This window comes from Dyella telluris (assembly GCF_014297575.1).
Taxonomy (GTDB): domain Bacteria; phylum Pseudomonadota; class Gammaproteobacteria; order Xanthomonadales; family Rhodanobacteraceae; genus Dyella; species Dyella telluris.
In genome coordinates, this window is record NZ_CP060412.1 from 1,996,757 (window position 1) to 2,053,212 (window position 56,456).

General features: G+C 64.5%; 56 protein-coding genes and 1 pseudogene (2 of these 57 running past the window's edge). 18 read left to right on the top strand and 39 right to left on the bottom strand.

The window, feature by feature from the left end; genetic code table 11:
- The 3 genes from H8F01_RS09025 to H8F01_RS09035 form a co-directional block, all read right to left on the bottom strand.
- Positions 1-244, bottom strand: the 5' portion of a protein-coding gene (locus H8F01_RS09025) for a MarR family winged helix-turn-helix transcriptional regulator (protein ID WP_187058697.1). 251 nt of this gene lie to the left of the window's left edge; 244 of the gene's 495 nt are visible here — the first part of the coding sequence; its start codon is at positions 242-244; the stop codon falls past the left edge of the window.
- Between the two features lie 197 nt (positions 245-441).
- Complete coding sequence (locus tag H8F01_RS09030) at positions 442-867, bottom strand: DUF4156 domain-containing protein (protein ID WP_187058698.1); 426 nt, start codon at positions 865-867, stop codon at positions 442-444.
- 110 nt (positions 868-977) lie between these two features.
- Complete coding sequence (locus tag H8F01_RS09035) at positions 978-3,860, bottom strand: M16 family metallopeptidase (protein WP_187058699.1); 2,883 nt, start codon at positions 3,858-3,860, stop codon at positions 978-980.
- A gap of 321 nt (positions 3,861-4,181) precedes the next feature.
- Here H8F01_RS09035 and H8F01_RS09040 point away from each other — a divergent pair, with 321 nt between their 5' ends.
- The 8 genes from H8F01_RS09040 to H8F01_RS09075 all read left to right on the top strand — a co-directional run bounded on the left by H8F01_RS09040 (position 4,182) and on the right by H8F01_RS09075 (position 11,128).
- Positions 4,182-4,382: a hypothetical protein gene (locus tag H8F01_RS09040; protein WP_187058700.1), complete on the top strand. Its 201-nt coding sequence runs from the start codon at positions 4,182-4,184 to the stop codon at positions 4,380-4,382.
- Positions 4,383-4,435: 53 nt separating this feature from the next.
- Positions 4,436-4,903, top strand: coding sequence for a tRNA (uridine(34)/cytosine(34)/5-carboxymethylaminomethyluridine(34)-2'-O)-methyltransferase TrmL (trmL, locus tag H8F01_RS09045; protein ID WP_187058701.1), 468 nt, complete (start codon positions 4,436-4,438; stop codon positions 4,901-4,903).
- A 1,217-nt stretch (positions 4,904-6,120) separates the two neighbouring features.
- Positions 6,121-6,768: a ubiquinone biosynthesis accessory factor UbiJ gene (locus tag H8F01_RS09050; RefSeq protein WP_187058702.1), complete on the top strand. Its 648-nt coding sequence runs from the start codon at positions 6,121-6,123 to the stop codon at positions 6,766-6,768.
- Positions 6,769-6,776: 8 nt separating this feature from the next.
- Positions 6,777-8,414: a ubiquinone biosynthesis regulatory protein kinase UbiB gene (gene ubiB / locus H8F01_RS09055; protein ID WP_425490113.1), complete on the top strand. Its 1,638-nt coding sequence runs from the start codon at positions 6,777-6,779 to the stop codon at positions 8,412-8,414.
- Between the two features lie 149 nt (positions 8,415-8,563).
- Positions 8,564-9,265 carry a pseudouridine synthase gene (locus H8F01_RS09060; protein WP_187058703.1) on the top strand — a complete coding sequence of 234 codons (702 nt, stop codon included), beginning with the start codon at positions 8,564-8,566 and terminating at the stop codon, positions 9,263-9,265.
- A 49-nt stretch (positions 9,266-9,314) separates the two neighbouring features.
- Positions 9,315-9,737: an alternative ribosome rescue aminoacyl-tRNA hydrolase ArfB gene (arfB, locus tag H8F01_RS09065; RefSeq protein ID WP_187058704.1), complete on the top strand. Its 423-nt coding sequence runs from the start codon at positions 9,315-9,317 to the stop codon at positions 9,735-9,737.
- An 8-nt stretch (positions 9,738-9,745) separates the two neighbouring features.
- On the top strand, positions 9,746-10,330 hold the full coding sequence (locus tag H8F01_RS09070; RefSeq protein ID WP_238481200.1) for a 1-acyl-sn-glycerol-3-phosphate acyltransferase: 585 nt from the start codon (positions 9,746-9,748) through the stop codon (positions 10,328-10,330).
- A gap of 33 nt (positions 10,331-10,363) precedes the next feature.
- Positions 10,364-11,128 (top strand): TonB family protein, encoded by a 765-nt coding sequence (locus H8F01_RS09075; protein ID WP_187058706.1) that lies wholly within the window; start codon positions 10,364-10,366, stop codon positions 11,126-11,128.
- A 47-nt stretch (positions 11,129-11,175) separates the two neighbouring features.
- On the opposite strand, the gene H8F01_RS09080 is transcribed toward H8F01_RS09075, so the two are convergent.
- Entirely contained in the window at positions 11,176-12,216 is a 1,041-nt protein-coding gene (locus tag H8F01_RS09080; RefSeq protein ID WP_187058707.1) for a LysR family transcriptional regulator, read from the bottom strand.
- 125 nt (positions 12,217-12,341) lie between these two features.
- Between H8F01_RS09080 and aceB the strand changes: the two genes are divergently transcribed.
- The gene (gene aceB / locus H8F01_RS09085) at positions 12,342-13,940 is read left to right on the top strand and encodes a malate synthase A (protein ID WP_187058708.1); all 1,599 of its coding nucleotides are present in this window, start codon (positions 12,342-12,344) and stop codon (positions 13,938-13,940) included.
- Between the two features lie 137 nt (positions 13,941-14,077).
- On the top strand, positions 14,078-15,382 hold the full coding sequence (aceA, locus tag H8F01_RS09090; protein WP_187058709.1) for an isocitrate lyase: 1,305 nt from the start codon (positions 14,078-14,080) through the stop codon (positions 15,380-15,382).
- Positions 15,383-15,490: 108 nt separating this feature from the next.
- Here the strand turns inward: aceA and H8F01_RS09095 are convergent, their stop codons facing one another.
- Positions 15,491-17,281, bottom strand: a complete 1,791-nt coding sequence (locus H8F01_RS09095) for a cation:proton antiporter (protein WP_187058710.1) — start codon at positions 17,279-17,281, stop codon at positions 15,491-15,493.
- Between the two features lie 878 nt (positions 17,282-18,159).
- Complete coding sequence (locus H8F01_RS09100) at positions 18,160-19,014, bottom strand: YifB family Mg chelatase-like AAA ATPase (protein WP_338017296.1); 855 nt, start codon at positions 19,012-19,014, stop codon at positions 18,160-18,162.
- 447 nt (positions 19,015-19,461) lie between these two features.
- Here H8F01_RS09100 and H8F01_RS09105 point away from each other — a divergent pair, with 447 nt between their 5' ends.
- Positions 19,462-20,127 (top strand): recombinase family protein, encoded by a 666-nt coding sequence (locus H8F01_RS09105; RefSeq protein ID WP_187058711.1) that lies wholly within the window; start codon positions 19,462-19,464, stop codon positions 20,125-20,127.
- 54 nt (positions 20,128-20,181) lie between these two features.
- Here the strand turns inward: H8F01_RS09105 and H8F01_RS09110 are convergent, their stop codons facing one another.
- The gene (locus H8F01_RS09110) at positions 20,182-21,234 is read right to left on the bottom strand and encodes a hypothetical protein (RefSeq protein ID WP_187058712.1); all 1,053 of its coding nucleotides are present in this window, start codon (positions 21,232-21,234) and stop codon (positions 20,182-20,184) included.
- Positions 21,235-21,518: 284 nt separating this feature from the next.
- Here H8F01_RS09110 and H8F01_RS09115 point away from each other — a divergent pair, with 284 nt between their 5' ends.
- The gene (locus H8F01_RS09115; protein ID WP_187058713.1) at positions 21,519-21,752 is read left to right on the top strand and encodes a helix-turn-helix domain-containing protein; all 234 of its coding nucleotides are present in this window, start codon (positions 21,519-21,521) and stop codon (positions 21,750-21,752) included.
- A gap of 405 nt (positions 21,753-22,157) precedes the next feature.
- Here the strand turns inward: H8F01_RS09115 and H8F01_RS09120 are convergent, their stop codons facing one another.
- The 3 genes and pseudogenes from H8F01_RS09120 to H8F01_RS09130 all read right to left on the bottom strand — a co-directional run bounded on the left by H8F01_RS09120 (position 22,158) and on the right by H8F01_RS09130 (position 23,654).
- Positions 22,158-22,565 (bottom strand): hypothetical protein, encoded by a 408-nt coding sequence (locus H8F01_RS09120; protein ID WP_187058714.1) that lies wholly within the window; start codon positions 22,563-22,565, stop codon positions 22,158-22,160.
- Between the two features lie 29 nt (positions 22,566-22,594).
- A pseudogene (locus H8F01_RS09125) lies at positions 22,595-23,242 on the bottom strand (magnesium chelatase domain-containing protein); the annotation flags it as partial.
- 163 nt (positions 23,243-23,405) lie between these two features.
- The gene (locus H8F01_RS09130; RefSeq protein ID WP_187058715.1) at positions 23,406-23,654 is read right to left on the bottom strand and encodes an accessory factor UbiK family protein; all 249 of its coding nucleotides are present in this window, start codon (positions 23,652-23,654) and stop codon (positions 23,406-23,408) included.
- 195 nt (positions 23,655-23,849) lie between these two features.
- Here H8F01_RS09130 and glnK point away from each other — a divergent pair, with 195 nt between their 5' ends.
- Positions 23,850-24,188, top strand: a complete 339-nt coding sequence (gene glnK / locus H8F01_RS09135) for a P-II family nitrogen regulator (RefSeq protein WP_187058716.1) — start codon at positions 23,850-23,852, stop codon at positions 24,186-24,188.
- Positions 24,189-24,192: 4 nt separating this feature from the next.
- Here the strand turns inward: glnK and H8F01_RS09140 are convergent, their stop codons facing one another.
- A complete protein-coding gene (locus H8F01_RS09140) occupies positions 24,193-24,714 on the bottom strand; it encodes a CcdC protein domain-containing protein (protein ID WP_187058717.1) in 522 nt (173 codons plus the stop codon).
- A 112-nt stretch (positions 24,715-24,826) separates the two neighbouring features.
- Positions 24,827-25,570, bottom strand: coding sequence for a 2,3-diphosphoglycerate-dependent phosphoglycerate mutase (gene gpmA, locus H8F01_RS09145; RefSeq protein WP_187058718.1), 744 nt, complete (start codon positions 25,568-25,570; stop codon positions 24,827-24,829).
- Between the two features lie 149 nt (positions 25,571-25,719).
- Between gpmA and H8F01_RS09150 the strand changes: the two genes are divergently transcribed.
- Positions 25,720-26,385: a DUF4097 family beta strand repeat-containing protein gene (locus H8F01_RS09150; RefSeq protein WP_187058719.1), complete on the top strand. Its 666-nt coding sequence runs from the start codon at positions 25,720-25,722 to the stop codon at positions 26,383-26,385.
- A 93-nt stretch (positions 26,386-26,478) separates the two neighbouring features.
- Here H8F01_RS09150 and hemF read toward each other — a convergent pair whose 3' ends face one another.
- Positions 26,479-27,381, bottom strand: coding sequence for an oxygen-dependent coproporphyrinogen oxidase (gene hemF, locus H8F01_RS09155; protein WP_187058720.1), 903 nt, complete (start codon positions 27,379-27,381; stop codon positions 26,479-26,481).
- Between the two features lie 85 nt (positions 27,382-27,466).
- Complete coding sequence (locus H8F01_RS09160; RefSeq protein WP_238481201.1) at positions 27,467-28,180, bottom strand: YdcF family protein; 714 nt, start codon at positions 28,178-28,180, stop codon at positions 27,467-27,469.
- 160 nt (positions 28,181-28,340) lie between these two features.
- Between H8F01_RS09160 and H8F01_RS09165 the strand changes: the two genes are divergently transcribed.
- From H8F01_RS09165 to H8F01_RS09175, 3 genes are read left to right on the top strand one after another with little or no spacing between them, the layout of a single operon-like run.
- Positions 28,341-29,540, top strand: coding sequence for a beta-ketoacyl-[acyl-carrier-protein] synthase family protein (locus H8F01_RS09165; RefSeq protein WP_187058721.1), 1,200 nt, complete (start codon positions 28,341-28,343; stop codon positions 29,538-29,540).
- The gene (locus H8F01_RS09170; RefSeq protein WP_187058722.1) at positions 29,537-30,334 is read left to right on the top strand and encodes a beta-ketoacyl synthase chain length factor; all 798 of its coding nucleotides are present in this window, start codon (positions 29,537-29,539) and stop codon (positions 30,332-30,334) included. The genes H8F01_RS09165 and H8F01_RS09170 overlap by 4 nt, the downstream gene beginning before the upstream one ends.
- Entirely contained in the window at positions 30,331-31,089 is a 759-nt protein-coding gene (locus H8F01_RS09175) for a glycosyltransferase family 2 protein (RefSeq protein ID WP_187058723.1), read from the top strand. The genes H8F01_RS09170 and H8F01_RS09175 overlap by 4 nt, the downstream gene beginning before the upstream one ends.
- A 91-nt stretch (positions 31,090-31,180) precedes the next feature.
- Here H8F01_RS09175 and fabG read toward each other — a convergent pair whose 3' ends face one another.
- From fabG to H8F01_RS09215, 8 genes are all read right to left on the bottom strand, one after another.
- Complete coding sequence (fabG, locus tag H8F01_RS09180) at positions 31,181-31,918, bottom strand: 3-oxoacyl-ACP reductase FabG (RefSeq protein WP_187058724.1); 738 nt, start codon at positions 31,916-31,918, stop codon at positions 31,181-31,183.
- 13 nt (positions 31,919-31,931) lie between these two features.
- Positions 31,932-32,366 carry a hotdog family protein gene (locus tag H8F01_RS09185; RefSeq protein WP_187058725.1) on the bottom strand — a complete coding sequence of 145 codons (435 nt, stop codon included), beginning with the start codon at positions 32,364-32,366 and terminating at the stop codon, positions 31,932-31,934.
- Positions 32,350-34,650 carry an MMPL family transporter gene (locus H8F01_RS09190; protein WP_187058726.1) on the bottom strand — a complete coding sequence of 767 codons (2,301 nt, stop codon included), beginning with the start codon at positions 34,648-34,650 and terminating at the stop codon, positions 32,350-32,352. The genes H8F01_RS09185 and H8F01_RS09190 overlap by 17 nt, the downstream gene beginning before the upstream one ends.
- Before the next feature lie 20 nt (positions 34,651-34,670).
- On the bottom strand, positions 34,671-35,318 hold the full coding sequence (locus tag H8F01_RS09195; RefSeq protein ID WP_238481202.1) for an outer membrane lipoprotein carrier protein LolA: 648 nt from the start codon (positions 35,316-35,318) through the stop codon (positions 34,671-34,673).
- Complete coding sequence (locus H8F01_RS09200) at positions 35,242-36,195, bottom strand: lysophospholipid acyltransferase family protein (RefSeq protein ID WP_187058727.1); 954 nt, start codon at positions 36,193-36,195, stop codon at positions 35,242-35,244. The genes H8F01_RS09195 and H8F01_RS09200 overlap by 77 nt, the downstream gene beginning before the upstream one ends.
- Positions 36,192-36,491, bottom strand: coding sequence for an ApeI family dehydratase (locus tag H8F01_RS09205; RefSeq protein WP_187058728.1), 300 nt, complete (start codon positions 36,489-36,491; stop codon positions 36,192-36,194). The genes H8F01_RS09200 and H8F01_RS09205 overlap by 4 nt, the downstream gene beginning before the upstream one ends.
- On the bottom strand, positions 36,488-37,210 hold the full coding sequence (locus tag H8F01_RS09210) for a COG4648 family protein (protein ID WP_238481203.1): 723 nt from the start codon (positions 37,208-37,210) through the stop codon (positions 36,488-36,490). Before H8F01_RS09210 ends, H8F01_RS09205 begins: the two co-directional genes overlap by 4 nt.
- Positions 37,211-37,289: 79 nt before the next feature.
- A complete protein-coding gene (locus H8F01_RS09215) occupies positions 37,290-37,559 on the bottom strand; it encodes a phosphopantetheine-binding protein (RefSeq protein ID WP_187058729.1) in 270 nt (89 codons plus the stop codon).
- 143 nt (positions 37,560-37,702) lie between these two features.
- Between H8F01_RS09215 and H8F01_RS09220 the strand changes: the two genes are divergently transcribed.
- Complete coding sequence (locus H8F01_RS09220) at positions 37,703-38,638, top strand: chorismate transformation FkbO/Hyg5 family protein (protein WP_484489042.1); 936 nt, start codon at positions 37,703-37,705, stop codon at positions 38,636-38,638.
- 8 nt (positions 38,639-38,646) lie between these two features.
- Here H8F01_RS09220 and H8F01_RS09225 read toward each other — a convergent pair whose 3' ends face one another.
- The 17 genes from H8F01_RS09225 to H8F01_RS09305 form a co-directional block, all read right to left on the bottom strand.
- Positions 38,647-39,444, bottom strand: coding sequence for a DUF4850 domain-containing protein (locus tag H8F01_RS09225; protein WP_187058731.1), 798 nt, complete (start codon positions 39,442-39,444; stop codon positions 38,647-38,649).
- 180 nt (positions 39,445-39,624) lie between these two features.
- Entirely contained in the window at positions 39,625-44,277 is a 4,653-nt protein-coding gene (locus H8F01_RS09230) for an autotransporter-associated beta strand repeat-containing protein (RefSeq protein WP_187058732.1), read from the bottom strand.
- Between the two features lie 623 nt (positions 44,278-44,900).
- A complete protein-coding gene (locus H8F01_RS09235) occupies positions 44,901-45,440 on the bottom strand; it encodes a hypothetical protein (protein WP_187058733.1) in 540 nt (179 codons plus the stop codon).
- Positions 45,441-45,500: 60 nt separating this feature from the next.
- Positions 45,501-46,874, bottom strand: a complete 1,374-nt coding sequence (gene glmU / locus H8F01_RS09240) for a bifunctional UDP-N-acetylglucosamine diphosphorylase/glucosamine-1-phosphate N-acetyltransferase GlmU (protein WP_187058734.1) — start codon at positions 46,872-46,874, stop codon at positions 45,501-45,503.
- Between the two features lie 82 nt (positions 46,875-46,956).
- Complete coding sequence (locus H8F01_RS09245; protein ID WP_238481204.1) at positions 46,957-47,520, bottom strand: energy transducer TonB; 564 nt, start codon at positions 47,518-47,520, stop codon at positions 46,957-46,959.
- A gap of 91 nt (positions 47,521-47,611) precedes the next feature.
- On the bottom strand, positions 47,612-48,037 hold the full coding sequence (locus tag H8F01_RS09250) for a F0F1 ATP synthase subunit epsilon (RefSeq protein ID WP_187058735.1): 426 nt from the start codon (positions 48,035-48,037) through the stop codon (positions 47,612-47,614).
- A gap of 93 nt (positions 48,038-48,130) precedes the next feature.
- On the bottom strand, positions 48,131-49,543 hold the full coding sequence (gene atpD, locus H8F01_RS09255; protein ID WP_187058736.1) for a F0F1 ATP synthase subunit beta: 1,413 nt from the start codon (positions 49,541-49,543) through the stop codon (positions 48,131-48,133).
- A 125-nt stretch (positions 49,544-49,668) separates the two neighbouring features.
- Positions 49,669-50,586 (bottom strand): F0F1 ATP synthase subunit gamma, encoded by a 918-nt coding sequence (gene atpG / locus H8F01_RS09260; protein WP_187058737.1) that lies wholly within the window; start codon positions 50,584-50,586, stop codon positions 49,669-49,671.
- A gap of 91 nt (positions 50,587-50,677) precedes the next feature.
- Positions 50,678-52,228 (bottom strand): F0F1 ATP synthase subunit alpha, encoded by a 1,551-nt coding sequence (atpA, locus tag H8F01_RS09265; protein WP_187058738.1) that lies wholly within the window; start codon positions 52,226-52,228, stop codon positions 50,678-50,680.
- Between the two features lie 94 nt (positions 52,229-52,322).
- Entirely contained in the window at positions 52,323-52,856 is a 534-nt protein-coding gene (locus H8F01_RS09270) for a F0F1 ATP synthase subunit delta (protein WP_187058739.1), read from the bottom strand.
- A gap of 3 nt (positions 52,857-52,859) precedes the next feature.
- Positions 52,860-53,330, bottom strand: coding sequence for a F0F1 ATP synthase subunit B (locus tag H8F01_RS09275; protein WP_187058740.1), 471 nt, complete (start codon positions 53,328-53,330; stop codon positions 52,860-52,862).
- Between the two features lie 83 nt (positions 53,331-53,413).
- Positions 53,414-53,701: a F0F1 ATP synthase subunit C gene (atpE, locus tag H8F01_RS09280; protein ID WP_187058741.1), complete on the bottom strand. Its 288-nt coding sequence runs from the start codon at positions 53,699-53,701 to the stop codon at positions 53,414-53,416.
- Between the two features lie 76 nt (positions 53,702-53,777).
- On the bottom strand, positions 53,778-54,611 hold the full coding sequence (gene atpB, locus H8F01_RS09285) for a F0F1 ATP synthase subunit A (RefSeq protein ID WP_187058742.1): 834 nt from the start codon (positions 54,609-54,611) through the stop codon (positions 53,778-53,780).
- 3 nt (positions 54,612-54,614) lie between these two features.
- Positions 54,615-54,980: a hypothetical protein gene (locus H8F01_RS09290; RefSeq protein ID WP_187058743.1), complete on the bottom strand. Its 366-nt coding sequence runs from the start codon at positions 54,978-54,980 to the stop codon at positions 54,615-54,617.
- Positions 54,981-55,228: 248 nt separating this feature from the next.
- The gene (locus H8F01_RS09295) at positions 55,229-55,624 is read right to left on the bottom strand and encodes a phasin family protein (RefSeq protein ID WP_187058744.1); all 396 of its coding nucleotides are present in this window, start codon (positions 55,622-55,624) and stop codon (positions 55,229-55,231) included.
- 153 nt (positions 55,625-55,777) lie between these two features.
- Positions 55,778-56,140: a 6-carboxytetrahydropterin synthase QueD gene (gene queD / locus H8F01_RS09300; protein ID WP_187058745.1), complete on the bottom strand. Its 363-nt coding sequence runs from the start codon at positions 56,138-56,140 to the stop codon at positions 55,778-55,780.
- A 105-nt stretch (positions 56,141-56,245) separates the two neighbouring features.
- On the bottom strand, positions 56,246-56,456 hold the 3' end of the coding sequence (locus H8F01_RS09305; protein ID WP_238481205.1) for an amidohydrolase. It continues 1,568 nt past the right edge of the window; the window shows 211 of its 1,779 coding nt (coding positions 1,569-1,779); its start codon lies off the right edge, out of view; the stop codon is at positions 56,246-56,248.

The following is a 56,456-nucleotide window of genomic DNA, read 5'->3' on the forward strand; positions in this document are numbered from 1 at the left end:
CGCCCGCCGCATCCGCCAGTTCGGTGGGATGCAACGTGTAGCCCTCGGTGCCGTAAAGCATCATCAGCAGGTTGTATTCCGGATGATTGATGCCGTACGGGCGCAGCATGGCGTTGGCGTCGTCATGCACGCGCTTGTAGATGTGCTTGATCAGGCGAATGAGCACGGCCGGATCCCGCGGGAACGCGGGATATCGCTGGCGCGTCACCGCCAGTCGCTGTTCGGTTGGAAGGAAGCTGCTCACGGCGCGTCGCTCAGATAGTACATATATGTAATATATACATGTGTATTTTATGCCCACCCCCCGGACGCATGCAAGAGCGTCAACCTGCACACGTGAAAAAGGCGCCACGAGGGCGCCTTTCGGGTGATACAGGCGAGCGGGCCGCCGGTCGCCCCGGCAAACCCGGGGCGACGGGATGGGCGCCGCGACGCGACCGGTCAGTTGCCCTTGACCGGATACGTCTCGAAACCGCCCGGCGCCGTGGTACCCGGCTGGGCCGGGTTCGGGCTGACCGGGTTGGCCGGGCGTGCCGACGGTGCCAGCTGGGCATTGCCGCACTGGTAGGCGCCCCAGGGCTGCGAACCGTCGGCGGGATCGCCCAGCGGCTTGATGGTGTCGGCGTGCATCTTGGCCGCTTCGTTGCGCGCCATCACTTCCAGCTCGTCACGCACCTTGATGTCGTTGCGATTGACCGGGCCCACGTGATCCATCACGGATACCGTGACCTTGCCCAGGTCGCGACACTGGGACACGTCGCCACTCCAGGCCGTGCGGACGTTCTTCCCGGCATCGTCCAGCGTGATGCCATAGGTGCACGCGCTAAGCAGCGCGATGGGAACGAGCAACAGCAGGGTCTTGCGCATGGATAACTCCGCGGTGACATGAAACATGAAAGGCCGGGCGGTTGTCCGCCCGGCCTCCATCCTAACCCGGGGACGTGAACAGGTCCCCACAAACCATCAAGATCTCACGCTTACTTCGACGGCTTGGCCACCACCGGCTTGCCGTCGCCGTCGATCACCTGCACGTCGCCCAGCTTCAGCGCGCGCACGGGGGCCTCGATCTTCTTGAGGTCGCCCACGATTACCCAGGTCAGCGCGGCCGGCTTGATGATCTCCTTGATCGCATCCTCCGCCTGCGGCTGGGTGATGGCTTCCGTGCGGGCCTTGAGGGTCTGCACATAGTCTTCGGGGCGGTTGTACTGGACGATCTCGCTCATCGCGCCCAGCACTTCGGAGGCCGTCTCGAAGCTGCCCGGCAGACCGCGGACATTGGAGTCCTTGATCTTGTCCACTTCCTTCTCGGTGAGCGGACGGGTACCGATGACTTCGTTGGCTTCCTTGGCCACCTCGTGGGCGGACTCGGCCGTCTTGTCGGTCTGCACCGGCGCATACATCAGGAACGGACGCTGGCCGATCGCATCGCGCATGAAGCTGAAGGCGCCATAGGCCCAACGCTTGTCCTCGCGCAGGTTCATGTTGAGACGCGAGGTGAAGCTGCCGCCGAACGCACCGTTGGCCACGTCGATGGCCAGCTCGTTCGGCGCCTTGCTGGACGGCGCGAGCAGGCCGGCCAGGATCAGCGACTGCGGCGCATCCGGCTTGTCGATCAGGAACACGCGAGGCTTGGGCTGGATGGCCACGGTGGCGATGTTCTTCTTCGGCACCGCGCTGGACGGCGGCGTCCAGTCACCGAAGGCCGCGTCGAGCTGCGGGATGATCTGCTGCAGCGTGGTGTCGCCGGCCACGAGGATCTTCACGTTGTCCGGGCGCAGCCAGTCACGCTGGAACGCGGAGAGATCCGACGCCTGCATCGCCTTGATGGCTTCTTCCGTACCCGAACCGGTGAACGGAATGCCGTAGGCGTGGTTGGCGCCGTACAGCAGCGGCGGCAGGGTGCGCAGCGCCAGCGCGGTGGGCTGGGTCTTCTCCTGCGCGATACCGGCAAGCCACTGGCCACGGATGCGCTCGATGTCGTCGGACTTGAAGGCCGGGTTGCGCACGATGTCGGCGAACAATGCCAGCGACGGCTGCAGCTGGTCATTCAACGCATTGAGCGAGGCCGAACAGGCATCCAGACCGCAACCGATGCGCGTGATCGCGCCCAGGCGCTGCTTGCGCTTGGCCACTTCCACCGAGTCGAGTTGCTTGGTGCTCTCGTTCATCAGCGTGGTGGTGAAGCTGGCGGTGCCGAGCTTGTGGCCTTGGTCTGCCGCATAGCCTGCGTTGAACATCAGCTGCACGTGCGTGACCGGCACGGTGTGGCGCTGGGCCAGGATCACCTCGATGCCGTTCTTGAGCTTGCCGTGCTCCAGCGTCGGGAATTTCAGGTCCGGGAACTGCGCCACCTGCGGCACGCCCTTGCTGCGATCCACCTGGCTCTTGCCCACGGCGTAGTCGTGCTTGGCCGGCATCGTGGCAGCCGGACGACCCTGATCCGGCCCCAGGGCAACGACCTTGGCGTCCTCGGTATCGGGGTTGAAGTCGTTGCCGGCCGGCAGCACGGTCAACAGGTAATCGCCGTGGCTGAGCCACTTGTCCGCGGCCGCCTTGACGCTGGCCGAGGTGGCGGCATCGGCGCGCTCAAGGTCCTTCTTGTAGGCGGCCGGATCACCGCGATAGACCTGACCTTCCGCCAGGATCACCGCCTTGCCACCGAAGCCACCGACCTTTTCCAGGCCGCGCACGAAGCCGGCGCGGTTGCCGATCTTGGCGCGCTCGAGTTCGTCGGCGGTGGGGCCTTCGGCGAGGAACTTCTTCACCTCTTCGGCAATGACCGCCTCGACCTTGGTCTGGTCCACGCCATCCTTGATGTCGGCCTGGATCTGGAACTGGCTGGCCAGCGCAAACGGCGAAATGCTGGCGGAGACGTCGTCGACCAGCTTGTCCTGGTAGACCAGGCGCTGGTACAGGCGGGATGTCTTGCCGCCGCCGAGCACGGTGGAAGCAAGATCCAGCTGGATGGCGTCATCCGTACCCAGCTGCGGCACCACCCAGGTGCGATAGATGCGCGGCTGCGCCACGTGGTCATGCTGGATGCCACGCGTGGACTTGGTGAGCGGCGTGATCCACGCCTGCTGGCGCGGCACCGGCGGGCCGGCCGGGATGTCGCCGAAGTACTTCTCGGCCTTGGCCTTGGCTTCCGCAACGGTGATGTCGCCGGCCAGCACCAGGGTGGTGTTGGCAGCGCCGTAGTAATCATGGAACCACTGCTTCACGTCGCCCAGCGAGGCCGCGTTGAGGTCTTCCATCGAACCGATGGTGTCGTGCTGGTACGGATGGTTGCCCGGGTACGTGTTGGACAGGATGTTCTGGTCCACGCGGCCGTAAGGACGGTTTTCGCCCTGGCGCTTTTCGTTCTGCACCACGCCACGCTGGGTGTCGAGTTCCTTCTGGCCGATGGCGCCGAGCAAGTGACCCATGCGGTCCGATTCCATCCACAGCGCCATGTCCAGCGCGGTGGTGGGCACGGTTTCGAAGTAGTTGGTGCGGTCGAACCAGGTGGTGCCGTTCATGTCGGTGGCACCGGCCAGCTCGAACGGCTGGAAGTAGGTGCCCTTGTGGTTTTCCGAGCCCGAGAACATCAGGTGCTCGAACAGGTGGGCAAAGCCGGTCTTGCCCTTGGGTTCGTCGGCCGAACCCACGTGATACCAGATGCTCACCGCGACAACGGGCGCCTTGTGGTCCTCGTGGACCACCACGGTCAGGCCATTGGGCAGCGTGAAGCGCGTGAAGGCGATATCGGGAACGGCCTGGGTCGTCTCGGCGGCAGCGGCCTGGGGCACCGCAATGGCGGGCAATCCGGCCGTCATGCTGAGTACGCCTGCAACGAGCAGGGCGAGGGGCTTTCTTGCCATCACGACACTCCTGTTTTCAATAGTTGAACGCACCGAGGCTAGCCACGCCCCGGAACCTTGGCAAATGACCAATGGCACAGTGGACCGCAGCCATGGCGCATCGTTCGCCGAGCGCCGCCGCCGGACGGGGTCGGGGCCGTCCGGACAGTGTCCGATGCCTGTCCGGCCGCGCCCGGTCGCTGTCCGCGGACAGCCAACAGCACGCCGTGCGAATTTCAAATATCAAGCAAACACAGTCACTTGCAGGTGAAATAAGGCTTGGCACGGGGCTTGCCATATCCCTGGTGCAGGACTTACCCATCTTTCATCGGAGATATGATCATGAAATTCGAAACCCTGATGCTGCGCGGCCTTTTCGTTGCTTGCCTGCTGGTTTGCGGACTCGTGCTGGGTGCCATGGTGAACGCTTCGCCCGAAGCCATTCGCCTCGCCGCCGCCGGTAGCGCCGGCCAGCTGATTTCCCCCACCGCCTGCGCACTGCCGCCCGATGGCGTGGTGTGCCCCCGCGCCTCCAACGGCTGAGCCAGGGACGCTCACCGTGTTGCGGGCCGAGGGAGAGGCCCGATAATGGCCGGATGCTGCATGTCATTCTCTACCGACCGGAAATACCCCCGAACACGGGCAATGCGATCAGGCTGTGCGCCAACACCGGCGCCTCGTTGCACCTGATCCGGCCGTTGGGATTTGAGCTGGACGATGCCCGCCTGCGCCGTGCAGGCCTGGACTATCACGAATACGCGCAGCTGGCGGTGCATGACGACCTCGCCAGCTGCCTCGAGAGCATCGGCCAGCCACGCGTGTTCGCCTTCTCCACGCGCGGTCGCGTGGCTCACGTGGATGCGCGCTTCGTCCAGGGCGACGCCTTGCTGTTCGGCTGTGAGACCGCCGGCTTGCCCGGCGAGGTGCTCGATGCCATTCCCGAAGCGCAACGCCTGCGGCTGCCGATGCGGCCGGATAGTCGCAGCCTCAATTTGTCCAATACTGTGGCGATTGCGGTGTATGAGGCGTGGCGGCAGATGGGGTTTGTGGGGGCGGCGAGCTAAGTTTTGTTGGGGAGTTTCCCGGCGCCTTTGGAGTGGGTGCGTCGTTTGGTGGGCTCGGTTTGTCATGGGCGCTGCCGGATTGCCTGACGCTTCATTCTTTAGACGCCACCACGGCGGGCTTAAGCCCTCACCCTGGCAAGGCGCATTTCAACGGCCGAATGGCTGGGCAAGCTGGGGTCCATTGATTTGGCTCTCGACCTCTCGGGTTTAGCGATGTCGCGACCTGGCCGCCTACGCGGCGGGCGTTCCGACCTCCTGCCGGAGGCCGGGTTACTTTTCTTTGCTTGCCCAAAGAAAAGTAACCCAAAGAAAAGGCACCCCCATCGCGGCGCTGGCCGGCAAAGCCGGCCAGTCCGTGAGGGTCGGCCGGGCTTTTCGACAGGACGTCCCTGTCCTGTCGAAAAGGGATCGGCATCCCTGCCGATCCCCCTGCGGGCCTGTCGTCCGCCCCTCACCGCCGCTCAAGGGGTCGGGTAGGTCAAGAGCCTGGAACAGAAGGCTCGTGCAGCTGCGCTGCACATCGCGTCACATGGCGCGGTGACATATCGCGTGCCGGCTTAGCTTGTCTGTAGGAGCGCACCCTGTGCGCGACCACCTGACGGAGCGGTATCGACACGACGCTGCGGTCGCGCACAAGGTGCGCTCCTACAGGGGGGTCTCGCACCGTGTGAAGCCCGCTTTTCTTTCGCCTCAGTGCTCACCCCAGTCCTCTCCCGAATGGGAGAGGACGAGCGACAGGTGATGTTCAACGTGAGAAACCTAGTGGCAAAGAAGGAGGTGCCGCGCAGCGGCACGACGCTCCGCGTTAAGTCCTCTGCGCTTCGGCGCGTTGCGAAGCGCTTGGATGTACCCGCTGTGTAGAGGCGGAGGTTGCAAAGCAACACCGTTCCTCAACCGTTCGGGCTTATCCCATCGGCATGCTGCCAGCCTTTAAGGCCATTTTCTTTGGGTTACTTTTCTTTTGGGCCAGCAAAAGAAAAGTGACTCGGCCTCCGGCAGGAGGTCGAAACGCCTCCGCGGCGTAAGCGGCAACCTGGCGCCTGCGTGACTACCGAAGGCCGAGAGCAAAGGCATTGGATGACCCGCCCTACGGCAGTTAAAAGCGCCTCCGGCATTCGCCGGAACGACAGGCAAGCCGAGCCAGAAGCGATGAGGCAACACCGCCCCGCCCCACCAGCAACAACGCCCCCTCCACCCGACCCGCTACAATCCCATTCATGACCGCCCCCTTCTCCCTGCTCCCGCGCCCCCTCCGCGCCCTCGCCGGCCGCGCACTGGAAACCGCGCTCAACCACACCCTCTCGCTCGACCCGGAAACCAAGACCCGGCTGGCCGCGCTCGACGGTCGTAGCGTGCAGCTGCACCTGCGCGGCCCGGAGCTGGCGCTGTCGGTGACGGTGGAGGGCGACTGCCTGAAGGTGGGCCCTGCGCAGGAAGACAACCATCTGCGCATCGCCGCCACGCCGGGCAGCCTGCTCGCCATGCTGGTGAAGCGAGACGACGAAGGTGTGGCGCCGGGCAAGGTCGAGATCGCAGGCGACGCGGATCTCGCGCGTCGCCTGGAGAAACTCGCCAGCAAGTTCGCACCGGATTTCGAAGAGGCGTTCGCGCGCACCTTCGGCGAGGTCCTCGGTGTCCCGCTGGCCAAGGCCGTGCGCAAGGGCCTGGCGCACGCGAAGGAGACCGGCAGCCATCTGGCCACCGACACCGCCGACTGGCTGCGCGACGAAGCGCGCGTGGCAGCAGCGCCGGGTGAGGTGGAAGGCTTCCTTGATGGCGTTGACGATCTGCGCGAACGCGCCGACCGCCTCGAGGCACGCCTCGCACGACTGGAGCTGCGACTGAAGAAGGGACCCGCCGCGTGAGGACTCCCCTGACGGTCGTACCGCGCGTGATGCGCGTGGCATCGGTGCTGTTGGCGTATCGCCTCGATGAACTGGTCGACGCCGCCCACCTGTTTCGTCCGCTGAAGCTGGTGCGTCCCTTCGTGGCACGCCCGCGCACAGACGTGAGCCAGCTCTCGCGGGGCGCGCGCCTGCGCCTGGCGCTTACCGAGCTTGGCCCCATCTTCGTCAAGGCGGGCCAGGTGCTGTCCACGCGGCGCGACCTGGTGCCGGCGGATATCGCCGATGAACTGGCCCAGCTGCAGGACCAGGTGCCGCCGTTCCCCGGCGCGGAAGCGCGCGCCATCATCGAGCAGGAACTGAAGGCGCCGATCACCTCGCTGTACACCAGCTTCGACGAGACGCCGCTGGCATCCGCCTCCATCGCGCAGGTGCATGCCGCCACGTTGCAGGACGGCAGCGCAGTGGTGGTGAAGGTGCTGCGTCCCGGCATCGACAAGCGTATCGAGCGTGACGTGAAGCTGCTGCACTCGCTGGGCGAGCTTGCGCAGCGTTGGCACCCGAACGCGGACAAGATCCGCCCGCTCGACGTCGTCGCCGAAGTCGAGAAGATGCTGGAGAACGAGCTGGACCTGCAGCGCGAAGGCGCCAGCGCCAGCCTGCTTCGCCGCAACTTCGAAAGCGGCGAAGATCTTTACGTACCGGCGGTGCATTGGGACCTCACCAGTGCACGCGTGCTGACGCTGGAGCGCGTGTACGGCGTGAGCTGCGACGACATCGCCTCGATCGACGCCGCCGGCATCGACCGCAAGGCGCTGGCGGTGAAGGGCGTGCGCCTGTTCTACGAACAGGTGTTCCGCGACAACTTCTTCCATGCCGATGCGCACCCCGGCAACATCTGGGTGGATACCACGCGCCCGGCCGATGCGCGCTTCATCGCGCTGGATTTCGGCATCATGGGTTCACTGCCGGAACAGGACCAGTACTGGCTGGCGCAGAATTTCATCGCGCTGTTCGAACGCGACTACGCGCGCATTGCGCAATTGCACGTGGACGCCGGCTGGATGCCGTCTACCGTGCGCATCGACGAACTCACCGCCGCCGTGCGCACGGTGTGCGAGCCGTATTTCACCCGCCCGCTCTCGCAGATCTCGCTGGCCGAACTGGTGGTGAAACTTTTCCAGACGGCGCGTCGCTACGAGCTCACCCTGCAGCCGCAGCTGATCCTCCTGCAGAAAACGCTGCTCAATATCGAAGGCGTGGGTCGCATGCTGGACCCGCAGATCGACATCTGGGCCGTGGCCCACCCGGTGCTCAAGCGCATCCTGCGCGAGCGCTACAGCCCGCGCCGGACGCTGCGTGAGGTGCGCAAGCACCTGCCCGAATGGTTCCATGCTGCACCGCAGTTCCCCGAGCTGGTGCGCAACGCGCTGCAGCAGGTGGCCAAGGGCGAACGCCAGGCGATCAGTGATCCGCGCGAACTGGAACAGCAGCGCGAGGAAGCGCAGCGCACGCGTCGCGCGCTGGCGTTCGGCCTGCTCGGCAGCAGCCTGCTGGTGGGCAGCGCGGTGCTGTGGACGCTGGCGCCGGCCCATGGCGCTTGGCATGCCACGGCGGTGGGCATTGCCGGCCTCGCAGCTTTTGCTGTGGGCTGGCCGCGCCGCTGACCGAACTTCACCGTCATCCCCGCGAAGGCGGGGATCCAGTGTCTTTGAGGCGCACCGCGTGCCGTAGAAGAGTCGCTGGATCCCCGCCTTCGCGGGGATGACGACTTCGATGAACTGAACGGGCAACCCTGCCCCTTTCGACACCTCACATGCTTGAGATCCTCTACCAAGACGACGCCCTCATCGCGGTGAACAAGCCCGCGGGCCTCGCCGTGCACCGCTCCAAGATGGTCGGCAACGCAGAGGAGTTCCTGATCGACCTGCTGCGTGAGCAAGTGGGTGGCATCACTTATCTGGCGCACCGGCTCGACCGCGCGACCAGTGGCGTGCTGCTGGTCGCGCGATCCTCGGAAATCGCCGCTGCCCTTGGCGAGCAGTTCATGGGCCGCGACGTGCACAAGCAATATCTGGCCGTCGTGCGTGGTTGGCCCGACCCGGAAGAGGCGTTGATCGACTATGCCCTGCCCGGCTCCCGCGAAACGGGGCCGCGGCGCGAGGCCAGCACTACCTATCGTCGTCTGGCCACGGTGGAGGTGCCTATCGCACTGGGCCGCTATCTCCAGCAGCGCTACGCCCTGGTGCTGGCCGAGCCGCACACCGGGCGTTTCCGCCAGATCCGCAAGCACATGGCCCACGTCCACCACCCGATCATCGGCGACTGCCAGCATGGGCGCGGCGACCATAACCGCCTGTACAAGCAGTACTTCAGCTGCCACCGCATGCTGCTGCACGCCTGGCGGCTGAGCTTCGCGCACCCGGTGACCGGCGAGCCGATGCGGCTGGAGGCCCCGCTGGACGCGGCCTATCAGGCCTTGCTCGAACGCTTCGGCTGGACCCTGCCGGACCTGTGATGCGCTGCGTCGTGGCGGCATGTCACGTCGGCCCGCTAAACTTTGCGCCATGCTCACGATCAGCCGATCCATCGTCCTGCCCGAGAACGAGCTGACTGAGCGTTTCCTTCGCGCAGACGGCCCGGGTGGACAACACGTCAACCGCACCGAAAGCGCCGTGGAACTGCGCTTCGATGTCGCGCGCTCGCCTTCCCTTCCCGAACCCCTGCGTGCGCGGCTGCTGGCCCGACGCGACCGCCGCCTGACCGACGATGGCGTGCTGGTGATCCAGGCACGCCGCTTCCGCGACCAGGGACGCAACCGCGAGGATGCGCGGGATCGACTGGTCGAGATCATCCGCGCGGCGCTCGTCGTACCCAAGGCGCGCATCGCCACCAAACCCACCCGCGGCTCAAAGGAACGGCGTCTTGCCGGCAAGTCCCAGCGCGGCAAGATCAAGCAAACACGGTCGCGTGACTGGAGTCGTGAATGAGCACGCCGATGCTCCCCCCTGCCCCACCCGAAGCACCCAAGCTCAAGAGCAAGTTCTGGCCATGGCTGGCACGCCGCCTGCTGCGCCTGTCGGGCTGGAAACTCCTGGGCCAGCTGCCGAACGAGCCCAAGCTGATCATCATCGGCGCGCCGCATTCGTCCTATTGGGACGGCTATTTCGGCTTGTTGATGAAGATCGGCATTGGCGTCGACATCAAGATCATGATCAAGCGCGAAGTGCTTGACGGCCCGCTGGGCATCATCCTGCGCCCCATCGGCATGATCCCGATCAATCGCAGTGCCGCGCTCAATGTGGTGGACCAGATGGTCCAGCGTTTCCACGAGAACGATCGCCTGTGGCTGGGCATCACGCCCGAAGGTACGCGCAAGAAGGTCAAGAACTGGAAGTCCGGCTTCCTGCGCATTGCGCACGACGCCAATGTACCCATCCAGACGCTGTTCCTGGACTATCCGAGCAAGACGTTCACCTTTGGCCCGGTGGTGCGCGCCACCGAAGATCCCGACGCCGACATGGTGCGTATCCGTGCACTGTTCACGCCGTATCGTGGCAAGCACCGTAACGCGAACGACTGACACCCAGACACCAGATCATCCGGGGGGAATGATATGAAGTTTGCTATCGCAGGAATCGTGGCACTTCTGGCCGCGTTGGCGACCCATGCAGATCAGGGCAACGCCGACACGTGGACGCGCTCGGGGATGTACGTGACCGCAACCGTCGACGTCGATGCCACAGGCAAGATCCAGCACATGGAACTGCTGCCTTTCAGGGATAACCGTGGCAGGGACCTTGCGCCCTCGCTGCGCTCGCTGGCCGAATCCACCATGGCGAAATGGGAGTTTGTCCCCGCCACTCTCAACGGCCATCCGGTACCAGCGCATACGTTCGTCAATGCGGTGTTCGAGTTCAAGGCACACGGCAATGATCTCGACGCCCGCGTCGTGTCCACCGGCAATGGACCGAAGCTGATCAAGGCGGACGCGCCGCAGTATCCGCTGGACATGATCCACGCGCGGGTGCAGGCCAATCTGACCCTACTCGTGATCGTGCAACCCAGTGGCAAGCTGACTGACATCACACTCGAGTCGGCGCAGACCACGCACGGTTACCCTGCCGCTGAGTTCTTCCGCTCGGCAAAGAACGCGATGGCGTCCTGGCACGCGCAACCCGAGACGGTGCAAGGACATCCGATCGAGACCCGGCTTCGCCTGCCCTTCCATTACAGCCTGGATAACAACCCCAACAGCCAGCAACCCCCAGCGGGCCTGACGCGCGCGTCCGACTCGCCGGCGGCACCGATGCAGACCGATATCGGTACCGAGGCGGTGGCTCTGGATAGCCCGCTACAGTTGCGACCAACGGCGCCCTGAGCCCCTTGGTAACCGCGCGGTGACCATGCCGGCAACCCGGCCCATGGTCACCGCTCCGAATGCCCCGACTCATCGTAATCGCGATGCGTCAGTAAGCCCGGCCTCACCAGATCCACGAACGCCCTCGCCTCCGGACTGAGGAATTTTCCCTTGCGCATCACCACGCCGTAGCTGCGCTGGGGGAAGTACTGTTTCATGTTTCGGACGGCCAGACGTCCGCGATCCGCTTCGGTGATGCAGATGCCGGTGACGATGGAAATGCCAAGGCCCATCGCGACATATTCCTTGATCACGTCCCAGCCACCTACTTCGATGGCGACGCGATAAGGCACCTGCTGCTGCTGGAACACCAGATCCACCAGACGGTAGGTAGACAGGCGTTGCGGCGGCAGGATGAGCCCATACGGCGACAGGTCCTGCAGTGTCACCGTGGCTTTCGATGCCAATGGATGATCCGGCGGCATGATCAGCATGGGGTCGTAGTGATGCACCGGCGCCCAGGCGATGTCGTTGGGCACGTCGAGCATCGAGCCCACGGCGAAGTCCGCTTCGTCTGCGCGCAGTAATGCCAGGCCGTCCTTGCCGGTGACGTTGGCCAGTTGCAGCTGCACGTCGGGAAAGCTCTCGCGGTAGCGACGCACCAGGTCCGGCAGCAGGTACTGGATGGTCGAACTGCCGGCGGCGATGGTCAGCCTGCCGCCCTGCATGCCCTTCACCTTGGCCTGGAAATCGCGGTCGAGATTTTCCCAGCCCTCCACCAGGGGGCGCGCCAGTTCGTACAACGCCTCGCCGGCATCGGTGAGGTTGATGCGGCGACGGCGTCGTTCCAGCAGGCTGACGCCCAGCTCCCGCTCCAGCGCCTGAAGCTGCAGGCTCACCGTTGGCTGAGACAGGAAAAGTGCCTCGGCCGCGCGGGTCAGCGTGCCCAGTTTCACCGTGTAGACGAAGGCCCGCATCTGCTTCTGGCGGTTGCCCTTGTAGTAGAACCGGCCGGACTCCTCGACCTGACCATGCGCTTCCGTACGGCGGCGACCGGGCCCGACGCGCGTCTTTTTTGCCTTTTTCAGCGAGGGCTTGGTGGTTTTCATGCCTTACAACTCAATAAGTTGTCGATTACATTGAGATAGACAATAGCAAAAATTGAAACATTTGCTTTGTCAAAGCCATTTTCCGTGACCTAGTGTCATCCCATCGTCATCACGGAGATCTGTCCATGGCCGTCCCCAAGGAACGCGTTTCGCCCTCGCCGGCAGAGGTCCTCGGCGCCACCCGCCCGGAGCATGCCGCCATCCTCACGCCGGAGGCCCTGGCCTTCCTGGCGGACCTGCACCGCCAGTTCGATGCCCGCCGCCTGGCCCTGCTGGCCGCGCGGGAAACTCGCCAGGCCCGTTACGACGCCGGCGAGCTGCCGGATTTCCGCACCGACACCGCCGCCATCCGTGAAGGCCAGTGGACCGTGGCGCCGATCCCGGCTGCCCTGCGCGATCGCCGCGTGGAGATCACCGGCCCGGTCGAGCGCAAGATGATCATCAACGCGCTCAACTCCGGCGCGAAGGTGTTCATGGCCGACTTCGAGGATTCCTCGGCGCCCACGTTCGCCAACCAGATCGACGGGCAGATCAACCTGCGCGACGCGGTGAACGGCTCGATCGAGTTCACTTCACCCGAGGGCAAGCATTACCGCGTCAACGGCAACCCGGCCGTGCTGGTGGTGCGTCCGCGTGGCTGGCACCTGCCCGAGCGGCACATCATCGTCGACGGCGAACCGATGGCCGGTGCGCTGGTGGATTTCGGCCTGTACGCCTTCCACAACGCGCGCACGCTGCAGTCGCGTGATCGCGGTCCTTACTTCTACCTGCCGAAGCTGCAGGCCATGGAGGAAGCCGCGTTGTGGGAAGACGCCATGACCGCGGCAGAAGCTTCGCTGGGCCTGCCGCCGGACTGCATGAAGGCCACGGTGCTGATCGAGACCCTGCCCGCCGTGTTCCAGATGCACGAGATCCTGCATGCGTTGCGCGGTCGCGTGGTCGGCCTCAACTGCGGCCGCTGGGATTACATCTTTTCCTATCTCAAGACGTTCCGCGGCCATCGCGATCGCCTGTTGCCGGATCGCAGCCAGGTGCTGATGACCGTGCCTTTCCTCAAGGCGTATTCGGAGCTGCTGATCCAGACCTGCCATCGCCGTGGCGCCTTCGCCATGGGCGGCATGGCCGCGCAGATTCCGATCAAGGGCGATGACGCCGCGAACGAAATCGCGCTCGCCAAAGTGCGCGCCGACAAGCTGCGCGAAGTGCAGGCCGGCCATGACGGCACCTGGGTGGCGCATCCGGCGCTGGTGCCGGTGGCACAGGAAATTTTCGACAAGTACATGCCTTCGCCCAACCAGCTCAACGTGACGCGCGCCGATGTCACGGTGTGCCGCGACCAGCTGATCGCGCCGTGCAGCGGCACCATCACGCGCGCCGGTTTCGACAACAATGTGGAAGTGGCGCTGCGCTACACGGCGTCCTGGCTGGACGGGCAGGGCTGCGTGCCCATCCACCACCTGATGGAAGACGCCGCCACTGCCGAGATCGCGCGTTCACAGCTGTGGCAGTGGCTGCATCGCGGTCCGCTGGAGTTCACCGATCACGCACCGATCGATTTCGCCTTGTTCGATCACGCACTGGTCAAGCACACCCACCGCCTGGTCGAAAGCAACAGCCCGGTAGCACACCGCGCCGAACAGGCGGCCGCGCTGCTGCGTGACCTCACGCACGCCGATGAACTCGGCGATTTCCTGACGTTGACCGCCTACCAGCAGATCGACTGACCGCAAACGCACGATCTCTGTAGGAGCGCACCCTGTGCGCGACAAACCTGCGAAGCGATGCACGGCCTCCCCGCGGTCGCGCACAGGGTGCGCTCCTACATTCGATACGCCACACGCACATGCAACGGAGTGATGTCATGAAGAACACGCTACCCACCGCCGAACAGACCGCGCTCGACTGGAAGAACAACCCTCGCTGGAGCGGTATCCAGCGCAACTACAGCGCGGACGACGTGGCGCGCCTGCGTGGCACGGTGCCGGTGGAGCACTCGCTGGCCCGCCGCGGTGCAGAGCGCCTGTGGAAATCGCTGCACAAGGAAGACTTCGTCAATGCGCTGGGCGCGCTGACCGGCAACCAGGCCATGCAGCAGGTGAAGGCCGGCCTGCAGGCCATCTATCTCAGCGGCTGGCAGGTGGCGGCCGATGCCAACCTGGCCGGTGAAATGTATCCCGACCAGTCGCTGTACCCGGCCAACTCGGTTCCCCAGGTGGTCAAGCGCATCAACAACACGCTGCTGCGCGCCGATCAGCTGCATCACGCGGAAGGGCAGAACGACACTGACTGGATGGTGCCCATCGTGGCCGACGCCGAAGCGGGCTTTGGCGGTGTGCTCAATGCGTTCGAGCTGATGAAGGCGATGATCGAGGCAGGCGCCGCCGGCGTGCACTTCGAAGACCAGCTCGCTTCGGTGAAGAAGTGCGGTCACATGGGTGGCAAGGTGCTGGTGCCCACGCGCGAAGCGGTGGACAAGCTCAATGCCGCGCGTCTGGCTGCTGATGTGCTCGGCGTGCCCACCTTGATCGTCGCGCGCACCGATGCGGACGCCGCCGATCTGCTCACCTCGGACATCGACGACAACGACAAGCCGTTCGTGTCGGGCGAGCGCACCGTGGAAGGCTTCTACCGCGTGCGCCCGGGCCTGGATCAGGCCATCAGCCGCGGCCTGGCGTATGCGCCGTATGCGGATCTCGTGTGGTGCGAGACCAGCAAGCCGAACCTGGACGAGGCCCGCCGGTTTGCCGAGGCCATTCACGCGAAATACCCCGGCAAATTGCTGGCCTACAACTGCTCGCCCAGTTTCAACTGGAAGAAGAATCTGGACGACGCCACCATCGCGACGTTCCAGAAAGAACTCGGCGCCATGGGCTACAAGTTCCAGTTCATCACGCTTGCCGGTTTCCATAGCCTTAACTACGGCATGTTTGATCTGGCTTATGGTTATGCCCGTCGTCAGATGAGCGCGTTCGTGGAGTTGCAGGAGAAGGAGTTCGCCGCCGCCGAGCGTGGCTTCACCGCCGTGAAGCACCAGCGCGAAGTGGGCACGGGCTACTTCGACGCCGTGACGCAGGCCATCCAGCAGGGTCAGTCGTCCACCACCGCGCTCAAGGGTTCCACTGAAGAGGCGCAGTTTCACGCCTCGCGTCAGGCCAGTGCAGCCTGATCGTGCCCACCTCGCGTAAGCCGACAGGGATGTTGGCGCGTGCGTGGGGAGCGCGGCCCTGTCCAGCGCCCCCACGCATGCACGCAGGGAATGCGTCGCGCATCGCGGTTACAACGCTGCCTCCGGCGGCACCAGCGCAATCACCGTCCAGCCTGGGCGCGGCTCCAGTTCGCGCTTCACCGATGCCACGCGCAGCGCGCCTTTTTCCTCCACGCCGAACAACAGCACCGTTGGCGAGCCGTACTGCTCGATGAAGTTCGGCCAGTCGAAGGTGGTCGTCAATCGTGTCGACTTGATGCGCCAGCCTTCGGCCAGACGCTCCAGGAAGCGCTCGTGCGTCATGCCTGCCTCGAACAGGATCGGCGCTGACAGATGCCCGCCCAGCTGCACGCGACCACCCGTGGTCTGCGCGTCGTCGTTGTTCAGTCGATAGACCTTGCCGCGACCGAACTCCTGCCGGTAGTACACACAGCTGAGCGCGTTGCGCTCGCGGTGGTTCGACATGGCCAGCAGGCGACCGATGCCGGTGAGGTCGAGATGGCGTTCGGCGTACGACGACGCGGGAAACCCGAAGAAGGTCGGCAGGCCATCCATGCGCGCCTGCCGGATGCCATCCCAGTGCTCGTCGGCCACCACCACGTGGAAGCCCGCATCCGCCAATGCGCGCGCCACCACACGCGCTGCCTGGTCCGAGCCATAGATGAGTACGCCGGTAGGGTCGGGTTCCGCCACTTTCAGCCAGCGCGCCAGCGGGCGTGCCGTCGCGCTCTGCAACACCACCGTGCCGATGATCAGGATGAAGACCAGCGGCACCAATTGCTTCGCGCCCGGCATGCCAAGCGCCTCGAGCTTCAGGGCGAACAGGGCGGATACCGCGGCCGCCACGATGCCGCGTGGTGCGATCCAGGCGATCAGCGCGCGCTCGCGCCAGTTGAGTGCGCTGCCCACGCTGGCGATCAACGCCGTCACCGGGCGCACGATCAACTGCGCCACCGCGAAGATGGCGAGTCCCGACCACAACACGCCATCCGGCAGCGGCCAGCTCAATCGCGCCGCCAGCAGGATGAACAGCGTGGACACCAGCAGCATGGTGAGGTCTTCCTTGAAATCGAGGATGTCGTCGATGTGCACATCGCGCATGTTGCCCAGCGCGATGCCCATGATGGTGACGGTCAACAGCCCCGACTCGTGCGTCATGTTGTTGGACAACGAGAACGCCAGCAGCACGGCCACCAACGCGCCGTAGTTCTGCAGGTATTCCGGGATCATCTGGCGACGCAACAGAAAGGCGAGTATCCACGCCGCCAGCAGACCGACCATGACGCCGCTGGCCACCACCGCAAGAAAGACGCCGATGGTGTGGCCCTGGTGATGGGAAACGATGGCTTCGTACACCAGCACGCCGAACAGGGCGCCCAGCGGATCGATCACGATGCCTTCCCAGCGCAAGGTGTTGGCGATGCGCGCGTTCGGTCGCACGGTGCGCAGCATGGGGGCGATCACGGTAGGCCCGGTCACGCAGGTCAGCGCGCCGAACAGCAGGGCAACTTCCCAGCTCAGGCCAGCCAGATAGTGCGCAGCCACGCCAAGCAGGAACACCGCGATGACGGCGCCATACGTCACCAGTCCGCGTACCGCACGACCGATATCGCGCAGTTCGCTGAAGCGCAGCGTCAGGCTGCCCTCGAACAGGATCACCGAAACGGCCAGCGACACCACCGGGAACAACAGCGGGCCGAGCAGCTTGTCCGGCTTCAGCATGCCTGCGACGGGTCCCATCAGGATGCCGGCCAGCAGCAGGAACAGGATGGCCGGCAACCTCACGCGCCACGCCAGCCACTGGGCGAGAAAGCCCACGCCCAGGATGCACACCAGCAGCAGTCCGAGATCGAGCGTCATGCACGGTCCTTCGTGTGGTCACGAGGCCACTATCCCGGCTTGCGCGCGAAGACATCGTCCATCGCCTTTTGTCGTCTCTCGACGAAGGCGATGTCCGTGAAACAGAGGGAGTAGAGGGAGGGCCAAGCCCCGGTATCGGACGGGGGAGGGGGAGGGAGTACCGATACCGGGGTGGCAGGCATAGTTCAATGCAGAACTAGCGGGTACAGATAATACGCCCCGGGAAACCCAAGTCAATACCCGTCAGTTCAAAAATTACCCGCAAGGGCCAAGAGGCATGGGCGCCCTTCGGGCGGGATGCCGTCGCATGTCCTCAGCCGCAAACCCGGGCATCGCTCCAGCGCGAAAGGCGCCATAAAACCGGCACAAGCAATGACTTACTCATAATGAATGAGCCGGCTGATCAGGCCACCCATTCGAGCGCCGGCTCCGGGCGCCGGACCGCATCCCCGCTCCTCTATGGTCGCGTCCTGGTCGTGCGACAACCGCCCCATGTCCGGCGCCAACGATGTCGTATCAACAACAGGGCTGGGGAGCTTCGCAAAGTCAGGCTTTATTAATATACCGATTGGTACATTTATTCCATGTCGTGAGACATCAGTCCCATCGCTTAGGCGGGCTTCCCCTCTCTCCTTGAGCGGCGTACGAGATGGACGAAACAAAAAAAGCCCGCATCCCCCTGCGGGCTTTTTTCTTGCCCGTGTCTTGAGGCGACAGACTGCTTCGAGGCTCCCCCGGCCATAGCAACGCCCCCCGCAACGAGTACCACGTTGGCGCAAGCATAAAGTGTCGACACGCCTCACATCGGGTCAGCAGACTTGGCTGCCCACAAGCCGTGAGCTCGCGGAATGCTCAAACTCCGGAGCCCATCCGCCGTCTCAGAAGCGGCGATACATCAGGGCTTCGGCCAGATGTGAGCGATCCAGCAGGGCGGCGCCACCATTGAGGTCGGCAATGGTTCGGGCTACGCGCAGGGTGCGGTGATAGGCGCGGGCCGAATACCCCAGCCGCTCCAGCGCACCTTCAAACCAGCGGCGCTCCGCCGGGCCCAACGCGCAGTCCCGCTCCAGCTCGCGGGTGCTGATTTCGGCATTTGGCCGGCCGGCACGCATCAGGCCATGCTGGCGCGCCCTGACCACGCGGGCGCGGACGGTGGTCGAATCTTCGTCGTTGGCCCCTCGCGGCGTACCGATATCACCCAGCGGAACCCGCGGCACTTCGATGCACAGATCGAGGCGGTCCATCAGCGGCCCGGAAATGCGGGCCTTGTAGCGCTGCATCTGATCCGGCGTGCACTGGCAACGGTTGCGTGGGTCGCCTGCATAGCCGCAGGGGCATGGATTCATCGCGGCCACCAGCTGGAACTGCGCAGGGAACGTGGACTGGCGCGCGGCCCGCGAAATCACGATATGGCCCGATTCCATCGGCTCGCGCAGCACATCCAGCACGTGCCTGCCAAACTCCGGCAGCTCATCCAGGAACAGCACGCCGTTGTGGGCCAACGAGATCTCGCCCGGCCGCGGCACCGCACCGCCACCCACCAGGGCCACGGCCGAACTCGTATGGTGTGGCGCGCGGAAGGGACGACGGCGCCAGAACCGGGGATCCACCTGCTGGCCGGCCACCGACAGCACGGCGCAGGTCTCCAGCGCCTCCGATTCGGTCAGCGGCGGCAGGATCCCCGGCAAGCGCTCGGCCAGCATGGTCTTGCCGGTGCCCGGCGGGCCCAGCATCAACCTATAATATCCAAATAAAGTCATGGCGACTTTCAAGAGGGAAGGCTGTGCCCAAAAAAATGGATCATCCGCCTGTCTCGCTAGCGTCACGGTAAAGACCGCATGACCTTGGTCGTAGTAGCCACGATACTTGCGCATCAAATCTTCACGAAGATTCATTTCTTACCTCTGGGCAATACTCAGCTATAAGCCACCAGCTACGGCAGTCTGAGGACCCTACTCGGGGCTTATACGCCCAACAAAGGCGACGCCGTGGCAGCTTCCACGGTCCCGCTGTATTTACCCCAAACCCCTCGCTCGACCGAGTTATCCACAGACTTTTCGATCAAAAAAGAATCATAAAATCAATTGCTTGTAATCAGTCTGAGCAGCATTTATCCAGGGTTTATTTTTGTGAAGAAAGGGCTTATAAAAGCCATATGAACATTTGGCTTTTATAAAATCATGTCAACACCAGCCTTCATCGCCTACTACAGGGTTTCCACAACCACCCAAGGGCAAAGCGGTCTTGGACTCGACGCACAGCGCGCTGCGGTCAAAGCGTACGTGCAATCTGTTGGCGGGGTGCTTGTCGGCGAGTACAAAGAAGTCGAGTCAGGCGCCATCGACGACCGAATGGAATTGAAGGCTGCGCTCAAGCAATGCCGCACCCGCAAAGCAATGCTTGTTATAGCCAAGCTTGACCGCCTGGCTCGAAGCGTTCACTTCATTTCGGAACTTCTTCAATCGGGTGTCGAGTTTGTCGCTGCCGACATGCCGCATGCAAACAAACTCACCATCCATATCATCGCCGCTGTCGCTGAGTACGAAAGAGAAGTCATCGCACAACGGACAAAGGCATCTCTCGCCGCCGCCAAAGCTCGGGGTATCCGACTTGGCAACCCTAATGCTTCCAGTCAGTCAAAGAGGGCTTCTGATGAAGCTCGCCGACTTGCTGATGACTACACGAAGGGCATCCTACCCTTGATTCAAGTGCTGTATGCGCAGGGCGCGACGTCCTATTCGCGCCTTGCCAAATCTCTGGAAGCATCCGGAGTGAGTACTCAACGCGGAGGACGCTGGACTGCATCCGGCGTACGGAACATCATCATGCGCTCTCGGAACCTTTGAGCTGAAATATCACCAACCCAAGTGACATCAATTCATAGGTCGCGTTTGGCACCATCACTGCGTTATATCTAACCAGTTGTCGCCCAAGGCAGCACATGGATTTGATGCAGCGTCCTTCGACATTTGAGCTTGGTCGTTCACATTGCCTCCGAAGCTCTTGTAATCCGACGTCTTCTGCGCAAGCGTTTCCTGAATTAGGGTGATCGCAGCATTCTCATTGGCAATGGACCGCTGCAACTTGTTTGCATCCTTAACCGTTGCCGGACTCGCTTTCTGGTATTCGTGGAGGTAAGACTCCTGTGTCGACAGGTTTGCCCTCAGATTGGGAATGGATGCTGCGGCATCAAATCGCTTGTATGCCGCGGAAGCCCTGCACGCTGTTAAGGCATCACCTTGCGCAGCAGCCTGGGACCTAACTTTCGGAATCACGTTCTGCGCACGTTCCAATGCAGCTGATGTGATTTGATCGAAGTAAGCAATCTCTTCTGGCTTACAACCCTTGGTATCCGCTTTGGACCTCACAACGGCGATACCTGCATCCATCCTTGCCTCATCTCCCTTCAAGACATCGCCCCACTCCCGAAAAATCTCCAAATCGTGCTGAACGTTCAGATGACACTGGCTCTGGAAGTGTTGGCTATCAAACGCCTTTAGTCGCGTTTGGCACACCTGCATTAGCGCCTCTGTATTTGCCGCACAAACATAGGCGTCTTTATGCTGAGTCGCGTACGCTACAAGTGCTTTAGTCAGCATGTCCGCCATATCATCGTCAGATATTGGTTCAACAGCTGACTGTGCTGACGCATTCGTCGGTGAAATTGATGCAGACCCTGGGGTTGCAACTGCCGAACCTAGAGCCACGCCGCCTTGTTGGCTTTGCCTTGCTCGCCCGGTAGCTTGACTGGCAGAAGCCACTTGCTGCTTCTGCATATCAGCCTGCTGCTGACCTTCGTTCATGTAGTACGCGGCAGCTGACCTGCAAATACGCTCTTGGGTGCTGCCACCGTACTTTGCACATAGGCTATACGCCTTCGCTTTGTCATCTTGCGAATTGGTCAAACCTTTGAGTTCGGGAAACTGATTCTGCGAGAAGGCGGTCTGACCCACGCTTACACCCGCTCCCGCTGACCATTGTGCGTACGAAGATGTACACAGGGTACTCAGCACGACTATCAACGCGCCAACGCCTATTGCCGATTTCATATTTTCCCCTTGATCTATTGCCTAGAAAAGGCTGTCGGTCGCGCTTGCGGCGCCATTGAATTGGAAGTTTGGGTCGCAAGCGGCATGTACATTATAGTGAACAATGTTCAGTATATTGAACAGACATATCCGGCAAATCTGCCCAATGTTTGTGCCATCGCTGATGGCTGGAAACAGGCAGATTCAAGGTGGATCCAGAGGTAGCGTTCGGAAAAATTCTGAGATCGCTGCGCCTTGAAAGCAAAAAGACGCAAGAGGAACTTGCATTCGATGCGGACCTACAACGTCATTACATCTCTCTGCTTGAGCGCGGCTCAAGTTCACCGACGTTGAAATCTATCTTCAGGCTGTCCTCGGCTCTCGCAATTTCGCCGGATCGCCTGATCTCTTTGGTCATCGATGAAATGCGCAAAGCGCGCTGATCTCAGAGTGCCATGCGAAAAAGTCGGCTTGCCCACTTGCAGGGTGAACGTAACTCTGGCAGGGGATTGCAATTCAAGCTGAATGTAGTGTATAATTTTTGTTAGGGAAAATGAATATTCCCCAAACGGATCGACGAATGTTGCCCCGCACCAGAATTGGTTGGTTCGGAGTCAGGCGCGCCCGCCGTACCCGTTTTATATAAGGAATTCAGGAATGAATATTTTTTCTGAAGAAATGCCTGGAACAATTCCAGTTCCAACGCCTACGCCTACGCCTACTCCCACCGTGAAGTAAGCCAAAGCTAGCAATCCCATTAAAGGTTCCAGAATTCCGTTCTGGGACCTTTTTTGTTGCGTCGACTCACCCTGACAAAATCCTGCCATTGTCAGGCGTGGTTTCCATGCTCAAGGAACTGGAACAGCACGCGCGATTACTGCTAGTGCCAAGCTGCGTCCTCTCCCTTCCAAAACCACCTCATACGGCGTCTGCATTCCGAAGGTGGGAAGGTGCTTATTCAAGAACCAATCAATCGTGACACCCATGTCACAGGTTTCGTCCTGCACTACGTCAAGCACAGCTAGAACCTGATCGACAAATATCGTCCAAGGAAGCTTGTCCTGCCGTGCATGCCACTTCTCAAAGAAGTCATGCTCTGTCTGATTGAACCAACTTGAAAGCTGGCTCACCAAGATCTCTCCGGTGCCGGGATGTGAGATGTCAGCCAGGAACTCAGCAAATTCGACCGACCCCCGGCGCCGCTGATCGTCCATAGGCGCATCGTCTCGTGCCCCGCCCAAGGTCCGATAGATCATGACGCCATCCTCGGTTTATTTGGACATGACATGAACAGGTGATGGCCACCCGCAGCGGCGATTTCCAGGGCGCGGCGCGCCTGCAACTGGCCACGCACGTCGGCCAGATCCGGCCCGATGGTTTCATCCACGACGGCAGCCGGTTCGCCGGGCGGTGCGAGCTCCTGCGCACCACGCAGCCAGCCGCAGACATCGGCCAAGGTGTCGGCCACCAGCACTTCGGCGTCGGACACGAGTGCCGCCTCGGCCGCATTGGCCCGCGGAACGACGACACGTCGACCCCGCGCGCGTGCACGGATCAATGCCGGCAACACGCCGGAGACCCCGCGCAACGCGCCGGAGAGCGCGAGTTCGCCCAGGAATTCGCAATCGTCGAGTTTCTCGCGGGGCACCTGGCCGCCGGCGGCGAGGATGCCCAGTGCAATGGCCAGGTCGAAGCGGCCGCCATCCTTGGGCAGCTCGGCCGGGGCAAGATTCACCGTGACCCTGCGATTGGGGTATTCGAACGCCGTGTTCTGGATCGCCACGCGGACGCGGTCGCGCGCTTCGCGCACCGCAGCCTCAGGGAGTCCCACGATATTGGTGCCCGGCAGGCCGCCGGACAGGTGGACTTCCACCATGACCTGAGGCGCCGCCACGCCCTCCTGGGCCCGGCTGAGAGTGACGGCAAGACTCATGACGCTCGCCGATCACGGGCGCGGGAGTGGCTGCCAGGCTGAAACACGGAGCAACTCCCTCACACGGCTTGCAGAGAAAATAGCCGCCCCCGATCGTTCTCGGGGTGAGGGTGACGGATCGGGGGCGGCTCCCGGGACATGGGCCCGTGCCGCCCTGCGTCTGTCAGGTGGCAGCACCAGCCTCGAGATCTGCGAGTCGCTTCTCCAGAGCGTCAACCTTGGCTCGCGTACGCGCCAACAGCTGGCTCTGGACCTCGAACTCCTCGCGGGTGACTAGATCAAGGCGGCGCAATCCCTGCGCCAGGACATCGCCGAAGTTGGTGCGCAAATCCTGTTGCGCTTGAGCCAGTCCTGGCGGAACCAACGAAACAAGACGCTGGGCAAGTTGATCGATATCCTGCCTATCCATCATGGATAGCACCTCGAGCTCGTCGGATGAAAGTGTAGGTTCATATGTTGAAATGCCACTATCGGCATGCTCCGCTTCTATGAGTAGGAATTTTCCTACAGAACATGCCGGGGCGACAGTTGGCCACCCCGGCAGGCAAAATGTCGCTTCCCGGCCCGCCGACTGAGGCTGGCGCCCCCACGAAAGAGAGGAAGACCCATGAAGCTGGTGGTTGCGATCATCAAGCCGTTCAAGCTGGACGATGTGCGCGAAGCCCTGGCCGAAGTAGGGGTGCAGGGCATCACAGTGACCGAAGTGAAGGGCTTTGGCCGACAGAAGGGCCATACCGAGCTCTATCGTGGCGCCGAGTACGTGGTCGACTTCCTGCCCAAGATCAAGCTGGAAGTGGCCGTGGCCGACGAGCAGGTGGACCGCGTGGTCGAAGCCATCCAGGTCTCGGCCAAGACCGGCAAGATCGGCGACGGCAAGATCTTCGTCAGCTCGCTGGAACAGGTCATCCGCATCCGCACCGGCGAGATGGACAGCGACGCCCTCTGAGCCGTCAGATGGCCGGCTGGGCCCGCTCGAAGCGGCGGTGATGCACCAGCAGGCCGGCGAAGTAGCACACGTAGTAGCCGAGGGTGAGGCCCAGGATCGCAAAGGTCAGCGGGCTGTTGCCCATGGCTGGCGCGGACGAGACGATGGCGGGGTCCTGCAGCTGCGGCATCGCGACCAGCAGACGCCAGGCCAGGCGACCGACCAGCAGCACGGTGAGCAGGCCGCCGATCCAGGCGTTGGGAATGTAGCGATCGTTGCCCGCCGCATCACGCTCGAAGCGCGTCAGGCGCAGGCCGACGATGCCCAGCGCGGCACCGGCGAGCGCACCACCCAGCAGGCCTTCCAGCAGGCGCGGGTTGTGCAGCCCACCCAAAGCCGTCAGGCCACCGATCACGCTGAGGATGACCATGCGGGCCATCATGCGCCTGCGCTGGATCGGCTGTCGCCCAAAGCTGCGTCGCACACGGCGCCACACCATGAACGCCATCAGCGGAAGCATCAACGCGTAGATCATGTTCGGGGTCATCGCTACTGCCTCGTCATGGAATGGAATGCAGCTTAGCGATCAGGTGCGGCCCGCACGATTGACGGGCCGCCACCATCGCGGGTGACAGGCGTCACCCGCGCCGGCCAGGGCTTTACTTGGCCTTGCCCTGGTTGGCCACGGCGGCCATCTTCGCGGCGATCGCGTCGGCGTCGCCCAGGTAGTAATGGCGGATCGGCTTGAGGTTCTCGTCGAACTCGTACACCAGCGGCACGCCGTTGGGGATGTTGAGCTCGGTGATCTCCTCGTCGGAGATGTTGTCCAGGTACTTCACCAGTGCTCGCAACGAATTGCCGTGCGCAGCCACCACCACGCGCTGACCGGAACGGATGGCCGGGGCCAGCACGTCGTGCCAGTACGGCAGCACGCGATCCACCGTGTCCTTCAGGCACTCGGTGTCCGGGATCATCGACGCATCGAGGTTGGCGTAGCGCGGGTCGCTCACCGATTCATTGGCGGCACGGTCGAGCGGCGGCGGCGGGATGTCGTAGCTGCGACGCCACACCTTCACCTGGTCCTCACCGTACTTGGCCGCCGTCTCGGCCTTGTTGAGGCCGGTGAGACCGCCGTAATGACGTTCGTTGAGGCGCCAGTCGGTGATCACCGGCAGCCACATCTGGTCCACGCCATCGAGCACGCCCCAAAGGGTGCGCACGGCGCGCTTGAGCACCGAGGTGTGCGCCACGTCGAACGCATAGCCCTCGGCCTTGAGCAGGCGACCGGCTTCGGCGGCTTCGGCCTTGCCCTGTTCGGTGAGGTCCACGTCGGCCCAGCCGCTGAAGCGGTTGTCGAGGTTCCACTGGGACTGGCCGTGACGGATGAGTACGAGCTTGAACATGGCGGGCATTCGCGACTGGAAACGCCTGATGGTGAGGCTCCGCCCCGGCCCCGTCAAATCATCGGGACCCCCTGTCGAAGGTCACGCTAAACCCCGGGCCGGGGAGGCGCATCCTAGTCACCGTCACTATCCACTACACGGAGTTCACCATGCGCCGCCATTTGCTCGCCCTTGCCCTCGCGCTGACCCTGCCGGTCATGGCCCAGGCCGCCGACAACGATATCGACAAGGTCAACGGTACCGTCCATGTGGATGCCGGCCAGCACGTCGGCAATGTCAGCACCGTCAACGGCGCCGTGCGCGTCGGCGATAACGCAGTGGTGCAGAAGGCCAGCACCGTCAACGGCGCGGTGGAGCTGGGCGATCACGTGCAGGCCGCGGCCGTCGACACCGTCAACGGCGGCGTCACCATCGGCTCCAGCGCCCGCGTGGCCGGCACGGTCAGCACCACCAACGGCGGTGTTCACCTGGGCAAGGGCACCGACGTGGCCGGCAAGGTCAGCACCACCAACGGCAGCATCAACCTGGACGCAGCCCATGTGGGTGGCGGCGTGAAGACCACCAGCGGCGACATCATCGTGGGCGCCAACTCCCACGTGGAAGGCGGCATCCTGATGGACAAGCCCGGCGGCTGGTTCAGCATCAGCGGCAACAGCAACCGCATTCCTCACGTGGTGATCGGTCCGCACGCCGTGGTGCAGGGCACGCTGGAGTTCCGTCGCGACGTGGTGCTGCAGGTAAGCGACAGTGCGCAGATCGGTGCGGTGAAGGGCGCCACGCCGGTGAAGTTCAGCGGCGACCAGCCGGCGGGCTGATAGGGCAGGAGTGAGTATCGAGAAGTGAGAAACGAGAGAAGGCGCGCACGGCTTCTCTCTCACTTCTCACTCCTCTTCACTCACTTCTCGCTCTCACACCCAGTCGCGCGGCTTGAGGTAATCCGTCAGTTGCGCTTCGGGCGATTCCGCTTCCGGCTGGAAGTTGTATTCGAAGCGCACGCGCGGCGGCAGGCTCATCAGGATCGATTCCGTGCGTCCGCCCGACTGCAAGCCAAACAGCGTGCCGCGGTCGTACACGAGATTGAATTCCACGTAGCGGCCGCGGCGATAGAGCTGGAACTCGCGCTCGCGCTCGCCGTAGGCCTCGTTCCTGCGACGCTCCACGATGGGCAGGTAGGCATCGAGGAAACCCTGTCCCACGTCGCGCGTGAAAGCGAAGCAGCGCTCGAAGCCGCCCTCGTTGAGGTCGTCGTAGAACAGGCCGCCGACGCCACGCGTTTCGCTGCGGTGCTTGAGGTAGAAGTAGTCGTCGCACCATTTCTTGTAGCGTGCATACACATCGTCGCCATAAGGCGCGCACAGATCGCGAGCCACGGTGTGCCAATGCAATACGTCCTCGTCGCGCGGATAGAACGGCGTGAGGTCGAAACCGCCACCGAACCACCACACCGGGTCCACGCCTTCCTTGCTCGCTTCGAAATAACGCACGTTGGCGTGCGTGGTGGGCACGTGCGGGTTGCGCGGATGCAGCACCAGCGACACGCCGGTGGCCACGAAACCGCCGCCGGCAAGATCGGGGCGATGCGCCGTGGCGCTGGGCGGCAGCTGCGTGCCGTGCACGCGCGAGAAGTTCACGCCGGCCTGCTCGAAAATGGCGCCATCGCGCAGCACGCGCGTGCGGCCGCCGCCACCGGCGGGACGCGTCCAGGCGTCTTCCTCGAAACGGGCCTTGCCGTCGATCTGTTCGATCGCCGCGCAGATGCGGTCCTGCAACTCGCGCAGGAACAGTTCGGCTTGGTCGGCTTGCTGGCTCATGGGGCGGTCCGTCGTGATTCGAATGTCGCAAGCTTAGCAAGCGTGCCGCATCGAACCGCTGCGGCGGCACGTCGCGTTCGGTGCATCAGCTGACGCGCGCGGTGATGCGTCGCTGGCCGATGAGTGCGGCCCAGCGCAGGCCGATGTCGATCCACATCAGGTAACCCGATTCGGCCAGCAGGCGCACGACGTAGCGACGATCGAGCTTCAGTGTCGGCTCGGCCGCCACAGGCACGCTGCGAAAACCGAGCCGGCGCGCCAGCAGCTGGCAGCGCGCCAGGTGGTAGCGGCTGGTGACCAGCGCCACCGGCGGCAACGCGGTGGTGACAGGGCCATCTTCCTGCAGCAGGCTGCGCGCATGGCGCAGGTTTTCCAGCGAATCGACCGAGGCCTGCTCCATCTGCACGAGGATGCCCGGCGGCCATTCGTGCCCGGCCAGCCATGCCCGTCCCGCCTCGGCTTCACTGATCAGGCTGCCTTCGCTGCGCCCGCCCAGCAGCAGCACCCGCTCCGTCGCCTGCGAGCGCATCAGCGCCAGCGTGCGGGATAGGCGCTGCAGGTAGTCCTTCTCCGGGGCATCCCGGACCAGCCGGCGCCCGAAAACCAGCACGGTCATGGGCTCCGGCGGCGCTACCGGGCTGCGCGCCGCCGTGCGCCATACATGAACGAGGTAGCCAATCCAGACCAATCCGAGACTCAGCACGAACACCACGCCGGCGGCCACGGCGGCATGCAGCACGTCACGATCGCTGAGATAGCGCCAGGGGCCGCGTTTGAACGGTGTGGTGATCGACGGCACGGAACGGGCAGGGTAGGGACGCAGAGGCCAATGATGGAGTGTGCGCAGCCCCTCCGCCGGGATGCAATCGGAGCCCTGGCTGCCCGGGCAAGATGAACAAGGTGGCCCGCGCCTGCGTTCCAGACTAGGAAATAGCACAGGTGGTCGCTAGGCTCGCGCCATGTCAGTACCGATCCACCCCCTTGCCGTGAGTGCCTTCACGGTCACCTCGGCGCTCGGCCAAGGTCTCGAAAGCCACCTCGCCGCCCTGTCCACCGGGCGCGGAGGCCTGCGCGAAAACGACTTCAGCAGCGCCCCGCTGGCCTGCTGGATAGGCCGTGTCGATGGCGTCGAAGACGCTCCCCTGCCTGCCGCCCACGCCATGTGGGAGTGCCGCAACAACCGCCTGGCCTGGCTGGGCCTGCGCCAGGACCAGTTCCTCGACTGCGCCCTGGACGCCCGCCAGCGCTATGGCGCGGCCCGTGTGGCGCTGGTGCTGGGCACCTCCACGGCGAGCATCGGCGCCACCGAGGAGGGCTACCGCCACCTCGATGAGCACGGCCAGATGCCGCCGGAGCTGCGCCGCCCACCGATCCACGCTCCGCACTCGCTGGCCGGTTTCGTGGCCGAGGCGTTGGGGCTGGAAGGCCCCTGCCTGACGGTATCCACCGCCTGCTCGTCCAGCGCCAAAGTGTTCGCCAGCGCCGAACGGCTGATCCGCCTGGGCCTGGCCGATGCCGCCGTCGTTGGTGGTGTCGACACCCTGTGCGACAGCGTGCTGTTTGGCTTCAACGCGCTGGAACTGGTGTCGCCCGAGCCCTGCCAACCCTTCGACCAGGCGCGCCACGGCATTTCCATCGGCGAAGCGGCCGGTTTCGCGCTGCTGGAACGCATCGCCGCCGCCCCGGAGGCCCTGCGCCTGCTCGGCTACGGCGAATCCAGCGATGCACACCACATGTCCACGCCGCACCCGGAAGGGCTCGGCGCCGAACTCGCCCTGCGCGACGCCCTGGCCCGTGCCGGCCTTCGCGCTGACCAGGTCGACTACATCAACCTGCATGGCACGGCGAGCCTGAAGAACGACGAAGTGGAAGCCGCGCTGGTGGCCCGCGTGTTCCCCGCCAGCACGCGTGCCAGCTCCACCAAGGGCTTTACCGGTCACACGCTGGGGGCGGCTGGCATTCTCGAATCCGCCTTTGCGCTGCTGGCGATTCGCCACGGCCTGGTGCCCGGCAATCTTGGCTGCACGCATCCGGACCAAGCCTGCGGTCCGCAGCTGGCGCTGGTCAGCGAACCGCGCGAGGTCAACGTGGCCCTGAGCAATTCGTTTGGATTTGGTGGCAACAACGCCTGCCTTGCCTTCGGGAGGGCGCCCGCATGAGCACGCTGCAAGTCCATGTGGAAGGCATTGGCCTATGGGCACCCACGCTCGGCGATTTCGCCGCACTGAAGGCGCAGCTTCGTGGCGAGACCGTGGACGCGCCACCCACCCGTCCGGCCGCCATCGTACTGCCGGCCAACGAACGTCGACGCGCACCGGAAAGCGTGCTGCTCGCCCTGGAAGTGGCCGACCAGGCCGTGGCCATGAGCGGCCGCGCTGCCAGTGACCTGCCGTGCGTCTTCAGCTCCGCGTATGGCGACCAGTCCATCTCCGACTACATGTGCGCCACGCTGGCGAACGTGCCGACCGAACTGTCGCCGACCAAGTTCCACAATTCCGTGCATAACGCACCGGCGGGCTACTGGACCATCGCCACCGGGTGCCATGCGGCTTCCAGCGCAATCACGGCCGGCCACGCCAGCCTGGGCGCAGGCCTGCTGGAGGCGGCCGCTCTGTGCATGACCGAGCAAGTACCCGTGCTGCTGGTGTGCAGCGACATTGCTGGCCACGGCCCGCTCGGCGACATGAGCGGCACACGCACTGCGTTCGGCATCGCCCTGGTGCTGGCTCCCGCCATCACGTCGCGCACGCTGGCCCACCTCGACCTGGCGTTGCTGCCTCACGCCGGCCACGCCTTGCATCCATCGCCTTCCACGGGCGCGTGGTACGAAGGCAATCCGGTTGCAGCATCCGCCTGGCCGCTGGTGCAAAATCTCGCCACAGGCCAGGGGGAATGTACCCTGGCCGCCGCCGAAACCCTGGCCATGAGTGTTGTGCTGGAGACCGCTGCTTGAATACCTCTGATATCCGCTGGTGCGTACTGATCCCCTGCCTCAACGAAGAGGCGGCGATTGGAAGCGTGGTCCAGTCCGTGCTGGCGCTCGGCGTGCCCGTCATCGTGGTGGATGACGGCTCGGACGATCGTACGCCGGATATCGTGGGCGCCTTGCCCGTCACCCTGCTGCGCCATCCGCAGCGCCGCGGCAAGGGCGAAGGTCTGCGCACCGGCTTTCGCGAAGCTGTACGCCAGGGCTATGACGCCGTGCTGACCATGGATGGCGACGGCCAGCACCTGGCCAGCGACATCCCGCGTATCGCCGCCGCCGCGCAGCGCTATCCGAACCACATCGTCATCGGCGCGCGCCTGCTCGAACGCGAACAGCAGCCCAAGGCGCGTCGCCGCGCCAACGCGATTGCGGACTGGGGTATCTCCTGGGCGTGCGCCCAACCCGTGGCCGACACGCAGAGCGGCCAGCGCTGGTATCCGCGCGCTGCCCTCGATCTGGTGGACCTGCCGGCGGAGAACTTCGTGTTCGAAGCGGCCATCCTCATCGCCGCTTCGCGCGAAAAAGGCATGGGCGTGGTGTCGGTACCGATCGCCTCGCGTTACCAGGGCGAATTCCGCATCAGCCACTTCAGCCCGATCCGCGACGTCACCCGCATCACTACCTATACGGTGGGTGAAGTGTTCCGCCATGGCGACATCATGGCGAGCTATCGCCGCTCCCGCGCCTCGTTGCCCATCGTGTTCGACACCGCCGTCACTTGAGAGCGAGAAGTGAGTGAAGAGGAGTGAGTAGTGAGAGTGGCGAGCTCGTGCCTCTCTCCAACTTCTCACTCCTCTCCACTCACTCCTGCTTTCAAGCCATGCCGCCGTTGACGCCGATCACCTGGCCGTTGATGTAGCCGGCAGCGTCCGAACACAGGAAAGCCACCAGCGCGGCCACTTCCTCGGGCTTGCCGGCGCGCTGCGCGGGCACCATGTCGCGGATGCGTTCGGGCGGGAAATCCTCGCCGATCATGCGTCCTTCGATCACGCCCGGCGCCACCACGTTGGCAGTGATGCCGCGCGAAGCCATTTCCCGCGCCAGCGATCGCGTGGCGCCATGCAGGGCGGATTTTGCCGCGGCGTAGTTGGCCTGCCCGCGATTGCCGAGCTGCGCCGCCACGGAACTGACCGACACGATGCGCCCGAAACGCGCGCGCGCCATCGGCAGCAGCAGGGGCTGTGTCACGTGGAAAAAGCCGTGCAGCGAAACATCGATCACCCGACGCCATGCGTCTTCGGACATGCCTGCCATGGGGCTGTCCTCGTGCACGCCCGCGTTGTTGATCACCGCATGCACGGGGCCGTCGGCGAGCAGGCCTTCCAGCGCGTGTCGCGCGGCCGTTCCGTCGGTCACGTCGAATGCCACCGACTGTGCGCTGCCACCGGCATCACGGATGGCCGAAGCCACGTCGTCCGCGCGAGCCAGCCCGGCGTTGGCATGCACGATCACGTGATAACCGCCTGCCGCCAGCGCGCGTGCAATGGCACCGCCGAGATCGCCGCTGCCACCGGTCACCAGCGCACGTCGGGATGTATGAGCCTGTGTCATGACGGTCTCGCTATCAGGGGGTCGGGTGGATGACGGCGGCACGCCCACTCACCAGTACGCGGCCATCCTGCTCCACGCGAAAAGCGTACTGCGCGCCGGAAGTGTCGGCAAAAAGACTTTCCGCATGGACGTCCAGACGTCCATGCGATGGATCCACATATTCGACCGCCAAGGCCACATCACGCAGGCTCACCAGGCGCCCGGGACGAACATCGCTTTCGCCTAGCGCGCGGGCAACCAGCGCGCCATGCACGGCCATCGCCTGGGCGCCGTATTCGGCCAGATGCACCGCGTGCAGGCCTTCCGGACCGCGCAGGGGGTGGTCTGCCAGCGCATGGCTTTCGGTCGCGGCGTGGATGCTGGCATCGTCCCATGCCACCACCACATCGAGCAGGCTCATCGCGCCCTGGTGTGGAATAAGGTGAGCCCAGTCAGTCTTGGCGAGCATGCGGAGCCATCAGGATCGAAAGACAGAAATGAAAGGCGACGCCGAGGCTTACCGTAAGGCCAATGGCACGGAGCACGGGAATGCTGCTCCACGCCAGTGAACCGAACACCAGCAGCGCCGACAGCACGCAGACCAGCGTGGCATGCAGGGTGCGCCGCTGTTCGGCCGCATCGCCGGTGTCGCGCTCGAAGAACAAGGCGTAATGAAGGCCCAGGCCGGCTGCCAGGATCAACGCCACCAGATGGAACAGTGACACTTCCACGCCGCAGGCGCGCTCCACCGCCAGCACCAGGAAGGTGGCCAGCGTCATGGGCGCCAGCACGTGCCACGCACGGCGCACGCTGCGCAGCGCGATGACGATGGCCAGCACCAGCAGCACCGTAGCGCCCAGCAGGGCGTGCAGGATGCGGGTGCGGTAGTCGACTACCAGCGATTCGGCAGCCGCCTTCAGATCCAGCAACCGCACCGAACCGCCGCTGTCGCGCGCCAGCGCCTGCAATGCGGAGATATCGTGCACGCCACTGAGCGTGCCCAGCCCCAGCCCATGACCGTCGCGTGTCATCAGCATGCCGGACAGGCGCTGGCCCAGCGGCGATGCAGCGAAACGTTCCGGCGTCAGCAACGGCAAGCGGCGCGCCTTCTCCACATCATCCAGAAACGGCGTGAACAGCCCGGGCTGGAAAGGCATGCCCTGTTCGGCCTCGCCGAGTGCCGTTTCCAGTGCCTCGCGCGTCGGCAACACCTGTTGTCGCGCACGCTGCACGGCTTCACTGGGGAGATAGCGGGATGGCAGTTCGACCGCGTCCACGGCATGACGCGCGACAAGCGCATCCACCGCGGGCTCCAGTCGTTCGGACAGTGCCAGCACGGCCTGCTCATCGGCCGCCTGCAATACCAGCAGGTAGCGGACGTCCGGCGCGCCCAGCGCTTCGCGCAGGCGGGCATCGCGCAACAGCAGGTCGCGCGGCAGTGGGGTGAGTGCCGACAGGTCGTTCTGCCAGAACGGACCCTGTGCGGTCACCAGCATCAGCACGGTGGCCGCGGCGACCAGCAAGGGCACCCAACGCGGGCGCGGCAAGCGATCCACCATGCGGCGTGCGCTGATCAGCCAACCCATACCGGCGACATCATGCACTCTGGCCGGCAACAGGTGTGGCAGTAGATAGCGCGTGCTGAAGCCCGCCACCAGCAAGCCGGTCACAGTGAACACGGCCAGCTGCTTGAGGCCATTCACGCCCGAGGCGAAGAAAGCGAGATAAGCGATGCACGCCGACGCTATGGCCGTGAGCAACAGCGGCCACAGGTCGCGGACGCTCTGCAAGGCGCTCTCGTCTGCCCGGCGATGACTGAGTACGCGGATCGGGTACTCCTGCGCGACGCCCAGCAGGGTGAAGCCGAACGCCAGCGTGATGCCATGCACCTGCGGAAAGAGCACGATCAGCGCGGCGATGCCGGCAAGTGCCGCACTGGCGATGGGCAACGCCGAGAACAACAACGAGCCGATGCTGCGGTACGCCAGCAGCAACAGCACGATGAAACCTATCGTCGAGATGCGCCCGATCCACTCCGCCTGCCCGCGTGTCTGCTCATTGGCCACCACGCTGAAATAGCCGGGCCCGCTCACCGCCACGGACGCACCGGCATGGTCCGGCAACGCCTCGAACGCGCGCTGGATGCCGTCGATGGCGGATGCCTGTGCGTCCGGATCAAACCCCGGCGCCTTCGTCAGCACCAGCAGCAGGGCTTCGTGCTGCGGCGAGAACCACACGCCCTGCACCACGTCCGGCGATTTGGGCGGCGACCATCGCTCGGCAAGCTTGAGCACTTCCAGCGTGGGATCACGCGGCAGCACCCCTTTCAGCAGGCTCGCCGCCGGTGACGACAGATCATCCAGCCGCTGCTCAAGCTGATCACGCAGGTACGCGGCATCCAGGCGCTCGTGATCGAGTGTGGGCGACAGCAGGTAACGATACGGCAGCCATGCATCGTCGAGCGCAGCGATGTCGAAGCTGCCGTTGAGCACCTGCGTGTAGCGGGCGTCCTTGCGCAGGGCGCCGGACAGCTGCTGGCTGAGGTCGGCCAGCTGCTCGTCGGATTTACCGGTGATGGCGAGCAACAACAGGCGCGAGCCGGGACCTTCCCCCACCTGCTCCATCAGCAGGCGCTGGTCCGGCGTGGTCGGCGCGGGCATGAAGCTGCGCAGGTCGGTGCTGACCACCAGTTGCCTGACGACGAACAGGCCAAGCGCGGCGAGTACCGCCAGCCAGATCACCAGCAATGTCATGCGCCCGCCGCGACGCACCGTCAGCCGCCCCGGCAGATCGTTGCGAGCGCGTCGCGGGTGGGCGTGGCCGGCATGCGCGTGGCGTAGCTGCCGAGCAGGTCGATGGCCACGTCACCGTCGGCCTCCTGCATGCGCATGCAATGCGGCTCGTTGCCGCTTCCATCGATGTCGATGCGGCTCACCGTCTGGGCAAGTTTGGCGTCACGCGGCGTGAGCGTCAGCGTCCAGTGGTCGGCGCCGTCGGCGCTGTGCTGCACCGTGAAAGCCTGCTCCAGCCGCGAGGCATCACCACCGAGCAAGGCGACGAAACTGTCGAGCAGCAACTGCAGCTGCGGTGCGCGCTTGAGCGAAAAGGTGCGCGGCGAACGACCTTCACGCTGCTGGCTCACTTCGCCGTTGGCAATGGTCGACACCTCGCGGGTGGGATGTTCGACGGTGCGCTCCAGGCGATCGTCGCCCAGCCATGCAAGCTCGCCCGACACCACCAGCGGCTTGTCGAGCATCTTCATGAAGCGCGCTTCGGCGAATGGCGTGCGCGCGGGTGCAGGCCGCCCCAGCGACGACACCAGCGCACGCGCGGTGGCTGCGTCTTCAGGCCCCGACGCGTTCGCGCACAGCGGCAGCATCAGGCTGCACAGCAGTGCCAATGTCTTGCTGCCAGAAGTCATAGAAGTTGAACCAGTTATAGGGCGACACGTGGATATAGTGCTCCACGCGCGCCGCGAAGCGGGCCATGACGGCATCCAGCGCCTGCGCGCGGTCCTGTCGCGGAATGTCGACGCGCTCGGCGAACGACTCGAAGATCAGGCGATAGCGGTTGCCGCCTTCATACAAACCGAAACACAGCATCACCGGCACGCGCAGCGTGTGCGCGAGCAACCACGGGCCCACCGGAAACGGTGCGGGCTCGCCCAGCAATGGCACGCGGCGCAGCACCTCGTGCTCGCGCCCACGGTCGGCCAACAGGGCCACCATGGCGCCTTGTTCGCAGGCTTCGGACATCGCCAGGGTGATAGCGGCACCGCCGCGGGAGGCGTCGATGACATGGGCGCCGACATCGGGCGCCAGCGCCTCGAGCAGCTCGGTGAGGGCCGGCGTCTTCTGCTTGTCCAGCACCACACGCAGCGGAATGTCCGGACGACGCGAGCTGATCGCGCGCAAGGCTTCGAAACTGCCCTGATGCGTGCCTAGCAGCAGCAGGCCACGCCCCTGATCCAGCCGGGCTTCGAGCTCCTCCAGGCCTTCCACCGTCACCTCGAAATCCTTCTCGCCATGGGCGAGCAGGAAGATGCGATCGAGGATCGTGGCGGCGAAGCTATGGATGTGCTTCATCACGTGCCAGGGCATCACCGGCTTGTCCAGCACGCGCTGCAGGAAGTCACGCGACGCCCTGCGCTCAGGACCGCGGCGCAGGTAGAAGTACAGCGTGATCGGCCACAGGATCACGCGCCCCAGCCGGCGACCGCCGTGCAGGGCCACGGTGCGGATCAGCCATATGGCGAAGCGTCCACCGCCTTCGGGCCGGCTCTGCCAGTGCTCGGTCATGCAGCCCCCTCGATGGCGCCGCGCGCGAGCAGTTCGCCATCGCGCCGGATCTCGAAACGCACGCGACCGTTCGCTTCGGCCAGGGCCACGCGCGCATCCTGTCCCGGCAACAACGGCGCCACGAACTTGGCCTCTATCACGCGGGCCAGGCGCTCGCCGCGCCACGCTCGCAGCGCCAGCGCCACCTGTTCCAGCAACACCACGCCAGGTACCAGCGGCGAGCCAGGAAAGTGGCCCGGCAGGCAAGGATGATCGGCAGTCACGCGAAATGCGTGCTGAAAGGACGCCTGGCTCATGGCGCCGCCAGATCTTCGCCACGCACCAGCCTCGGCCAGCGCGCAGCCACACCCATCACCAGCTCATGCAGGCGAGGATGCCGGATATGGCGCAGATGCCAACGACGGAACAGGTGCTCGAGCAGGAATGCACCGGCGATCAGGAAATAACCACCGACATGCGCGTACGACTGGGCAATCGCCGCCGGTACAGTCCAGGGCGTTGCGATATGGAGCATGCCGAGCAGGCCACCGGGTTCGGCACAAAGCAGCAGCACCGCGAGCACCATCGCCTGTGTCGCCGTGAGCAGCGCCCAGAACCAGGTGAGGTGGCGCGCATAGGTCGCCACGCCGGGCACAGCCAGGCGCTCTGGCCCTTCCAGCGCCTCGATGATGCGCGCGATCAACGGCACCTGGCCGGCGCGCAGCGTGCGCCCAAAGAAGCAGGCCAGCAGGATGTTGACGGCGATGGGCACGCCTTCCAGCAACAGCCCCACCATGCCGCGCAGACTCAGCCAGCCCATCACGGCCAGCGCGGCCAGCCATGCCAACCAGGGCAGGGCACGGCGTGTGGCGAGGAGGGGTGCCATCAGCACGGTGAGCAGCAGGGCGCAGGCCGCCAGCGAAAAACCCTGGCGATGCGTGAGCGCGCCGGCCATCGCCAGCACCGGATAGCCGAACATCAACGGCAACCAGCGCCGCGATGTCGATGTCGGTGTTGCTGCCATGGGTGACGACATGAGTGACTCGAACCTGTCAGGCAATGAAGCGGCATGCTGCAAGTGTGCCGCGTACGCCAGCCATCATGCCGGATGCTGGTTAAACGACGCGATGCCGTTCGATATGTTCGGACAAGGTGCGCAGACTGGTGAAAATCTTGCGATTCTCGGGATTATCCGAGCGCAGCTGGAATCCGTATCGCTTCGATACGGCCAGTGCGATTTCCAGCGCGTCGATGGAATCCAGGCCCAGATCGCCGCCGAAAAGCGGGGCATCAGGGTCCATCTGGTCAGCCGTGACGGTGTCCAGATTGAGGCTTTCCACGATCAGCGTGGCCAGTTCGTTTTGTGCGGTGCTCAGCTCGGCCATGCCGTTATGTACCTGAAATTCTCGTGCCTCTCCCCCAGAGGCACAGGCCAGCCAGTGTAACATGGCGGCCCAGTTTCTCCGGTTGGATGCCCATGGTTCAGGGTTGTGAAAACGTCAGGCCCGCACTGCGCCGGGCGCCGAGGGTGTCCTATCGGTGGGTCGATCCCGAGACGGTATTGCAGGAGGCAGGCACGCTGGGCGTGTTCGGCTTCGGCACCGGGGCCGTGCGCAGCGAGGATCCGCGCTGGCTCGGCGTGGACCTGGAAAGCTTCGATGCACCCACGCCGCTGGAGATCTGGCAGGTCGACGGCTCCGTAACCCACGGCCGGGCGGGCGACGTGCAGTGGTCCCGTGGCGATGGCTGGCTGTTTGCCGCCATCACCCTGGATGAAGCCACCCATGGCGGCCCACGCGACACGGCCGTGACCGCCTATGCCCAGCTGTGCGATTTCGTCGCCTCGCGTCGCGAGTGCCACGTGCAGCGCATCTGGAACTACTTGGGCGACATCAACCAGGGCGACGGCGACGTGGAGCGCTACAAGCAGTTCTGCGAAGGCCGCGCTGATGGCATGGGCCGCTTCTTTGCCGATGGCTTCCCGGCGGCCACGGCCATTGGCCATCACGCCCCGGCCATGCGCCTGCAGGTTTACCTGCTCGCCTGCGACGAACCCGGCGAGCGCGTGGAAAACCCCCGCCAGGTCAGCGCCTGGCAGTACCCCAGGCAGTACGGGCGGATCGCACCCACCTTTGCCCGTGCCATGACGCTGCCCGGGCAGGATGTGCTGGCCATCTCAGGCACGGCCGCCGTGGTGGGCCATGCCTCGGCGCACCAGGACGACCTGCTGGCACAGCTGGACGAAACCCTGGTGAATCTGGAGTCGCTGCTGGTCAGCGCGGGCATGCCGGCCGGCTTCGACACGCAATCGCCGCTCAAGGTGTACGTGCGTCATCCCACCGATGCACCGCTGGTCCACGATTTCCTCCAGCGTCGCCTGCCCGGCGTACCCGTGCTGGCATTGCACGGCGATATCTGCCGCAGCGAACTGCTGGTGGAGATCGATGGCTGGCGCTACGCCTGAGCGTGGCTTCAGCCCGGCCAGCCATTGGGTGAACGACAGGCCGGGAAGGCCTGCCGGAAGCTAGCCACCATGAAGTCGGCAGTCGAGGATTTGGACGCCGGCAACGCCGCATAGACCTCCGCCAAGGCCAGCGCACCGCGCTGTGCGCTGCCGGTGGCTGCAATGGCCACGCTGCTCTGCACGGCGGCACGCACGGTGAATCCGCCGGAGCGGTAGCGGAACAGCAACGTGCAGTCATCTGGGCGGGACTGCCAGCTGATGACGGGATTGGTCTGGCCCAGGTCGAATGCCGGCGACCCCAGCTCGGCCAGCTGTTCACCCGCGTTGGGCAGCAGGCCATTGGCATCGGCCAGGATGCAGCCCACGCATACGGGCAGCACGTCGTAGCTCACCCAGCCGCCGGAGGCACCATCGGGCGCGGTGAACACGTACTGCGTGCCGCCATCAGCACCGATAGCCGCGCGCTGCACCTGCCATCCGGCAGGCACCGCCATCCAGCCTGCCTCGGCACCGTAGAACCATTGAACGGGCTCTTTCATCGAGGCGGGTGATGCTGCAGGAAGCGCGGGCAGCTTCGCCGCATCGGGCCGGGTCCAGTCATGGCCACCGGCATGCAGGTCGAGCAGGGTCACCGTCTGTCCGGCGAACGGAACGCTACGCAGCACGTAATCGGCGCCGGCGGCGGACCGCGATTCGGGAGCGCCGGGCAGTTCACGCACTTCCGTCGCCAGTGAGGCCTGCGCGCAGAAGATCCACGCCCATACGATCATGGTCGCCGCGAGAACGCCGCGAATCAGAGCGCGCATAGATCCCCCTGTCGTCCTTGCGGAGCAGAGAGCTTATACGCGGCGCGCGGCGTGGGGGAGTCCGACGAACAGCCTAGGAAGGTTCGTCGACGATCATGGCGGCGCAGTACGGCGCCGCCATGCCTGCCGCAGGATGGAGCGCCGATGCTTCCCGGCGCCCGCATCCCGAGCAGCACTTCATCAGAAGTGCTTGGTAAAGCCCACCGAGAAGGCGTTGTCGTGCATGCCGGTGCCGAATGCGCCCTGGTAGCCCAGCGACACATCCCACGACAGACCCTGCTTGGCGGTGATGCTTGCGCCCACCGTGGTCAGGCCATGACCCAGCACATTCGCCGCCAGCGGGAACACCGTGCCGTCCGCTGCAGCAACGACGATGGTCGATGCCGTGTTGCGGGTGCTGTACTGGTAGCCCAGATCCAGCGAGGGCAGATAATCGATACCGCCTGCCTGGAACGCGCGCACGAAGGACACGCCCGCATACACGTTCAGGTGGTTCTCGCTGCTGTCCTTGCTCGACACGCCGTATTCCGAGGCAACGTTGCTGCTGCTCACCACGTTCTCGTTGAAGCCGTCCATGCGCTGGTTCTGATACATCACGCCCAGCTTCGGCGTGATCGTGGCGCCGGCAGTCTTCAACGGCCACGCCACCTGCACGGCCGCGTTGTAGGCCTGCGCATCCGGACGCGCGACCGCACCACCCATGCCGGTCTGGCGGGTGAAGTCGTAGTGGCCCGTCCACGCATCGGCCACGCCCGACAGCACCAGCGGACCGGCGTTGGCGAAGCCGTACACGCCTGCATGTGCACCCTGCACGTTGGCCTTGCCGCCCAACTCATCGGTCGCGTTCGTGCGCTGCACGCCTGCTTCGATACCCACGCTGGCGACATCGCCGGCGGCCACGTCATAGCCCGCGTTGATGCCGAAGCCCGTCGAGTCCATGCGGTCGCTGCCCGGCAACGAGGTGTTGCCGCCCGTCACCGTGGCCCAGAGGCCGTGGCCTCCACGGCCGGCCGCCGTCAGCACGTCGGTCATGTTGCCCTGACCGTCACGCACGGCGAGGCGCTGCGCATTGGCAAACAGCGCGCCATCGTGCGGCGCGATCACCACCGGCGTGACCGGCGTCGTCGGGGTCACGGGGTCCGTCGGGCTGGTCGGCGTCACCGGATCGGTCGGGGTAGCCGGGTCCGTTGGCGTGACCGGATCGGTCGGCGTCACAGGATCCGTCGGGTTGGTGGGGTTCGTCGGCGTCGGGTTGGTGGGGTTCGTCGGCGTCTGGTTGCTGGCCAGCGACACCGTCACATCCTTCGCGTTGTAGGCGACCGTCGAGGTCAGGTCGGTCGGCACGCTGCCCGAAGAGGTCGTGCTACCGAAGGTGCCCGCGATGGTGTTGGCTTCCAGCACCTTGAAGCTGGTTGCGATGTACGTGCCCGGTGCGTAGATCAGCGACAGCGTGCCGGCCAGCGCCGCATTTCCGTTCACCATGAGCTCGGAAGCGCCATTGGGCGTCACGTCGATAGCGAGCGTGCCGTTCGCCGACTGGGCATAGTTGCCGTTGATGGTGAGAACGCCCACCGAGCCGCCCGGACGCACGGTCGCGGAGTTGATCAGGTTGCCCGTGATCGTGCCGTGGCCACGCAGCGTACCGGTGCCTTCCACCTGGGCGTCGCCGCTCCACACGGCATCACCGTGATCGATGTCGCCGATCTCCACCGTACCGTTGGAAACACGCGCCAGGCCCGTCGCGGTGTTGGCCGCGTTGAGGATGGTCATGCCGGCTCCGGTCTGCTGGAAGCCACCGTTACCACTGATCACGTTGCCGCTGGTGATGGTGTCGGCCTGGTCGAAGTGAACCGCACCATTGTTGGTGATGCTGCTCGACGCCATGCTGGCCGACGAGGTGATGATCAGCGAACCACCATTGACGATGGTCGCACCGGTGTAAGTGTTGTGGCCGGTCAGCGTCTCGGTACCTGCATTGAGGATCAGGCCACCGGTGCCGGTGATCGAACCGGAGAACGTGTCATGCGCGTTGGTGAGCGTCAGGTTCGACGAACCAAGCACCACGGTACCCGCGCCACCCAGGCTCTGGATGATGGCGTTGCCGATGGGTCGGGCCGCGGCAATGATCAGGCCACCGGAGGACACGTCGAACGTGGCGCCGGCCGCGACAGTCACGCCGCTGGAGGACTGGATCGCGGTGCCCGTCCACAGGAACAGGGTGCCGGCGTTGATGTTGGTGGCGCCCGTGTAGGCGTTCACGTTGCCAAGGGAGAGCGTGCCATCACCGACCTTGGTCAGGGAACCGGCGCCGCTGATGATGCCCGAGAGGCTCAGGCTGTGGCCGTTGGTGTCGAAGGTGCCGCCACCACTGCCCAGCGTCACGCTGCGCCACATGCCACCGTCGGTCGTCCAGCGCAGCGTGCCGCCGCTGATGGTCGTCGTCGAATTGACGTCACCGAGGTTCTGGTTGGCCGACGCTTCCACCACGCCATTGGTGATGTAAAGGCCGGAGAACGTGTTCGTGCCGCCCAGCACCAGGGTGCCGGCGCCCGTCTTGTACAACGTGCCGCCAAAGACGGCACCGTTGAGGGTCAGGCTGGTATTGGCATCCTGCAGGAACGTGGCACCGGATCCACCGACCAGCACGTCTCGCGACAGCGTGATGTTGCCGGTGGTGCGCAATGCGGCGAGGTTCGACAGCATGAAACTGTCGTCACCCAAGCTGGCCGCGGAGGACACAGCCACCACGCCTTGCGAGATCACCAGGCCATGGAAGGTGTTGGCACCATTGAGCGCCAGCGTACCGAGACCGTTCTTCACCAGCTGACCGCCCGAGACGACGCCGTTCAGCGTGGTCTGTGTGCCTGCCTGCGTGTCGAATGTGCCGTTGTTGCTGGTGATGACCACGGCGCGGCCGGTCGTTACATCGGAGGTCGTCGCGAGCGTGCCGCCATCGAGCGTCAGCGTGCCCGCGTCGTCACCGAGGGCGCCGCTTTCGTCGATCGTCAGGATGCCGTTCTGCACGGTCCACGGCGTGACCGCCGTCGTGCTGCCGGTCAATTCCCAGTTCGCGCTCTTGACTGCGAAGTGATCGAAACCCAGGTACTGGGTGCCGATCAACGACGCGTCGAAGGTGCCGTTACCGGTGAGCTGACCCGAACCGTTCAGGCCCTGGCTGAGCGAGAGCGTGTCACCGCCGTCGCTGACGACGTTGCCCTCGATGTTCGATCCGTTCCAGATCTGCAGTTCGTTGCCACCGCCGTGCAGAAGGATGGCCGCTGCCTGCGCACCCAGCCAGAGATCACCGATGCCACCCGAGATCCAACCATCGTTATAGATGGTCGTGTTGCCGCTGGACACGATGGCCGCACCACCGGTGCCGCCCGCAGCCTCTACACCCTGCGCGCTCATGCCGGCCGCGCCACCCAATCCACCGGCGATCGTGCCGTGGTTGGTGATCGTGCCACCACCGATCGCGATACCCGCGCCACCGTCGCCACCCGTACCGCCCAGCGCAGCAGAGAGGGAATTCAGTGCACCGCCGTGGCCATCCCCACCGGTGCCGCCCGTGCCGCCCTCGATGGTGGACGAGTTGATGATGTTGTTATTGCCGACGCTGAGGAGGCCAATGCCGCCGAGACCACCCGTGCCGCCATTACCACCCTGCGTGCCAGCGCCGCCGGCGCCGCCCCTGCTGCCGGCGATGGTGCCGGTGTTGACCACGTTAGCGTTCAGCGCAATGACGCCAGTACCACCGGCGCCACCTTGACCGCCCGCGCCGCCCAAGTCCGACACCTCGTCCGTCGTGTAGCCGCCGCCGGCGCCACCCGCGCCGCCGGCGCCGCCAAAAATGAGCCCGTTGTTGGTGATCGTCACAGTCGAGACGCCGCTGGTCGGCGCCACGCCCGCTAGCACGAAGGCCACGCCACCGTCGCCACCGGTTGCCCCATTCTGCCCGTGAATGGTCGAGTCGCCGCCCGCACCACCGATTCCGCCTGAGCCACCGTCCAGCTGCGCGCCGTCGAGGATGAGCGTGTCGGTCTGGTCGACGTAGACGGCGTAGCCGCCGGTACCACCCTGGCCACCCTGAGCGCCGATGCTCACATTGCTGTTGCCGCCCTGGCCGCCGTTGCCGCCGTTGCCGCCAAAGAACCAGCTCGCGTTGAGTTGGATGCCCGTTTGGGCTGCCTCGTACGTGAAGTACGCGCCATTACCGCCACCACCGCCACCGCCGCCGCCACCGCCCACCGACGCAACGCCAGCACCGACAGTACCGCCTGCGCCACCATCGCCGCCGTTGCCACCCTGACCACCGACGGTACCGGCCGTCACGGCGAAGATGCCTGAACCCAAACCGGGAAGGATCCAAGTGTTACCCGTACCACCACCGCCACCACCGCCCGCGGCCAGGTTGGGATCAATCACGCTGGCACCGGCGCTGCCGGTAGCGCCGTTATCGTTCCCGTAGGAACCATCAGCGCCCGCGCTACCACCCGCGGAACCCGTCGAGCCGGCATCACCATTGGTGCCCGGTTCGTTCCCGTTGGCACCGACGCCACCGGCGCCGCCGACCAGGGCGTCATAGACTGCGCCAGCGCCACCAGCACCACCAGCAGCGGTGGGAACCGGTAGGGCGTAAGCCGAGGGTGCGAGCGCGACGCCAATGCACATGGCGACGGCCACGGCCAGCGGTGCGCGCGCGACAACAGACGAGGAGGTGGCTGCGCCGGACGAAGCGGAACCCGCCCCGCCATGAGCGGCCTTCGCGTGCTCCGAGGCAACCTGCATGTGATTGGTCGAGCGGTTCCAGACAAGACGATAGATACGGTTCAAGCAGCCCCCCTGGGCATAGCGATGGTAGTTAGAGCGTGGCCGTGGTCGCAGCAACTTGCGCGCCATAGGTGAACGGCGCTTGCGCGAACCTGAAAATATCGGCCGAATCGCAAGAAGCTGAAGGGCTCTTCTCCCTGGACGTGTGCTGGGTACATCCAGACGACGGGTGCCCGGCGACGAGGGGTGCGGAGCAAGGAAAAGGTCGGCCCATGGACACGCGACCCACCGGTGCCATGGCCTGTCGCGATGCGCGGGTCATGGCGGATCGCCGGCAGCTTGGTCAGGGAGCGTGCTCATGGCGGAGGGCCCCCTTCAAGGGACGAACACGGACTCACCGCGCCGCGATGCACGCCTAGGGCAACGCCTGGATCGTTTCCCGCGGATAGAAAGTGGCCGCCGTCGGACGGACGTCCATACGACACCGCGCCACTAAGTGCCCTGCAGCGGCAGAATCATCCATTCCTTTCATGGGACGGCCAGGCAACCCACCATCAAGCCAGCGGCAGCCTGACCCGGAAGCGCACACCTGCAAAGGCATGAATCGACATGGCGCGCGGATGTCATGCCCTCGCGCGGATGTCACCGGAATGCCGCTCGATCGTTGAGGATTTGCGGCCGTCGAATCAGGAAGCCGGCGGCTTCGTGTAGGTCGGATCCAGATGCTTGAGAAAGTCGCGTACCTGCGCATCGAGATACGGATTGGCGGCACCCTGGTCACGATCCACCATGGTTTCCTTGTGCCAGTTCATGGTCTTGAGCAGCTTGCCGCTGGCGACGTCGAACACGCGGACGGTTGCCGCGTAGCTCACCACCGGAGCACCGGTGGACGCGCTTTCCAGCGAGTTGCTTACCGAGCCCATCTCCGGAGCGTAGCGCACGGTAACGCGATAGGGCTGGTCGGTCGCTGGCTCTGCCGGGAAGCGCGCTGCTTCATCCGGCGTCAGGTCATGCACGGTGAGTTGCCGCTCATCAGCCCAGTCGCCGAGCTTCCGCTCGATGATCTCGCAGTTCACCGTCTTGCTGACGCAGGCGAGGTAGAAGGAAAAACGCGGGCTGCCGTTGTCGGCAAACAGTTGTACGCCGCATCCGGCATGTACGGGTGCACTCATTCCCTGCAGTGCCAGCACACTCAAGATGCCAAAGACCATTGCCCGACAACGCATGCCTTGCTCCCTGTCCGTTGGGTTGCTGCACGGGCACCCTAGCGGATGCGCCGCGGGAATTCACTTCTTCTTGGTGGGCCGGCGCCAGCCATTGAGGGTGACCTGGCGGGCACGCGCCAGCGTGAGCTCGCCGGCCGGCGCGTCCTTGCCGATCACCGAACCGGCGCCGATGGTGGCGTCCGCACCGATGGTCACCGGCGCCACCAGCGAGCTGTTGGAGCCAATGAAGGCACGGTCGCCGATGGTGGTGAGGTGCTTGTTCGCGCCATCGTAGTTGCAGGTGATGGTGCCTGCGCCGATGTTCACGCCGCTGCCGACCACGCTGTCGCCGAGATAGGTCAGGTGGTTGGCCTTGCTGCCCTCGCCGATCACGGCCTTCTTGGTTTCGACGAAGTTGCCGATATGCACGCCGGCCGCCAGCTCCGTGCCCGGACGGAGGCGTGCAAACGGGCCGATGGTGCAGGGGCCGTGCGTCACCACGCCTTCCAGGTCGCAATGCGCCTGCACGACGGTGCCCGCGGCCAGCACCACGTCTTTCAGGCGCACGAAGGGCCCCACCTGCACGTCGTCGCCCAGCGTCACCGCACCCTCGATGATCACATCGATATCGATCTCCACGTCCATGCCTGCGCTGACCTTGCCGCGCACATCAATGCGCAGCGGATCGGCGATGCGCACGCCTTCCAGCGCCAGCGCCTTCGCGGCGCGCGCGCGGTACTGCGCTTCGAGTTCGGCCAGCTGCCACGGGTTGTTGGCACCGGCCGCTTCGTATTCGTCGGCGCACTCCACGCAGGCAGCTGAGCGGTTTTCATCCGCCGCCATGGCGAAGATGTCGGTGAGGTAGTACTCACCCTGCACATTGTTGCGGCCGAGTTTGGACGTCCATCGCTTCAGCGCATCCGCTTCGGCAGCGACGATTCCGGTGTTGATCAGGTTGATGGCGCGCTGGCTGTCATCCGCGTCCTTTTCCTCCACCACGGCACGCACCAGGCCGTTGCCGTCGCGCATGACGCGGCCGTAGCCGAACGGATGGGCCACCCGCGTGGCGAGCAGGCTGACGGTGCCTTCAGCGCGCACCAGTTTCTGCAGTGTCTCGGGCCGCGTCAGCGGCACGTCGCCATAAAGCACCAGCACGGATGCGTCGTCCGGCACGTCGATCAGCGCCTCGCGCACAGCATGGCCCGTGCCCAGTCGCTGCGACTGCAGCACCCAGCGCAGGTCATCCTGTCCGTCGAAGGCGGCTCGCACCTGGTCGCCGCAATGGCCATATACCACGTGGATCGCCTGCGGCTGCAGCGCGCGCGCAGCGTCCAGCACATGGGCCAGCAACGGACGCCCGGCCAGCGGCATGAGCACCTTGGCCTTCTTCGACTTCATGCGCTTGCCTTCGCCGGCGGCGAGGACGATGACGTGCAACGGGGCGTTCTTGAGCATGGGGCAGGCCTGTTTTAGTTAGCGGCGGAGGATAACAGCCGGAACCGAAACGCCCTGAGACCGGCAGAGGGTGGTGGGGTGGCTATCTCGTGACATGCGCCGACGCCGAGGCATCGGAGACCGGCTTGCCGTCCTTCCAGGCAAAACGAAATACATAGTCCACGCTGAACGGACGCTCTTCCGCACTGACTTCGTGCTCGTTCCCGTCCGCATCCGAGGCCCACTGACTGACATGCAGGGGTGCGAAGACCCATCGCAGGGCCGCCTCGCGGACGGCATCGTCAAACAGGCGCGTGTCGGCATCGGCCTGTGTCTCGTCGGCGATGCGAACCTCGGTGACCTTGCCGGTTTCGTCGACGATCAGGCGCGCTTCGACCTCTCTGGGAGGGAGTCGCCGGTCGAGCAGTGGCGCAGGGTAACCCGGCGCGGGATTCTCGCGCGGGACGGCCCCGATCGCTACCTGCCCCAGGGCCAGCTGGTAGTGCTTGATATCGTCCCTGGCCACCGTGTGATAGCTGGTGTCGCCTTCGGTCGACGGCTTCGCCGGCCCGGCCGGCGTCGTGGCGCAGCCCGCCATGGCAAGGCATAAAGTGCCGGTACACGCCCAACGGGCCATCGGCCAACCACCACGGTACGTCACGTCCATGTCCACGCCCCCTTGTCGCCCGGAGGCAGCATAAACAAAAACGCCGACCCAGGGGCCGGCGTTCTGCAGGGTGTTACCCGGACACGTTCGCTCAGTGCTTGAGCGTCTTGCGCAGGCGCTCCAGCGCCTGCAGCTGGGTGATGGCTTCGGCCAGCTTGGCCTGCGCCTCGGCGATCTCGACCGCATCGGTGCGGTTGGCCAGGGCGTCTTCGGCTTCCTGCTTGGCCCGCAGCGCGGCCGCTTCATCCAGCTCGGATGCGCGTGCGGCGGTATCGGCCAGCACAGTGACGACCTGCGGCTGCACTTCGAGGATGCCACCGGAGACCCAGAACTGCTGACGCTCGCCATTGGCCAGCACCACGTCGACGTGGCCCGCCTTCAGGCGGGTGATCAGCGGGGCATGGCGGGGCGCAATGCCCAGTTCGCCCATCTCGCCGGTGGCGACGACCAGCTGTGCTTCGCCGGAGAAGATCTCGGCTTCGGCGCTGACGATGTCGACACGGAGGGTATGACTCATGACGGTATTCCGGTGCGTTCGGTGAAAAGCAGACGATGCTGTGTGGAGCAGACGAAGCGCGGGCTACGCGCTTCGCCTTGAAGCTTCCACCGATCAGGCCGCCTTCTTGGCGCCCATCTCTTCGGCCTTCTTGATGGCCTCTTCGATGCCGCCGACCATGTAGAACGCCTGCTCCGGCAGGTGATCCACTTCGCCTTCCACGATCATCTTGAAGCCGCGGATGGTGTCCTTCAGCGTGACGTACTTGCCCGGCGAACCGGTGAACACTTCGGCCACGTGGAACGGCTGCGAGAAGAAGCGCTCGATCTTGCGGGCGCGGGCCACGGTCAGCTTGTCTTCTTCCGACAGCTCGTCCATGCCCAGGATCGCGATGATGTCCTTGAGCTCCTTGTACTGCTGCAGCATGCCCTGCACGCGGCGCGCCACTTCGTAGTGTTCCACGCCCACCACGCCCGGATCGAGCTGGCGGCTGGTGGAGTCGAGCGGATCGATGGCCGGGTAGATGCCGAGCGCGGCGATGTTACGCGACAGCACCACGGTCGCGTCCAAGTGCGCGAAGGTGGTGGCCGGCGACGGGTCGGTCAGGTCGTCCGCGGGCACGTACACGGCCTGGATCGAGGTGATCGAGCCGGTCTTGGTGGAGGTGATGCGCTCCTGCAGGACGCCCATTTCCTCGGCCAGCGTCGGCTGGTAACCCACGGCCGACGGCATACGGCCGAGCAGTGCGGACACTTCGGTACCGGCCAGCGTGTAGCGGTAGATGTTGTCCACGAACAGCAGCACGTCCTTACCCTTGCCGTGCTCGTCCTTCTCGTCGCGGAAGTACTCGGCCATGGTCAGGCCGGTCAGCGCCACGCGCAGACGGTTGCCCGGCGGCTCGTTCATCTGGCCGTACACCATGGCCACCTTGTCGAGCACGTTGGAGTCCTTCATCTCGTGGTAGAAGTCGTTGCCCTCGCGGGTACGCTCGCCCACGCCGGCGAACACGGACAGACCCGCGTGCGCCTTGGCGATGTTGTTGATGAGCTCCATCATGTTCACGGTCTTGCCCACGCCGGCGCCGCCGAACAGGCCGACCTTGCCGCCCTTGGCAAACGGGCAGATCAGGTCGATCACCTTGATGCCGGTTTCCAGCAGGTCGCTGGCGGCCGCCTGGTCGGCGTAGCTCGGGGCTTCGCGGTGGATTTCCCACTGCGCTTCCTCGCCGATCGGGCCGGCTTCGTCGATGGGGTTGCCGAGCACGTCCATGATGCGGCCGAGGGTGGCCTTGCCGACCGGCACCTTGATCGCTTCGCCGGTGTTGCGGGCAAGCAGGCCACGCTTCAGGCCGTCGGTGGAACCGAGGGCAATGGTGCGGACCACGCCGTCACCCAGCACCTGCTGGACTTCCAGCGTGATGTTGGTGCCGTCGATCTTCAGCGCGTCGTAAACCTGCGGCACCTGATCGCGTGCGAACTCCACGTCGATGACCGCGCCGATGATCTGTACAACTTTGCCCTGGCTCATGGATATGCTCCGGATGGATCTTTAGTGTTTGGACTACTCGCGCCCTGTAACGGTCGCGTGGCTTTAGTGAATTGTTCGGCCATCAATGGCCGCTTTTTGACTCATGCGATCAGCGGCGATCGCACTTATACCGCCGCGGCACCGCCGACGATTTCCGAAATTTCCTGGGTGATCGCCGCCTGACGCGCCTTGTTGTAGATCAGCGTGAGTTCGCCGATCACCTTGGTCGCGTTGTCCGACGCACTCTTCATCGCCACCATGCGCGCGGCATGTTCACTGGCGAGGTTTTCCAGCACGCCCTGGTAAACCACCGACTCGATGTAGCGCGACAGCACATGCTCGAGCACGCTCGCCGCATCCGGTTCGTAGATGTAATCCCAATCGTGCTTCTGTTCCAGCGTCACACCGGCCACCGGCGTCTTGCCCGAACCCGCTGCCTCGGCCAGCTCCTTCGCCACCAGCGGCAACGGCAGCAGCGCGTGCACTGCCGGCGTCTGCGTCATGGTGTTGACGAAGTCGTTGTGGGCCAGGAACACGCGATCGAGGCGGCCGCCCATGTAGGAGTCCAGCGCAACCTTGAGCACGCCGATCAGGTCTTCCAGCTTCGGACGCTCGCCCAGCTGGCTGACCGTACCGACCAGGTTGATGCCCTTGATGCGACGGAAGAACTGGGTGGCCTTCTGGCCGATGGCCACCACGTCGACTTCCACGCCCTGTTCGTGCCATTCCCGGATGGCCGGCAGCAGGCGGCGGAACAGGTTGGCATTGAGGCCACCGCACAGGCCGCGATCCGTGGAGATGATCACGTAGCCAACGCGCTTGACCGATTCGCGCTCCTGCAGGAACGGATGGTTGACGTCGGTATTGGCCTGGGCGATGTGTGCGATCACCTTGCGCATGGAGCGCGCATAGGGACGCGACGCCTTCATCAGATCCTGCGCCTTGCGGATCTTCGAGGCCGAGACCATTTCGAGCGCGCGCGTCACCTTGCGCATGTTCTGCGTGCTCTTGATCTTGGTTTTGATTTCGCGTCCGCTTGCCACGTTTGCCTCAACCTGATGGGTTATTGCGATCCCGGCTTCCAGGGCCGGAGTGCTGTACGGCCGTATGGACGGCCGTACACCCTGTTACTGCTTACCAGCTACCGGTCTTCTTGTACTCGTCGAGCGAGGTCTTGAAGACGGCTTCGATGTCGTTGTTCCAGTCACCGGTGGCGACGATCTTCTTCATCAGATCGCCATGGTTCTGGTGCATGAACGCATGCAGGCCCTTCTCGAACGACAGCACCTTGTTGGTCGGCAGGTCGTCGAGGTAGCCCTTTTCAGCGGCGTACACCGACAGCGCGAGCTCGGCGATCGACAGCGGGGCGTACTGGGACTGCTTCATCAGCTCGGTCACGCGCACGCCGCGGTCCAGCTGGGCGCGGGTAGCCGGGTCCAGATCCGAGGCGAACTGCGCGAACGCAGCCAGCTCACGGTACTGCGCCAGGGCCAGCTTCACGCCGCCCGACAGCTTCTTGACGATCTTGGTCTGGGCGGCACCGCCCACGCGCGACACCGAGATACCGGCGTTCACGGCCGGGCGGATGCCGGCGTTGAACAGGTCGGTTTCCAGGAAGATCTGACCGTCGGTGATCGAGATCACGTTGGTCGGCACGAACGCGGACACGTCACCCGCCTGGGTTTCGATGATCGGCAGCGCAGTCAGCGAACCGGTCTTGCCCTTCACTTCGCCGTTGGTGAACTTCTCGACGTAGTCGGCCGAAACGCGTGCAGCGCGCTCGAGCAGACGCGAGTGGAGATAGAACACGTCGCCCGGGTAGGCTTCGCGGCCCGGCGGGCGCTTCAGCAGCAGCGAGATCTGGCGGTAGGCCACGGCGTGCTTGGACAGATCGTCGTAGATGATCAGTGCGTCTTCGCCACGGTCGAGGAAGTACTCGCCCATGGTGCAGCCGGAGTACGGCGCGATGTACTGCAGCGCGGCCGACTCGGAAGCCGAAGCCACCACGATGATGGTGTTGGCCAGCGCGCCGTGCTCTTCAAGCTTGCGCACCACGTTGGCGATCGACGAGCGCTTCTGGCCGATGGCGACGTAGATGCACTTAATGCCGGAGTCTTTCTGGTTGATGATCGCGTCGATGGCCAGCGCGGTCTTGCCGGTCTGGCGGTCGCCGATGATCAGCTCGCGCTGGCCACGGCCGATCGGGATCATCGAGTCGACGGACTTGTAGCCGGTCTGCACCGGCTGGTCGACCGACTGGCGCCAGATCACGCCCGGCGCGACCTTTTCGATCGGCGAGGTGAGCGCAGCGTTGATCGGGCCCTTGTCGTCGATCGGGTTGCCGAGCGAGTCGACCACGCGACCCAGCAGCTGCGGGCCGACCGGCACTTCAAGGATGCGGCCGGTGGTCTTGGCGGTGTCGCCTTCGCGCAGGTGCTGGTATTCGCCCAGCACCACGGCGCCGACCGAGTCACGCTCGAGGTTCAGCGCCAGCGCATAGGAGTTGCCCGGCAGTTCGATCATTTCGCCCTGCATCACGTCGGCCAGGCCGTGGATGCGCACGATGCCGTCGGACACGCTGATGATCGTGCCTTCGTTGCGTGCTTCCGCACCGAGCTTGAACTGCTCGATGCGAGTCTTGATCAGTTCGCTGATCTCGGACGGGTTCAAGGTGGAGCTGGACATGGGTCGATATCCTGAGATTTGAGTCTTTTTTTGAAGAGTCCAGCCATGGATGGCTGGTTTTTTGCTCTTCGCGAAACGGACTTCGCTTAAATGCTTACACCGTCAGCGCGCGGGTCATGCGCGCCAGACGTCCACGGGCGGAGCCGTCGATCACTTCGTTACCGGTGTCGATCACCACACCGCCAAGCAGCGACGCATCGACCTGGGTTTCCAGTTCGATCTCGCGCTTGAAGCGGCGCTTCAGCGACGCCTTGAGCTGTTCGGCCTGCGCGGCATCCAGCGCGAATGCGCTGGTCACCTTCACCAGCAGCTGCGACTCGGACTCGCGCTTGTACTGTTCGTACAGTGCGGCGATCTCCGGCAGCAGTGCCAGGCGACGATGCTCGGCCAGTTCGCCAAGGAACTTCGCGAACGGCGCATCAGCGGCCATGCCCTGCGGCATGTGCAGTGCCACCAGCTGCTCCGGCTGCACGCGCGGATCGTTGCCAAAGCCAACCACGCGCGGGTCTTTCGCCACCTCGGCGGCGAAGGCCAGCGCCTGCGACCATGCGGCAAGCGAGCCGGCCTCATGGGCCAGCTCGAAAGCTGCACGTGCGTAGGGGCGGGCGAGAGTGATTGCCTGCGCCATGACTTAGATCTCGGCCACGAGCTGATCGAGCATCGCCTTGTGGGCGTTGGCGTCGACTTCGCGCTGCACGATCTTCTCCGCACCCTGGACGGCCAGACGGCCCACCCAGCTGCGCAGCTCTTCGCGCGCACGCTGCTGCATGCTGACGATTTCTTCGCCGGCGGCAGCCTTCAGGCGGTTCGCCTCGGTCGTGGCTTCGGCGCGAGCCTTGTCCACGATCTGGTTGGCCTGCTGCTGCGCACGCTCGATGATCTCGTTGGCCTGCTGACGGGCCTGCTTGATCTCGTTGGCAACCTTGGCGTCGGCATCCTTCAGCTCGGCGCGTGCCTTTTCTGCAGCGGCCAGACCATCGGCAACCTTCTTCTGACGCTCTTCAATCGCGTGATTGAGCTGCGGCCAGATGAACTTGGTGGTGAACCAGACCAGGATGGCGAAAGAGACCATCTGGCCCAGGAAAGTCAGATTGATATCCATGAGCTTTCCAATTAACTCCGGTAACGCGTTAAACCGCCAATCGCCGCAACGGAAATCCGCTGCGGCGACTCATGTCGCGCCGATTAGCCGCCGACAGCAGCCTTCAGGGCCGAGATCAGCGGGTTCGAGAACGCGAACAGCAGGGCGACGGCCAGGCCGATGATGAACGCGGCGTCGATCAGGCCGGCGAGCAGGAACATGCGGCCCTGCAGCAGCGGCACCAGCTCCGGCTGACGGGCAGCGGACTCAAGGAACTTGGAACCCATGATGGCGATGCCCAAGCAAGCGCCCAGAGCGCCGAGGCCAATGATGATGCCGATGGCGATGGCGGTGAGGCCCTGGACGTGAGCAACGAGTTCGACGAGGTTCATGGATATCTCCTGATGAATCTTTCTAAAGAGTGATTAAGGCGAAACGGGTTAAAGCGAAACCGGATGGAACAGGAACTCAGTGATGCTCACGCGCCGTGGCGATGTACACGATGGTCAGCATCATGAAGATGAACGCCTGCAGCAGGATGATCAGGATGTGGAAGATCGCCCATGCGGTGTTGAAGATCACACCCGGCAGGAAGCTGATCCAGCCTGCGAACAGGCCGGCGATAAGCATGAACACCAGCTCGCCACCGTACATGTTGCCGAACAGTCGCATGGCGAGCGACACCGGCTTAGACAGGTATTCCACGACGTTGAGCAGGAAATTGAACGGCACCAGGATGGCGACAACCACCGGGTTGTGCGCATGGAACGGCGCGGTCATGAGTTCCTTGCCGAAGCCCAGGCCACCCTTGGCCTTGATGCCGTGGCCCAGCACGATGAAGAACACGGCCAGGGCCAGGCCCACGGTGGTGTTGATATCGGCAGTGGGCACCCAGCGGAAGAAGGTCTCGTGGGCCACGTGCGCGCCGGCGACGGTCTTCACCGTCCAGCTCGGGGCGTCCAGCGGCAGCAGGTCCATCGTGTTGAGGAAGGTCACCCACATGAAGATGGACAGTGCCAGCGGGGTCACCGTGCGGCGATCACCGTGGAAGGTGTCCTTCACCTGGGTGTCGACGAACTCGACGATGATCTCGACGAAGGCCTGGCCCTTGGACGGCACGCCCGAGGTGGCCTTGCGGGCCGCCAGCCAGAACCACAGGCAGAAAATGGCGCCCAGCAGGAAGGCCACGAGGATCGAGTCCACGTGGATCTTCATGAAAGCGCTGTCACCCAAGCTCACCGTGTTGTGGTGAAGGTGATGCTGGATGTATTCGGTTAGTCCGCCCTGCGGCTCGCTTGCCATGTGTTAGCCCTTGAATCTGAACGCCAGCAGATTTATTGCGTAAGCAGCCACCAGCCCCGTGATGGCAGCTAGTGGCGGTAATTTCCATTGACCCAGGATCGCGACGAGCCCTCCGCCGATCACGATCCATTTAAGGACCAACCCTGACATCACGCGCCACATCGCCATGCCGCCGCTGCCCAACCCTCCGAAGGTGCGCCACGCCAGCAGCGCGGTACCCAGCGCCACGAGAGTGGCTCCTGCAGCAGCCGCCAAAGCTTGGCGCGGCCCCTGCATAAGGAAGGTGACAGCCAGAGCCGCTGCCACGGCAAGCTGCAGCAAGAAAATGCGCAGCGCCAGACGACGACCGGAGGCAAGACTGTTGATCACGCGATGTTCCCGTGCGGCTTCGCTCTAGGCGGCACCGAACCAGCTACGGGCCACGGTCCAATCTCAAAAAGTATATCAGCGAGGCATTTACAGCGACAAGCCGCACTCACCGCGACATGTTGTCCAGCGCCCTATTTTGTTCACAATTTGATTGGATCGTGAGAAATCGCGGATAGAAAAAGGGCCGGACATCCGTCCGGCCCTTTGACGCAACTGGGGGGAAGAAGCGCTGCGTCTACAAAGCGGTGTTACTTGGCGGCCGCAGCGGCCTTCTTGACGGCGGCCACCGGGGCGGCCACGGCGTCGTTGGCTGCCTGTTGCTGTTCCTGCACGAGCGCACCAAGCGACTCGGCGGTTTTCTGCGTCACGGCGATGATTTCCTGGGTCACGGCGACGGCGCGCTCGGCGTTCTCGCGGCCAGCGGCTGCAGCCTTTTCCCAGAGCACGCGCAGGCCATCGGCGTCGCGGGTTTCGAGGGCGCCACTGATGAACTCGGCAGCGGCTTCAGACTGCTTTTCCAGCGCGCGGATCTGCAGTTCAGCGACCTGCTCCAGACCCTTCAGCGCGACGGACTGGGCCTTGAAGGCGGCGTCGGCCAGCTGCTTGGCGTAGGCGAAAACCTGGGCGTTCAGTTGCTGCGTCATGACGTGTTCCCTCGACGGGATTGGGGGTAGTGGCACATACCCTAGCAAGCCATTTTGTGCAATGCAATATATTTTTCCTGAACGACGTGCCTTGTCACGAAAAATTCAAGATGACCAATGGATTACAGTCAAACGCCTGTTTATTGCAACGCGTCAAAAGCTGTCACGACTGCAACTGGCGCCCGAGGTGCAGGTTTCATGCACCACCACCTTGTCCAGACCCGGCAGGGCGGGCTGCAGGCGCTTGAAGATCCAGCGGCACAGCATCTCGCTGGTCGGGTTCTCCAGCCCCTCGATGTCGTTGAGGTAGTGGTGATCGAGCTGCTCGAACAGCGGAGCAAACGCGGCCTTCACGTCGGCGAAGTCCATGACCCAGCCCAGCTTGGGGTCCGGCTCGCCCTCGACGTGGATCTGGATGCGGAAGGAATGGCCGTGCAGCCGCGCGCATTTGTGGCCGGGCGGCACGTTCGGCAGGCGGTGGGCCGCCTCGATGTGGAATTCTTTGAAGATATGCATACGACCATTCTAGCGCGTCGCCTGCATCACCCCCGGTGAAGCCTGTTGTCCAACGCAGCGCCCGGACATGGCCGGACGCCGCGTGGACAAGGCCGGCCTGCCGGCTTACTCCGCGTGATCGAACTCCGGCATGGGCTCGGACAGCTGCCCCTTGCGCCACTGCTCCGCACCCGGACGCTGGTACGCGATCTTGCCGCCGATGATGGTGTAGAGCACCCGCGTGCGCAGGATGTCTTCGGCCGGCAAGGTCAGCAGGTCGCCGGAGAACACGTCGAGATCGGCCAGTTTGCCCGGCGAGAGCGAGCCGAGTTCGTGC

Excerpts from the sequence above, each read along its gene's own strand:
- glmU (WP_187058734.1), bottom strand. The coding sequence starts at position 46,874 with ATGCTCAAGAACGCCCCGTTGCACGTCATCGTCCTCGCCGCCGGCGAA.
- H8F01_RS09270 (WP_187058739.1), bottom strand. The coding sequence starts at position 52,856 with ATGGCGCAGGCAATCACTCTCGCCCGCCCCTACGCACGTGCAGCTTTC.
- H8F01_RS09210 (WP_238481203.1), bottom strand. The coding sequence starts at position 37,210 with ATGTCGTCACCCATGGCAGCAACACCGACATCGACATCGCGGCGCTGG.
- H8F01_RS09170 (WP_187058722.1), top strand. The coding sequence starts at position 29,537 with ATGAGCACGCTGCAAGTCCATGTGGAAGGCATTGGCCTATGGGCACCC.
- H8F01_RS09030 (WP_187058698.1), bottom strand. The coding sequence starts at position 867 with ATGCGCAAGACCCTGCTGTTGCTCGTTCCCATCGCGCTGCTTAGCGCG.
- H8F01_RS09040 (WP_187058700.1), top strand. The coding sequence starts at position 4,182 with ATGAAATTCGAAACCCTGATGCTGCGCGGCCTTTTCGTTGCTTGCCTG.
- H8F01_RS09050 (WP_187058702.1), top strand. The coding sequence starts at position 6,121 with ATGACCGCCCCCTTCTCCCTGCTCCCGCGCCCCCTCCGCGCCCTCGCC.
- aceA (WP_187058709.1), top strand. The coding sequence starts at position 14,078 with ATGAAGAACACGCTACCCACCGCCGAACAGACCGCGCTCGACTGGAAG.
- H8F01_RS09140 (WP_187058717.1), bottom strand. The coding sequence starts at position 24,714 with ATGACCCCGAACATGATCTACGCGTTGATGCTTCCGCTGATGGCGTTC.
- atpD (WP_187058736.1), bottom strand. The coding sequence starts at position 49,543 with ATGAGCCAGGGCAAAGTTGTACAGATCATCGGCGCGGTCATCGACGTG.
- H8F01_RS09200 (WP_187058727.1), bottom strand. The coding sequence starts at position 36,195 with ATGACCGAGCACTGGCAGAGCCGGCCCGAAGGCGGTGGACGCTTCGCC.
- H8F01_RS09250 (WP_187058735.1), bottom strand. The coding sequence starts at position 48,037 with ATGAGTCATACCCTCCGTGTCGACATCGTCAGCGCCGAAGCCGAGATC.
- H8F01_RS09120 (WP_187058714.1), bottom strand. The coding sequence starts at position 22,565 with ATGATCTATCGGACCTTGGGCGGGGCACGAGACGATGCGCCTATGGAC.
- atpE (WP_187058741.1), bottom strand. The coding sequence starts at position 53,701 with ATGAACCTCGTCGAACTCGTTGCTCACGTCCAGGGCCTCACCGCCATC.
- H8F01_RS09295 (WP_187058744.1), bottom strand. The coding sequence starts at position 55,624 with ATGACGCAGCAACTGAACGCCCAGGTTTTCGCCTACGCCAAGCAGCTG.
- gpmA (WP_187058718.1), bottom strand. The coding sequence starts at position 25,570 with ATGTTCAAGCTCGTACTCATCCGTCACGGCCAGTCCCAGTGGAACCTC.
- queD (WP_187058745.1), bottom strand. The coding sequence starts at position 56,140 with ATGCATATCTTCAAAGAATTCCACATCGAGGCGGCCCACCGCCTGCCG.
- H8F01_RS09165 (WP_187058721.1), top strand. The coding sequence starts at position 28,341 with ATGTCAGTACCGATCCACCCCCTTGCCGTGAGTGCCTTCACGGTCACC.
- trmL (WP_187058701.1), top strand. The coding sequence starts at position 4,436 with ATGCTGCATGTCATTCTCTACCGACCGGAAATACCCCCGAACACGGGC.
- H8F01_RS09070 (WP_238481200.1), top strand. The coding sequence starts at position 9,746 with ATGCTCCCCCCTGCCCCACCCGAAGCACCCAAGCTCAAGAGCAAGTTC.
- H8F01_RS09035 (WP_187058699.1), bottom strand. The coding sequence starts at position 3,860 with ATGGCAAGAAAGCCCCTCGCCCTGCTCGTTGCAGGCGTACTCAGCATG.
- atpB (WP_187058742.1), bottom strand. The coding sequence starts at position 54,611 with ATGGCAAGCGAGCCGCAGGGCGGACTAACCGAATACATCCAGCATCAC.
- H8F01_RS09080 (WP_187058707.1), bottom strand. The coding sequence starts at position 12,216 with ATGAAAACCACCAAGCCCTCGCTGAAAAAGGCAAAAAAGACGCGCGTC.
- H8F01_RS09275 (WP_187058740.1), bottom strand. The coding sequence starts at position 53,330 with ATGGATATCAATCTGACTTTCCTGGGCCAGATGGTCTCTTTCGCCATC.
- atpA (WP_187058738.1), bottom strand. The coding sequence starts at position 52,228 with ATGTCCAGCTCCACCTTGAACCCGTCCGAGATCAGCGAACTGATCAAG.
- glnK (WP_187058716.1), top strand. The coding sequence starts at position 23,850 with ATGAAGCTGGTGGTTGCGATCATCAAGCCGTTCAAGCTGGACGATGTG.
- aceB (WP_187058708.1), top strand. The coding sequence starts at position 12,342 with ATGGCCGTCCCCAAGGAACGCGTTTCGCCCTCGCCGGCAGAGGTCCTC.
- hemF (WP_187058720.1), bottom strand. The coding sequence starts at position 27,381 with ATGAGCCAGCAAGCCGACCAAGCCGAACTGTTCCTGCGCGAGTTGCAG.
- arfB (WP_187058704.1), top strand. The coding sequence starts at position 9,315 with ATGCTCACGATCAGCCGATCCATCGTCCTGCCCGAGAACGAGCTGACT.
- H8F01_RS09215 (WP_187058729.1), bottom strand. The coding sequence starts at position 37,559 with ATGGCCGAGCTGAGCACCGCACAAAACGAACTGGCCACGCTGATCGTG.
- H8F01_RS09105 (WP_187058711.1), top strand. The coding sequence starts at position 19,462 with ATGTCAACACCAGCCTTCATCGCCTACTACAGGGTTTCCACAACCACC.
- H8F01_RS09150 (WP_187058719.1), top strand. The coding sequence starts at position 25,720 with ATGCGCCGCCATTTGCTCGCCCTTGCCCTCGCGCTGACCCTGCCGGTC.
- H8F01_RS09245 (WP_238481204.1), bottom strand. The coding sequence starts at position 47,520 with ATGGACGTGACGTACCGTGGTGGTTGGCCGATGGCCCGTTGGGCGTGT.
- H8F01_RS09075 (WP_187058706.1), top strand. The coding sequence starts at position 10,364 with ATGAAGTTTGCTATCGCAGGAATCGTGGCACTTCTGGCCGCGTTGGCG.
- H8F01_RS09095 (WP_187058710.1), bottom strand. The coding sequence starts at position 17,281 with ATGACGCTCGATCTCGGACTGCTGCTGGTGTGCATCCTGGGCGTGGGC.
- H8F01_RS09190 (WP_187058726.1), bottom strand. The coding sequence starts at position 34,650 with ATGACATTGCTGGTGATCTGGCTGGCGGTACTCGCCGCGCTTGGCCTG.
- H8F01_RS09185 (WP_187058725.1), bottom strand. The coding sequence starts at position 32,366 with ATGCTCGCCAAGACTGACTGGGCTCACCTTATTCCACACCAGGGCGCG.
- H8F01_RS09225 (WP_187058731.1), bottom strand. The coding sequence starts at position 39,444 with ATGCGCGCTCTGATTCGCGGCGTTCTCGCGGCGACCATGATCGTATGG.
- H8F01_RS09060 (WP_187058703.1), top strand. The coding sequence starts at position 8,564 with ATGCTTGAGATCCTCTACCAAGACGACGCCCTCATCGCGGTGAACAAG.
- H8F01_RS09205 (WP_187058728.1), bottom strand. The coding sequence starts at position 36,491 with ATGAGCCAGGCGTCCTTTCAGCACGCATTTCGCGTGACTGCCGATCAT.
- fabG (WP_187058724.1), bottom strand. The coding sequence starts at position 31,918 with ATGACACAGGCTCATACATCCCGACGTGCGCTGGTGACCGGTGGCAGC.
- H8F01_RS09100 (WP_338017296.1), bottom strand. The coding sequence starts at position 19,014 with ATGCTGGGCCCGCCGGGCACCGGCAAGACCATGCTGGCCGAGCGCTTG.
- H8F01_RS09195 (WP_238481202.1), bottom strand. The coding sequence starts at position 35,318 with ATGACTTCTGGCAGCAAGACATTGGCACTGCTGTGCAGCCTGATGCTG.
- H8F01_RS09235 (WP_187058733.1), bottom strand. The coding sequence starts at position 45,440 with ATGCGTTGTCGGGCAATGGTCTTTGGCATCTTGAGTGTGCTGGCACTG.
- H8F01_RS09130 (WP_187058715.1), bottom strand. The coding sequence starts at position 23,654 with ATGATGGATAGGCAGGATATCGATCAACTTGCCCAGCGTCTTGTTTCG.